This window comes from Arthrobacter sp. S2(2024) (assembly GCF_036662515.1).
Lineage (GTDB): Bacteria > Actinomycetota > Actinomycetes > Actinomycetales > Micrococcaceae > Arthrobacter.
Genome location: NZ_JAYKZI010000001.1, coordinates 317,162 through 371,622, shown reverse-complemented (window position 1 = coordinate 371,622; position 54,461 = coordinate 317,162). Strand labels below are relative to the sequence as shown.

The following is a 54,461-nucleotide window of genomic DNA, read 5'->3' as shown; positions in this document are numbered from 1 at the left end:
CCATGAAGGCGAAGTAACTGGCGGCAGCAAGGCGCCTGGATTCAGGAAAATCAAGTACGGACATTCGGTCTCGGAGCGCGAACGGCAGGTCGCCAGGACTGGCAGGGGACTTGGCCCCCATCTGCTGGCGGCGTAGGTCGTTGAAGGCTTTGCGTGACTCAATATTGAGTTCCGGGGCGAGCCAAAAATGCTCAAGCATCAGGTTGTAGGGGTAATCGACGGAGTCGAGATATGGGGGACTCGTGATGGCAAGGTTTATGCTGCCGTCGTCGCATGTTATCTGGAGTGCGTTGCCATTTTCCGGTACTTCGACGTCGCCAACCTGTATCCCTGACGGGACGAGCTCGTCCATGCCCGCGATGGCCTTTTGTACACTCTTCTCCCATGTAGCCATGACCGCTGGAGGAATCTTTGTGCGCGTTCCAGAAACATAGGTCTTCTGTGTCTGGTCGTCGGCATTGGAGACCCAGCGGAGGATGGAGCTGAAGACCACCAGGAAGAATTCCCGCTGGTTTCCGCCCATTGGAGTTGTTAGGATCGCCGATTTCAGGGTCTGCAGATCCCGCCAGGCAGGTCGAGTGAACCAATGATCGAAATTTTCGACGCCGGCGATGGGTGTCATCAGTTCGCTGTTTATGGGACGAATCTTCGCCGCAATGTCCCTGGCAAGAATCTCCAATCGCCTAGGATCCAGCGGAGTGGACTTAACCCTGCTGATTAGACGCGCTAGGGGATTGATCTCCTGGCCGACAGCGTCGAGTCCGGCTCTGACAGCCTCAACCAAGGTAGTGCCCGAGCCAGAAAACGGGTCGAGAATCTTGCTTGACCCGTCAGCGTAGCTTCGGATGGCCCACTCTGCAACTTGGGGGATGAATTTTGCCGGGAAGCGGTGAAGCCCGTGCGTAAACCCGTTGGTTTTGTTGCGCAGGCTGAGCGACAACAGCGCGTGATCGTGGATGTCAGCCGCCAACGGGAACGATGCCACCTCTTCAAACACCGCTTCGGGCACGTCCGTGCTCACCACAGTTCCACCACGCTTTCACGCATAAACGATTCATAGCCGCGGAGTTGGTCACGCTGTTGGGGAGCGACAGTCAAGTGCCGTACAACATGGAGTTTTGCGTTCTTGAAACCTGAGGCCAACGCGACCTGGGCACACAAGGAGTCAGTCGGCATTATCACTCCTGCGTAGGCCGAATTCCCAACGACGACGTATGTGCGGGATCCTGCCTTGGTGACCCGACGGCATTGCGTGAGCACGCTCTTCATGTCTTCGAAATAGCCGCGGAGCAGTGAGGGAACCCTCGACTTGGCCGCGTAGGAATCTTGGTCCATAAGCGAAATCAGGCTTTCCAAGTCGTCATTTACATAGTCGGTGTCGCCCAGAGCCGAGCCCAGGTGCGATCGCATTGATTGCTTACGCAGCGTGTTCAGGTCAGCGTACGACTTTACGAAGCCACCAAACCACATTTCAACCTTGGTCGCTTCGAAGTAGTCGAATCGATTGGCGTACGGTGGAGAAAAAATAACAGAATCGAAAGCTTGGTCGGGAAGTCCAGGCATAATTTCAGTGGCGCTGCCTGTATGGATGACTTGACGCTTCCAAGCAGGTTGACCCACCCAAACCGACTCAGCATCTTTGAGCATATGGCCCAGATGACGGGTGAACGACTGGAGAGTGAACGCTTTCTGGTCTTCACCGAATCGTTCGAGTTGCCAAACCCCATCGATTCGCACAGAGTAACCAACCGCCTCACGTTTCTTGTTTCGGTACTTTATCCCGTTGCCCTCCTTGAAGTAACTTCCCACCGACTCAAGGATGGAAATCCAAGCCAAGAGCAAGAAGTCGTGAACGTCCTGATCCTCAGTCCAAGCCTCGATGGCGCGCCGGATCCGAAGAAGCGTTTCAAGGATGTCCGGCTCAAACATCTTGTGAGCGATCTTAAGGGCAGGCGCTGGCCAAGGATCAGAAACTAAGAGTGTGTTCGGCTGCTCGATGAACTTACGAATAGCGCCGACTTGCAGATCGTCCAGAGGAGTTACCTTCACTTTTGTGATGAAGGCGGCCAAGGGGCTGACGTCAATGCCAACAGACTCGCGATCCAGCTGTGCAGCCCCAACCATAATGGATCCGCTGCCAGCAAACGGGTCGAGGATCTTCTCACCCAAGTTCAATTTCTCGATGAGCTCGGGAGAGTAGCCCTCCCGATACTTGTACCAGCGATGTATGGGTAGGGCGGTATTGCCCCTCCAGTGCACGAGGGATCCAAGATCGGGCCGTTCACTAATCTCAAAACCAGCCTGAGCAGCCACAAGCAGATTCCGCTGGAGATCTGACATGTCTACGGCGGCGGCTGCTGGAGCTCTCAGGGCGGGTATCACCTAGCAATCATAGAGGGCGATTAGGTACCGTTTCAGCAGAGGAGGCGTGGCCAATGCGCCAGCTAGAGACCTTTCGCTTGTAGAAGGTCTTCGAGCATGCCGCCAGTGTTGTGGGCAAGTCAGTCAGCCTCTTGCCCATAGGCGCTCCTCACAGCCGTCCCACAAACACGGCGTGTCGGCTCCGCCGAGGCACAGCTTGTAGGTGCCACATTTCCGGCATCTGCGCACACCAAACCGGGCCCCGAGATACTGTGGCGGCCAGTTGGCCCGTTCAACATGTGGCAACGCTGATTTTTCAACGGCCGGACTAGGGGTCCGATTCTTACTCCTGCCATGACGTGCACTAGTAAGATCGTTCCTCGTGAGCGACGAACCCGGACTTTTTGAAATACCTACAGGACCAGTATCTGGAGCACTCCAGGAGATGCCAATTCGGCCAGAACAGGTTCAGCAGATAAGGGGGGCCTTCGAGGAGGCTGGCCTTTCAGGGCAAGAAGAACGAAAACTGCTGATTAATTCAGTGATCATCCGTGAGGTGGCGTCTCTGCGTGAGCTGCGCGCCGTGGAGGTACGGCGTGTACTCGCCGCGATCGAACAGCGGTCTGCCGCGAAACCGACGTCCAAAGGTTCAGCTTGGGCAGATCGGGAAGAAGATACCTGGATCGACAAGCTGTGAAGACAGCGCGTGTCGACCCCGTTAAGTTGGACCGCGTCATTGATGACCCCTGCACGCGGCTCGGTGCTTCAATTGTGCCGGGTCGAGCTAATTGTCGCTGGATCAACTGGCAGAGACGGCCTTCCGCACGAAAATCGCCTACAGAGACCAAACCCGAAGTCGAATCTCCACGATGCTTCCGACTAAAGCGGATGCTTGAATGCTAGAATCCCTTCAATCGGAAGCTTCGGCGCCCGGGTTATGGATGTTCGTAGGTCAGCGTCTCGGCGCAACGCTGACTCCACGACCTAAAGATACTGCAACCTATCAGACCGTTGGTGAACGGAGCTTGAGAATTGTCACGACGATCATCCAATTTGAAGCTTTTCGTTGTCCCGCGCGAAAGTTACGCAAGGCTGGACTTGCTAAGTGCGTCTGCCTGGGCTGGCAGCGGCGAAGCCATTATTGATTGCGCTGGGATCTTGTTGCAGGGCTCTGCTAGTGACAAGAAACGTCGCAGTGCATCGCGGGCCTCCGAGCGCTCACTCAAACTTACAAAATTTGGTCAGCAGATTCTTGGCCCATCCTCAAACGGTTCATTCGTCGGATACATGAATTCAAGCAACCGTGTCTTGAGGGTTCCTTTGTCATTACCTGAAGAGTCCTATCGTCCTGGAAACGTCCAGGACGAACAGAAAGTTTGGGGCAAGGCTATGAATGAAGTCATCCACCACGACAGCTATAGTTTGCCGGAAGGTTCCTTGGAAGTGAGCTCCGGTGAGTATTTTGAATGGTACAGACGGGACGGAAAATGTTCCTTTCTTTGGTCCTGTTCCCTCTCTTTGAAGGACGTTATGCGGAAGTCTCAGCGCGTCCTTGGACTGCCGCCGGCGAATGCTCATGCCGTCATTACCATTGATGGACAGGATTTGGACGCGTCTACTTCTCGCGATGTCATGAAATTGGCTATTGATGATGAACCAGCTCACTTTTGCCGGGTGAACTATGATCGGGTGGCACTTGCTTGGACGGCACCCAGTCCAAAGTTGGACAGGAATGATGTCAACTTCGGCGAGTTCGCGATGATGGTGGACGCCGACTCCATGGGAAGCCTCCCCGCTGTTTTACAAGAGACTGCCACACCGCTAATTGCCCACATGGCGCAACGGCTAGCCCACGAGTTTTCTTCAGCCTTGCACCAGGATTCGCCAAGTCAGGAAATATGATGGGCGGGCTCGCGGAGAGACGAAACCGACGACGAATGGCTCGGGCAGAAGACGCTGGATGGTTGAAGATCGACTCGTTCCTGTTCGATAGGGGCGATGGGCAGCCAATCGAGTCTCTGGGTGCGTGCCCTGAAGCTGTACACAAGGTCGTTGTAACAAACAGGGCGCTCGTGCCTATTTCGTATAGTGGCTGGTCGGATCTCCAGGACGATTCAATGTCGTATTCCGGTCACGAAGCGTCGTGGCGTTTTGAAGACAGCTTTGGGCTCGATGCGGACTTCGCTGAGAACGTCCACAAAAGGAGTCTCAAGCATGAAGCTGTCGAACGGCATGTTAGTCAGCACAAGATTGTGATTGAAACGTGGATCGCGCCTGCCTCCGGAGGACCCACCACACGAGGTGCAAAGAAGACGCACCGAATAGACTGCGAAATGCTTTAAATGAGTTGGGGTTCTGCGGAGCCGTTTTTAATTTCCGCGCTAATCCAGATTGTCTCGCCGGTGATGACGTCGGTTCTCGCGCCCCTACTGGAACGATCGCTGCATGAGTTCGAGTCAGAGAGTGTTTATGAAGTAGTTGAGGACCATAGACGTCCGGTGGAGTCGTCTGCACGCGTTGGTGACAGCCTTCCGCACATGTATCGAGCACCAACGTTGAAGGTCCTTTTTGCTAAGTACGCCGACACCACGGCGGCAGTCACTGGCATGATTCCGGTTGCCGTTTCTGTTAGCCGAATATCCGGCGCGATGGCCGTGTATGTCTTCTTGGCCTCACTGATTGTCGGATTCGGAGTCGCTTTTTGGCTCTCAAAGATGTCGCTGTTTCGGTATAAAAAGTTGAGGCGGTTGGTCTTCGGACCTGTGTCGTTGGGGCTTGCGGCCTTCAACTTGGCGCTCTTCGTCGTGCTTCTGATATGGGCACCCTAGCGCAACCGCGGCAAGCGGCCATCGCTCACCCTGGCAATAATACGCAGAGTCTCCTAACGGTACCGACTGTCATTTCCTATCCGTGTCGGGAAGCACGATACTCCTGGGTTCCCCGAAGTTGACGACTGAGCAACGGTGGCGAACCGGACAGCTTGAACCACGGAACGGGCAGCCCGATTATCGCTCTTCGTAAGGACTCAAACCAAGCTGAGCCGACTCGTCGCTGCAAATGCCGATGTACCAGCGGGCAAGGCGGTGAAGGACAATGCATACACTCGCCACTACGGAGGACTTTCGTCATGATTCCGCCGTTTGCGCTTCTTCGAATAGCACCCTTGTTCACTTAGCCGCAGTTTGATCATTGTTCTCACAACTTTCTCGGCTTGGGCGGTTGAGATGATCCATCGGCGGTTCTTCGTTTCCAATGTGATCGCAGGCCATCCCACGATCAATCCTCGGGTTTTCGCGCGCACGAGTCGCAAGCCGTATCCGTCAGCGAGGGATGTGTCCGGCGCCATGCTCACAGCGACAACGTCTGAGATCGACACTTTGGTTGTATAGAACGGCGCGCAGCGCAGGACGATTTTCTCCTCAGCTATAGCGATGGAGACGGTCATCTGAACAGCCGTCCAGGTAAGTACGATGACGCCGACGGCCATGAGGAATCCGGGCAATGCGATGCCCCGAGACCAGAGCTGACACGACTAAATCGATGACTGAAGCGCCGACGATTCTCCAGATCAGTCTTTTGGAACGACCTGCCAGCCGGGCCTCGGATATCACCATGTCTTCCCCCAATTCCTGCCCATCTACGGTCTTCTGTGCCGCCTTCCGAGCACTCGCTACTGTACTTGTGAGTAGATAATCCAGGCCGTTGAGCGACGGCAATCGCTATTTTGACTGGGGCGGGAAGCCACTTTGATGCCATAAGCGATGCAAGCGCGACAACTAACAACACGAAATAGACAATGCCAAGGACAGGAGTAGCCCGGGAGACGAATTCTGGGTTAGCCGAATCAGTTGCGCTCGACGCGACCGTCCTGCTTTGTTTGCTTCTTATAGACAAGCCACGTCGCGAGATTTGCCACCGATGCGCCTACCGACAGGATCCCCATCATGATCTGGTTGGTAGAGAACGCGATGGTAGCAACGATCAAAAGCATTACGGCTGCGGAGAGGGTCAGAAGTTTCATGACGCAGTCATCCGCATCCCAAGGCAAGCGACAGACCGCTAAGTTGGTGCCGGTTCATAATCCCCCCAAGGTTTAGGTTGACATAATTTGGTTAGGAAAGTTGGTCAGTTGTTGAGCTACTGAGGGCCCCGTCCTGAAAGAAAGGTAAACCTGCGGATACCCGTCTCCGTGTGGAATAGGTCCAATCTCCGTGTGTTTTGGGCGAATCTCCGTGTGAAAATCGCAAAATTCAGTGTGGAAGAGCCGGCGTCTACGTGTTTTGGGCTAAGGGTGTCTACGTGTTGGCACCGCCCCGTCGTGCTCGGCGGCCGAACCACATGCGAAGTGGACGCAACCCCTCAGCTGCCGGTCGCCGTCGTACACCCCACCCACCGAGACGCAGCGTGCCGCCTACTCCCCGGAATCAGGCTCCGGCAGTTCCTGCGTCCCGGACCCGGGTTCCTTCCTCGGAGACTCGCCATCCGGGCTGCCGAGCTCGTCGGAGTAGGGTGCGCGACCGTGAGGGGACGTGTCGATGAGTTCGTTGGCGGCCATGGCCAGGAGGTCGCGTTGTAGGACGGGCAGGGAGAGGAGGCCTTGGAGATAGGCTTCCACCTCGTACTCGCCAACTTCGCCGCCCAGGCTGAAGTACTTGAGCCAGAGTTCGCCGACGTTGATTTGTGCTGACTTCATGGCAGCGGCCAGCATGCGCTGCTGTTGTGGTTCGTGCGGATCGAAGCCCACGGGCCGGCCTTAGTCCAGGGCCGCCGGAATCCCGGCGACGAGATCGGCACTGATCTGGCCCAGCGTGCTGTTCTGCAGCCGGGCCCGGCGCATCAGTTCTGCAAGGGCCATGTCAACGGTCAAAGAGTGGCGCTGCATCAAGATGCCGCAGGCGCGGTTGACGAGGTCTCGACTGTGGAGGGACTCCGCCAGGGCCTCGCTGATGCGGTGTGGCGCTTCGCTGGCCTGGATATTCGCCAGCAGCGTCGCTGCCGGGGCGGCGAATAGTTTCAGCACCCGGGCCGCGTCCTCGCCGAAAGCGCCGGCACGGTCCGAGTAGATCTTCAAGGCGCCGATGCATTCTTGCTCGGCGATCGAAGGGGTGCTGACCACCGCATGGATGGGCATGCCCTTCACCGCGTCAGACCATTCGCGCCACCGTGGATCAGTTTCGATGTCCCGGACGATCACCGTTTCCTCCATGGCCCAGGCTGTCAGGCACGGCCCCTGGCCCAATTCATATTGGAGTGCGTCCGCGCGGGTGACCACGTCGTCCGTCGATGCACTGCTGGTCAGCCTGCCCCTCGAGTCCAGGATGGAGACCCCCGCGCCGCTCGCTCCGGGCACGGAGTCCTTGATGGCACGGGCAAGCAACCGCACGGCGCGGTCCACTTTCTCTTCCGTCAGCAGCAGGCCCTGGATTCGCGCGATAACGGTCGACAGCTCATCCAGCGGTAGTTTCCGCGCCATAGTCCTCATTCATCTAGGTCCAGTGCATCGAGCCGCAGCGTTCCTGTGAAAGAGAATTCAACACGGCAGTTGGTGCGCTGTTCCTAGCTTAGTCCGCACCATTCCCCGCGCTTTGGCTATTCGTCGAAGTAAGCTTCTGGATCCGTCTCGCCCGAAACGGAGGCAATGACATGAGCGGCAATGTCCCGGAGTTTGACGTTCCGGCTGTTCGACGCCCTGGTCAAGACCTTGAAGGCCGTGTCGCGGCCGCATCGGTTCTGCGCCATGACAATCCCGACTGCGGTATCGATCGTCGAGCGGGACTGCATGGCTGCAGTGAGATCGTCCTTGGCGTTACGCAACTGGGAGATCTTCAAAGCCAGGCGAAGGGACGTTGTTGCGCCCTCGGCGAATTCCTCCGCGGCGGTAATGTCCGGTCCTGTAAACCCGTGCGGGGTGGTCGAATAGAGGTTCATGACGGCCTCGGTTTCACCGTCCAGATCAAGCGGCACTGCCAGGATGGCTCCAACGCCGTTCCGCCAAACAGCCTCCATGTAGTCGCTCCAACGGCTTTCGTGGCGGCTATCGACGACAAGAACCACCGAATTGTGCCGAAGCGCCGTGAGGCACGGCCCGTCGCCGAACTCAATCTGCAGTTCATCGAGAGCGCCCACTCTTTCATCGCTGCTGCCCGTGGTGACGCCCTTTTTCCTTGTCACAACGGTGACGCCGCACGAGACGGCGTTGGAGGCAGTTGTCAGCGCGGCCGCTGCAAGGGTCGCTAGCTCAGCAAGGAATTCGTCCAGGTCGACGCTCTCCAAAACAAGATCCTGGAGGGTCACGCCAAGATCCTGGTTCGGGTAGGCAGCCAAGCCGGCCGACGCAGTGCGGGTGGGCCCCCGCTCCGCACTATTCATGTGTCCGCCATCCTTTTCGAATCCAGTTCCCGCATCGCCTCTGTGTCCAGTTCCCGCATTGCCAAGGCCAGAAGGTTCATTTGCGATGGGGGGAGCTCGCCGAGCTCATGAAGGTACGCGTCCACAGCCATTTCATCCACATCGCCCCCAATCCCGTAAAAGTAGGCCCACACCCCAGCCAAGGCCGTGCGGCCGTCACGGTACCATTCGGCGGCGCTTCTCCGTTGCGCGGATGCCCACTCAGGATGACGCAATCCCGACCCCTCACGATTATTCATGGGACGCACCAGTGGAAGTCCAATCGAGGGGGCCTGAGGCTTTCAGGATATCGGTGGCGATGTCATGAAGACGCCGGTTGTTGTTCCGCGCAGCAAGCTGAAGGAGTTCCATGGCGCGGTCCCGCCCACAACGGTTCTGGAGCATGATCAAGGACAGCGCCGCGTCCACCACGGCCCGCGCTTGGAGGGCCGAGCGCAAATGTTCAGGGTATGGCTCCGGGACGTGAAGCCGCAGCGCCAACCTCAGCGTCTTCGAAATTGTCTCCGCATGCTCCAACACGCGGGCGACGATGGCCGGGTTGAAAGTGCCGGGTGCGTAGGCGTAGCAATTCAAAGCTGCGCGTGAGGAAGAGTCCGTCTGGATCGGCACTGCGAGGACAGAGCGAATACCTTCGCCATCCACCTGGTGGGCGTACTGTGCCCAACGGTCGTCGGCCTGCAGGTCGTCAATCAGCACGCGATGTTGGTGACGCAAGGCCGTAAGGCAAGGGCCGTCGTCGAACGCGTATTGCTTCTCGTCCAAGCGCTGCGCCGCAGCGGTGCTGCTCGCCACCGTTGAGGGACCGGCATCCCGCTCGACAGTGATGGCGCACAAAAGAGGTTCCTGGCCGTCCAACAAGGAAGCTGAGATGGTGGCCAAGCCCAGGAGAAATTCGGTGAAGCCCGGACTTTCAAGCAGGAGGTCCTGCAATTGTTCCGTAGTGGGTACTGCGTTGTTGTTGGCCATGCGGCCTCGATTCCAAGGGGTGCCCAGGATCCCCAACCCGGACCTGCAGCCGTGCCCGCTCGCGCGCTGCACAGCCCTGATATTCAATCCCCGGATCCGAACGACCATCCCGAAATCTCCTAATTCGACACTACGCCCTCGTGGGAACTTAAGACACGAGAGCCCGTGGACGCGGGCGGAGAAGGCTCAGACCTCACCTTTAATGGTGCTGGTTCTAAGGTCCAGCGAGGGCTTGGGGGACTGGATGGGCGAAGTTTTCGGTGGCCGCCCAGGACGCGAGGAGTTTGAGGGCTTCTTCCGAGGGACTGCCGGGAACCGCGGGGTAAACCGTGAGGGTGTGGCCTGGGTCGTCTTCGAGTTCCATGGCCTGGTAGGTCAGTTCCAGGAGCCCGACCACGGGGTGGTTGAAGAACTTGGTGCCTGAATAGTGGCGGCGGACGTTGTGTGCTGCCCAGCGCGCGCGGAATTCGTCGCTGCGCATGGAGAGTTCGCCGACGAGTGCTGCGATGTCTTTGTCGTGGGGGTTGCGGCCCGCGTCGCGGCGCAGTATCGCGACGTTGACGTTCGCTGCACGGTCCCAGTCGGGATAGAAGTTGTGGGCGCGGGGGTCCAGGAAGATGAAGCGCGAGTGGTTCGCGGGGCGTGCCGGGCCGCGGTACATCTCGGAGTAGAGGGCGTAGCCGAGGGCGTTGGCGGCAACGATGTCCATGCGGTTGTTGCCGATAAAGGCCGGGGCGCCGGTGATGGCGTCGAGTAGATACTGCATCACGGGCCGCACGGCCGACGCCGGTGGGCTCGCGGGTTTCCGCGCAGCGGGACCGGCCGCACGTGCCAGGTCGTAGAGGTGGTCGTGTTCGGCGCGGTCAAGCTCCAGAGCCCGAGCGATTGAGTCGAGGACGCTGTCCGAGACCCCGGTGAGGTTTCCACGCTCGAGGCGGGTGTAGTAGTCGATGCTGACCCCGGCGAGACGGGCGACTTCTTCCCTTCGGAGACCCGCCACTCGGCGCCGGCCGCCGATGGGCTCGATGCCCGCCTGCTCGGGGGTGATGCGTCCTCTGCGGGAGACCAGAAACTCTCGTACCTCGGCTCGGTTATCCATATGGAAACGGTACGACGTAACCACGAACGGTTGGGAGGTTCTGCCATAACCCGTTTCGGCAGGGCCCTCGCTACGCCTGCGCATCGAGGGTTTCATGGAAATCGAAGGTCAAGCATTCGATGAAATGGAGCACCAGCGTATGCCCGTGAGCACGACGCCGACAACCACACGGGCTGCGACGGCAGGGACCGTCCCGGCAGCACTAGTCGCCACTGTCATCTTCTTGACTGCAGTCGCACCCCTCGCCACCGACATGTACGTCCCGGCGTTCCCACGCGTGTCAGAAGAGTTCGGCACCTCGGCGTCATCCGTGCAGCTGACCCTGACGACGTTCTTTGCCGGGATGGGACTCGGGCAACTGGTCGGGGGTCCGTTCAGCGACCAACGCGGCCGACGCCTGCCGCTTGTGGCGGGCACGATACTCATGACCATCGCGACGGTTGGCTGCGCCCTGGCCCCGAGCATCGGATTCATGATGGTTGCCCGGTTCCTGCAGGGCTTTGGCGGGGGATGGGCCATGGTGATCGGCCGCGCCGTCATCGTGGACTTGGCCCACGGCCCGCAGCTGGTCCGGGTGCTCAACGTCGTGATGGGGATTGGGGGCGTGGCACCGATCATCAGCCCTCTGCTGGGCGCGGTGATCCTGCAGCTGACCGGGTGGCGGATGACCTTCTGGACGCTGGCGGCACTTGGTGTCCTGATGACCCTTTGTGCGCTGTTCGTCGTGCCGGAATCCCTGCCGCCCGGGAAACGTCACGCGGGCGGACTGCGTGAATTCGGGCACGCGGCGCGCACTGTCCTGGCGAACCGCCGGTTCGTTGGATACGTCCTGGTGGCATCTTCGGCATTCATCGCCTTGTTCGCCTACGTCGCCACGTCCGCGTTCATCCTGCAGAACATGAACGGACTCTCCCCGGTGGCGTACTCCATCGTCTTCGCCGCGAACGCCGGCGGGATGACCATCGCCGCCCTCGTCTCGGCGCGGCTGGCAGGCCGGGTACCCACCCGACGAGTCATCCTCGTAGGACAGGCCATCGCGCTCGCCGCTGGCATCGTCATGCTTGCCGGGGCCCTCTCGTGGGGCACTCCTCTACTCGTGGCAATGGGCAGCTTCTTCGCGCTCATGGTGGCCCAGGGACTGATCAATACCAACGGCGGTGCCCTTGCCTCGGCCGAAGTACCGGCGCACCCGGGCACGAGTTCCGCCGTCCTTGGCCTGGTGCAATGGACCACAGCCGGCATCATCGCGCCGATCGCAGGGTTGGGCGGCACGGACACAGCCGTCCCGATGGCAGCCATCATGATCGTCGGGGCCCTGCTGTCCCTCGTCGGCCTCCTCATCGTGGCCCGGCCCAGCACGCCCGCGGGGCGTTCACCAGCCCCACGCGATTCCAAGCAAGCCGAAATTGGTTGATATGACCTGGGTCACTTATGCTGGTAGAGGTCAAGCAGCTGGCTTTCTCGATTTAGTACGAGGAGGTCAGTCATGGCACCTATTCAACCCGGTCACCCCCATGTTCCCGCTGCACGGCGCCGGGGATCCTGGACGCGAGACACCTCCGATGAATCTTGGCGGAACCACCTACCCAGGCACAGTGCGCTTCAACAACTCTTTCGGCAATGGCCATCCGTGCCCTCGCGCGAATTGGAACGCATCCGTCTTGTGCTTCTTCACTGCGACGAAATAGCCCACACGGCGGCAACCCACAGGCTCTCCGAACCAGCGCAGGCGTTGCTTGACCTCGTGACGGGCGAACTGGAGCGGCGACGCGAATCGGGACATCATCAACCGCTCAACAGCAGCCCGGCTTCCCGGCATCCCGGACTGCCCAAGCTTGCTCCTGTACGCCGTCGGGGAGAACTTCTCTGATGGCGGGACACTTTGAAGTGTTCACTGACAACGGGGGCAGCTGCAGGGTCAGGCTGGTTGACGAGTTCGGGAAAGAGCTTGCCGTCTCGTCACCATTCCGGGACACGGCCGCCGCAGTCCGGGGGATCTATACCTTCCGTGAGATTGCGGCAAGCGGACTGATCGAAGACCACACGTCCCGGTTCTGAGCTTTGAGCGCCGCCTCCGCGGCAGTTACTTCTTCGCCGAACGCGGCTTCGCGGCTTTCGGCGGGAGAGTCGCAACGTAAGCGAACGCCTTTTCGACCCACTCCGCCGTTTGCTCATCGTCGCCGGCCAAGGCTTCGGGGAGCCCGACGTAGCCACCCATGGCGCGGCCTTCCGGGCCGAACGGGAGCGTTTGGTGGCTGGCCTCCAGTGCCTCGCGGTCGGCGTCGGAAAGCTTGACGCCGATCATCGGACCGAACAGTCCGGCGAACATATTGCCGTTCACGAAGGCGCCCAGGTTCCCGAACATCGGCTTGACCACGACGTCAGGGTTCTCCGGCACCACCGCGCGGAAGCGGTCTTTGTCGGCGTCGGACGGTTTGGGGATCTGCATGTGCGTACTCCGCGGTAGGGGATCGAAAGCCTAGGACTGAATGCAGCATACGACGGCGGGATGCGGGCTTCCAGCGTCGGCGCACCGTTCTCCTTGGCAAACGATGAAAGTAGGATGGGCGAATGTCGAGTTCACCGGAAAACGAAGCAGCAGACCTGCTTCAAGGCATTCTGGACCTTCAGTCTGTTCTGGTCGGCGCAGGGAATGCATCTGATTTCCTGAGCGGGCTCACTAAGCTCGCCGCTGCCTCGATTTCCGAAGCTTCCGGCGACGAGATTGAATGCGCCATCACTGTCAAAGTCAGACGCCGTCCCCTCACTGCAGCGGGCAGCTCCCCACGCGCCGTGCAGATTGACCGGTTTGAGCAGGCTATCGGTGACGGCCCCTGCATCGCGGCACTCCGCGAGATGTCTCCCGTGATCATCGACGACGGTTCGACAGATCTCCGCTGGCCGGCGCTCACCAAGAAATTCGCCGAGATCGGCGTTCATAGCTCGTTGGGGATTCCCATGGAAATCAGCGAGGACGCTAGTGCGGCGCTGAACTTTTTCGCATCCAAGCCAGGCGCGTTCACCCCCGATGTCTTCAACAAGGCCGTGGGCTTCGCCGCTGCCGCCCGCAACATCCTGCACCTGTCCGTGCGCATCGACTCAGCCCACCACCGGGCAGAGGACCTGGAATCAGCAATGCAAAGCAGGACCGCCATCGACCTGGCCTGTGGTGTCATCATGGCGCAAAACCGATGCTCGCAGGCAGAAGCGATGGAAATCCTCACCAAGGTCTCCAGCAACCGCAACCGCAAACTACGGGACATAGCCACCGAACTGATCGAACAAGTCTCGGGGAGCGGGATCGAAACCCACTTCGAGTAGGCGCACGCTTTGGGCGCCGCGGTAGGCGGGATAGCACCGGCAGTTTGACGCAACCATTCGTGCAAGAATCGCGGCATGGATGAGGATGAGGATGAGCGGCGGACAAGGGAACAATTGATGCTCCACGAGGCCCTCGTGAAGGCGATGGATCGGCGGGGCGAGGTCTTCGAGGTGGTTGAGGATTCAGAGAACGTGGACGAAGCAATCCAGCGGGTGGGTCAGCTGTTGGGCCTGGGAGAACTGGGCAGTCGGGTAGTCCTCGACATGCAAGTCAGAAGATTCACCCGAGACCAGCGCCAGGCCATCGCTTCCTATGCAGAAGAACTCAGATCAAGGCTGCCCAACGGGCGCTGAAGTGGTCGCGTGCGGTTGTCGGAGTAATCTCGGCGAACGCAGGCCCTTGCGCGCGCTGCGTGCGTGACGCTTGAGGATTCAGGTCGTTGCACCATGCGGGATAGACGCGGAAACCGCGTTTGCCGGGATGAACGTCGGAACTGACGTATCCGAGCGAGACCAGGTGGGCTTTGGTGAATTGGAAGACCCCGAACCGTTCTTGCTCCTCTACGAAGACGAGCAGTCCGGACATCGACTCGTCAGCCGTGAAGGGCCTGGTCGATCCGCCTTCGCCGCGCTTCCAGACCGCGACGAAGGCACCGGGTTTCGTCGGTGTGATCCGGGCGGTGCGGATTCGCCATAGCTCATTCCTGATGCGGGCAACACCGGATTCGTAGTCGCTGTTCTGTTCTTCAACCTCGATGACAGGCTGTGCAGCGGCAAGAGCAGGCGCAAGATCGAAGAAACGCTTGAACGCGTGGAAATTCACTCTCAAACTGTATCCACATGCCGGGTGAGGGGCTGGCTACCGCACCGTCGTGAAGTGCTCAACCACCGGGAATGGATCGTAGAAATGGTGCAACAGCTCCTTCCACCGCTCATAGTCGGCGGACCCACGGAAGCCGTCGGAATGGGCTTCGACCGAATCCCACTCAACGAGTAGAAGGTACAGGTTTGGGGACTCGATCGAGCGTGAAATCGAAAGACTGCGGAAGCCCTGCTGCCGGCTGATCAGAGGTCGCGCCATCCGGAATGCCTCTTCAAAATCGGACTCGCTGCCGGGACGGACGGGGAGGATTGCGTGCTCCAGAATCATTCCCTCAGCTTCTCACGGTGGTCCAGATGAGGGCCGGCTAACGGTCACCGGGTGACAAAATAGCGTTGGGAAAAGTTCGTCGCTTATCGCCGCGAATCCGGGGCTTGTCGGGTGTTCCGAAAGGGGAGCGCGTTCAACACAGCATTGCGGATCGTGATGCCCGATTGCGTTTTGGGTACGAGGAGGCGCGATGCGATGCCGGCGCCCCGTTGTAGCGAGTGCACGTGTTTGCGGTGGCTGCGTTCATAGCCGGCGAAAGCGGCGGTGTGGTCATCCGGGTAGGCGGCAATCGCGTCGGCGAGGGTCTTGGCTCCAACGATCGCGCTGCTGGATCCTTCACCGAACAGCGAGATGCAACTCGCCGCGTCACCGAGCAGCACCACGCGGCCGGCAGACCACTGCGGTACGTCCATGCGGGTGACGGCGTCGAAGTACCTTTCGTCGGACGCGCCCCATTCCTCGAGCGCGAGCGGGGTGAGCCATCCGCCGTCGGCGTAGGTGGACTCGACGAGGCGTCTGCCTTGGTCCGCGTCGCGGTAGTCGAAATGGTGCTGCCCCCGGAAGATGAATGCGAACCCGGGATTCCCGCCCGCCGGGTGGATGGTCAAGGAGGTTCCCGGTTCGTTGTACATCAGCACGGTGCGCGGATCTTGGATCGGTGCAGGGGCGCGCACGGTGCCCACGAACATGCCGAATGGGCGGGAAAAGCGTTCTTCGGGGCCGAATACCAAGCGCCGAACGGCGGAGTGGAGCCCGTCGGAACCGACGACCAAGTCGAAGCGACGGGAAGGGGTCCGCCGAAACTCGACGTCGATTCCGCCGTCGTCCTGGTGCAAGGCGGTGATCGAGTCGTCCCGGATGATGCGGCTTGTCTCCTGGGCCTTCTCAAGCAACAGGCCGACGAGGTCAGTGCGTGCGACCTCGACCTCTCCGTCGCGGTCGGCGCGTTGCCGGGTGGGGATGGTGGCCTGCGGCCGCCCGTCGGCATCGACGAAGACCAGGCGTTCGACACCAGTGGCGGCCTCCTCCAGGCGCGACCAGATGCCCATTTGCCGTGCTATAGGGACTGCTCCTCCGCGTACGTCGATAGGGTTGCCGCTAGATCGTGCGCCGGCCGCTCGTTCCACAATCGTGACTGACCGACCGGCCTTCGCCAGCCAGTACGCGGCGGTCAAGCCGGCAATGCCGCCACCGGAGACCAGTACGCTTCGATCCACCATGCCCTCATTCAAGCACTCAACACCAGGGGTGGTCTTCGGGCGTTGCCGCGGTCGATGGCGGCCCCCTTTATGGTTGGCTGACGCCGTCGATCTTGCGCTCGAGCGCAGCTCGTTCGGCGGCGTTCCTGCACAGCTCAACGGCCTGCAGGAAAGCGGACCGCGCTTCGTCTCGACGACCGAGCCGGGTGAGCATCTCGCCGCGGATCGCGGGGAGCAGGTGCGAACCCGTCAGTTCGCCCCGTGACGAGATCGCGTCTACCAGCTCGAGACCCTCCGCGGGGCCGGTGGCCATCGCGACCGCGACCGCTAGGTTGAGTTCGATGACGGGCGAAGGCGCCAGCCGTCCGAGGGCTTCATAGAGGATTACGATCCGCTGCCAGTCCGTTTCGGCAACCGAGCGAGCCACCGCGTGACACTCGGCGATGGCGGCTTGGAGGCCATATGCGCCCAGTCCACGTCCGGCCCCCACAGCCTGTGCCAGCGCCGCACGCCCGCGCCGGATCGCCGCCTGGTCCCACAGCCTCCGGTCCTGGTCCTCCAGAAGGACCGGGCGACCGGACGCATCAAGTCGGGCCGGGAAACGGGCTGCCGTGAGTTCCAGCAGCGCGAGAAGCCCGAATACCTCCGGCTCGGGCGCGAGCCGCACCAGGACGCGGGCCAGCCGGCGGGCCTCGCCGGCTAGATCGGTGCGGATCCACTCCTCGCCGCCCGACGCAAACGAGCCCTCCGTGAAGATGAGATAGACGACCTGCAGGACCGAGCCGAGCCGTTCGTTCATCTCCTGCCGTTCGGGCACAGCGAAGGGCACCTGTGCGGCGGCCAGCGTCTTCTTGGCCCGCGTGATGCGTGCCTGGATCGTCGCCGCCGGAACCAGGAACGCCGTGGCGATCTCGTCGCTGCCCAGTCCGCCGACCACCCGCAGCGTCAAGGCGATCCGGGCCTCCTTCGACAGCACGGGGTGGCACGAGATAAACATCAACGCGAGCACGTCGTCATCAATCGCGTCAGGGTCGAACAGCGCGTCCGCCCCGGGCGTCGAGTCGTCCAGGCCCCGGGCGAGAAGAGCGTACCGTTCGTCGCGCCCGGCGCGCCGCCGGAAAGCATCGATGGCACGACGGCGGCCCGTAGTGAGCAGCCACCCTGCCGGCTGGGCCGGCACCCCGTTTACGGACCAGGACACCAGCGCCTCGGCGAGGGCTTCCTGGGCGAGATCTTCGGCCAGCGAGAAGTCCCCCGTATAGCGGGCGAGGGCGCCGACGATGCGGGCGGACTCCATCCGCCACACAGCCTCGACGGCGCCCCGCGCCTCTGCGCTGCTCACCGTCGGCTCAGAGCTGCCCGGTCAGCTCGCGCCACGCCCGTTCCTTCTGGATCCACTGGTTGTCCTGCGGGAACTCATCGATCGTCGTCACGCGGCGGATCTCGGTCTTGCTACCCGCCGTGAGCGGCGCCCGCTTGGCCCACTCGACAGCCTCCTGCTTCGATGCGACATCAAGGATGTAGTAGCCGGCAAACAGCTCCTTGGTCTCTCCGTACGGGCCATCGGTGACAACCGGCGTCTCGCCGGTGAAGTCGACCACGACGCCCTCATTCGCGTCGTCCAGGCCCTCGGCCGCCAGCAGGACACCGGCACGAATCAACTCGTCGTTGAACTTTCCCATGGCATCCATGATTTCGGCGAAGTCCGTGTTCGCGAAGTTCGCGAAGGACTCGTCCGTGGGACGCATGATCAACATGTACTTGGCCATCGAATGCTCCTTGATTCCGGAAGGTCGCTTTTTTGACCTTCTCACCCACAGGTCGAACGGCGCGAGGCCGGATCGACACAGACCGGAGAATCTTCTTTTGTTTGCTTCCGCGGTGGACTGCTTGCCATCGTTCGACCAACGCTAGCTGACCAGCGGTGACTGACCATAGGGTCAAGGACGCGCAGGCCCCCGCCCGTAAGGGGATCCTTGCAGGCCCCACCACGGACGCCCCTGTTCCGCCCGAGGGCCTTAGCTAGGATTCGAAGTCACCGTGCAGTCCCGGTGTCAGTGGGAGAAGTTTGCTGAGATCTCGGCGAGGGTGCGCCCCTTCGTCTCGGGCGCGAGCCATTGCGAGAGGGCTGCGCCGAGTAATGCGACGGCGGCGGCCACGACCATGCTTGGGCCCAGGCCGATGTTGCTGATCGCCCATGGCAGCGCAAAGGTGCCGAGTGCGGCTCCGATGCGGCTGAAGGCCGCGGCGAAGCCCATGCCGATGCCGCGCAGGTGGCCGGGGAATACCTCCGCCGGATAGACCTGGGTCATCGTGGTGTAGCCGGCATTGAAGAAGGAGAAGGCGAGAAACAGGACGAGCACGAGGATCGCTGGTGCGTTCGCCCAGACTCCGATGATCAGCAGGATGCCTGCGCAGAGCCACTGCCCGGGCACGGTGAGAATTCGACGGCCGAGCTTGTCAATCAGAAGCACGGTGGTGACAACACCCGCGGCCGCAAGTGCGGACAGGCCCACTCCACCGGTCCAGCCGCCGAAGCCGAATTGGTTGAGCACGTCGTCGGCGAAGGTCGCGATCGCGAAGTACGGAGTGACCGCACAGAACCAAAAACCTGAGGTGAAGAGGGTGGTGCGCCAGTACTGCCTCGAGAACAGCATTCCGAAGGAAGCGCCCTTGATTTTGGTCCTACTCTGCGCGGCTTGGGCCTCCTGAATCATCCTCAGATCCATCTCTCCAGTGATGCTGTCGTGCATCTGGGGCGATTCGACATATCGGCGTGCTATCGCGAGTGCTTCCTCATGCCGTCCCTTCGTAATGAGCCAGCTCGGCGATTCGGGGAGGCCCAAGCGGGCGAGGAACAGGACGAATGCGAGTATCGTGCTCGTCCCGATTACGAGGCGCCATGGGGTGCCGGCGTCGTGCAGGAGCGTGCCGATGATGAACGCCATCATGAAACCGACATACCAGGCGATCAGAGTCAGCCCGAGCAATCGCCCGCGGAGCTTTGGCGGGGAGAACTCTGATAGCAAAGGCCCGCCGATCGAGTACTCGCCGCCGATCGCGACGCCCATGAAGAACCGGATGGCGGCCAGCTGGATCACGGCCCCTTCCCCGGAGGTCACGAAGAACTGGGCCCCTGAGGCGACCAGGAACAGGCCCATGTCCACCATGAACATGGGCTTTCGTCCGAACTTGTCAGTAGCCCAGCCGGCCAGCGGGGAGCCGACGAAGATACCAACCAGCGGGCCTGCAGCAATCATGCCCAGAGATAGTGCGTCGAGCTGGAGATCTGACCGCATGAGTCCGCTGACGGGGCCGATAATTCCGAGGATGTAACCATCGAGGAACATCCCGCCGATGAAGACAGCGACAAGCCGCACCATGAAGCGGCGTTTGAACTTGGAGCTGGTCTCTCTTGATATGGAGGTGTCGACGGAGGCCGTCGTCCCGGTCGGATAGATCATTGAGATTTGTTCCCTTCTGACGTCAGCGCAAACCGCTGACGCCGTTTCCTAGACGCACGGACAGCCGCAGCCCTTAGCGACCGGTGGACGATGCCGACTGGCTTGACGCCAGCCGATATGGCCGCGCAGGACTCGCGAGATGATTTCGGCGTCGTCATGTATCACTGCTGCCCAATGTGACATATGACTCATATATCAGAGAACTCTATGGGTGCGATCCTCACCCGGTCAAGAGTTTGATGTGTAAATTGGTTGTATCCGTGGGCTCACGGGGTCTGTCTGAACCGGCGCAGGTTCCGTCAACGTGCATGCCAGGCGGACGCTCTGAGCCAACATTTAGTGCTGCCAGACTCGGCAGCGTACGCCGGAGACTTTGGGCTTGCTGTCCGGAATCCAGGCTTCCGGGTTACGCTCGCGGAATGAAGCTCCGGGGGCTACTTCTGATCGTGCTTGGGATGCTGGCCGTTGTCCTGGCGCTGGCTGTGTTTATCCGTGGGGGTGTCAGCACCATTTGCCCCGCGGTGGGGCACGCCTACACAGGCGATGTGGAGTTGGTGTTTGCGCACGAGCCAACGTCGGTTTCGGCATGCTTCGGGGAGGGCTGCACTCCGGCCCCGGTAATCAGGACCCCCGACGGCAGGTGGCTGGTACCGCAGTCTGCGCCTTTCCTGATGCCGCCCGTCAGAGTCATGTCTGTGTTTGTCGACGCTGTGGACTCTTCAGGTGTCCGTGTGGCGCGCGTGCTCCCGATAGAAACGGAGCCGACAGGGGAGCGCCCTGACGGCCCCGAATGCGGCGGACCAGTGCGGTTCAAGCCAGAACAGGTGCCGCCTGGTTGAAAACACATGGCCTCGACCACGCGACGACCTCACGACTTCGGACCTGCAACGCGTTCTTCAGCAGGCTCGTCCTGGGTCGAGACTGTGGACTTCACGCGCCCAGGGGCCACCGTCCAGCCGGGTTAGGGATCCCTCACCGGAACGCCTAGGCTCTCGGCTCTACCCGAAAGGCACCGTCGGCGAGTCGAACGATCTCCACAACGGCACGGACCGGCCGAATGGGGGACTGTCCGCAGAGAAAAACCAGGCCAACGACCAGGAAGGCGAAGGCGAACACGCTCAACCCAGCGCGCCACAGCAGACGCCGGCGGAGACGCGAGCCCGACCATCTGGGCGCGGCCGCAAGAGGCAGGGCGGTCGCGGGCAGCAGCAGATCATCAGGCAGCTCAACGGTTTCCGGTTGCATCGTCCCCCAGATTATCGACTGGAATCAGTGTATGTTCAGCACCCGCGGACGCGACGGGAGAACATGCGGTGCTGAAACTACCGTCGCTCTGGATCCCACTGGCGTCCAAAGCTAAATCTTCCAACAAGGCTCCCGCGGGCGGGATGGCATTCACTGCTTTCGCCAGGTTTTCATTCAGCACTCAGAACACCGCGTACGCTGTGTAGTCAGTAGCCAATTGAGGCCGTAGAGGAGTTCTAGCGTGCTCAACAATGGAAGCGCAGGGGTCAGCGTCGGAGCATTGGTTGCTGTGGCCGCTGCCTTGTACATCGTGCTGGTGGTACGCCGCAGGAAGTGAATGCCCCTTCGCGAACGTCCTCGCGAGGGATCCTTGCCCGTGCATTCTGCGGATAGTCGGCTGGTTGACGCGGCACCCGGAGGGCGTTGACTGCCCGGCCGACGAGTCAGTCGCTATCCAGGCCGGATCAGTCGATGGCGGCCATGATGGTGGCCAGGGCATCGTCGGCGGTGGCGCCGGGGACGTACGTCACCGACGCTGTGTAGATCTGGTCCGGGGTGCAGAGGATAGCCTCGCTGTAGGAGCTGTCGTGTGCCGCTATCCACGCAGACCAATGACGGTCCTGAGTCCAGTTAGCGATGATCTTGACGGTGCCGGGTCCCAGCTTTCCGCCATCGCATTGTTCGGTAAAGACGGCCCGGTCGTCGTCGTTTTTCAAAGTCAGCGCCTCCAAGGTGACACGCGGATGGTAGGGGTCACCGTCGACGGTGTACCAGCAGCTGAGAAAGCCCGTGGCCTCCTGCGTCTCCGGGTGTGGCCCGTACAGCGGGAGGTCGGGGAACTTGGACAGGTAGGTCCCGGCGTTCTCACAGAACTGAGCGGACGGCTGACCGGTGACGGGGATCTTGCCTGAAGGCCCTGACGAACTTGGGCTGGGTGCGGGACTGGGGTGGATCATCGGCAGCAAAGGCGCGCAGCCGGACAAACTGAGCGTTATGACGGCCAACCCAGCGGCGCCGCGTAGCTGCATGACATCCCCCTTGCGTCAGCGATGGTTCACGGTAGCAGGCGCATGGCCGGCGTCGGTAGGGGCCCGTCCGAAGTGACCGCAAGCCAGTGCCTCGCCGTATACCGCGGTGCCCGAATAGGGATCCCTCACCGTGCACCTGGACAGAACCAGTGGAGCGGCGCGGAGAGGGATCGGCGAGGTTAGACTCACGTGAAAGCATCAGGGCCTCGGCTATCGCGCTACGGCCTCGGTTGTGCAATAGATCCAACAGCGGACCAGGATCGGTCTGATTCATTTCGACAATGGGGCGGGGAAAATGAACATCGAGGCCTTGGCCGCAACGGGCAAATACAGCAACGCCACCCTGGAAGCCTACACACGGTTCCAAAAGGGCATGCTGATCAGGACCGGTCTCCTTCTCGGCGAGATGATCATCATCATGATTACGCTTGCTAGCCTTCGACCTGACGTGAGCAGCCCGTTCTTTTGGGTTCCTATTGGTGTGATGTGGCTGTCTGTTCTGACCTATGCAGTCTTGTGGGTTCCGGGATATTGGAGGATCGTTCGCTCATCCGCCGCCGATCGCAAACGGCGAAAGCAGGGCTTGCCCCCCGAGCCGCTCGAACCCGTTGTGGTCGTCAACCCATCGAACAATCGGGCGGGAGCCACAGGCTAGGAATAGCCCGCTTGAACTCTGAGGCGAGACCACCCGAAGCGAACAGTGTCCGGTGAGGATCGACTATCGGGCGTCCGCGCCGAGAATGCGCGCCACGATTCGGCTCGCCGATTCCGATGCATTGATGCGCTCTTCTTCTACGAAAGATAACGGCTGCCAGCCGTGGTACCAGGCCCGCAATCCTTCTTGCTGAAGTCTGTCGCTTGTGGCCGCGTAGCGTGCCTGCGGACGTTTTCATCGAACGTAAGGTCGAAGGCAAAGAACCTCGCGTCGTTGCGCTGGGCGGCGACCCGTTGGAGCATCGCCGAATACCACTCCGCGTTGAATATGCCTTCGAGGATGACGTGATGCCCTGCACTGAGGCAGTGAGCTGCCGCGGCTTCGAGAAGGTCTGCGTGGGCGAGGCTCTCCTGTTCCCGCTCGCGGTACACGACCCGCCGGAAATGATCTTGACTGAGGATAGCAGTCGGCCATCCCAGCGCTTGTTGTAGCCCCGCTGCGATGGTGCTCTTACCGGAACCGGAGTTACCACGCAGGACAACGAGCATGTTTCGAACGTAACAGAGGGATGCCCGAAACGGATCCTTTACCGGGTATCACTGGCCTCGCACCGCCGGTTCAGGCAGCCAGGGTCGCCCAGATGAGACCGGCAGTGCATACAACCAGGCCGGCTGTCGCCACGACGAGGGCCCACGAGGCGGTGCGAATTCGTTCGGACATCCGCTGATCGAGTTTGGCGCGCTGCTCTATTACCCAGACGTCGAGGGATTGCTGTGCACCCCAAGCGACGTCTTGCCCCCCGACGTGCCGCAAAAGCTTGCCAATTCTTTTCAGGTCCTCCGCCGTTGGCTCGGGAATCTGGTGGTCGATCTGTGGTCGTCGCATGCTCAAGAATCGCATAAAGCCGACGAACTCATTTCGCATGACCATCCCCGACAGCGCCACGCAGCCGGCCGCACCCTTTCCGAGAGCTAAAGGGCCTTCTTATAGAAGGTTGCGGCGTCCTCGTATGCGAGGGCAAGATAGATATCGTCGGCCCTCCGGCTTGCTAGCGCCACATAAGACGACCCTTGCGCCTTGCGCCCACGACTCGACTTCAGTCATCAGAGCCTGTCCAACACCTTGCCGTCGTGCTCGCTTGGTCACCATGACCTCTTCGACCCAGGCAGCAGGACCGTTGGCAAGAAAGGTGGCCCGACAACGGGCTAAAAGATACCCAACGACGGACCCGTCATGCTGTTCGGCTATCAGAACGAGCGTCTCGGGCGCCTGGAGCGACGAACGGAAGGTTAGTTCAAGGCTTCCGGCTCTGGCACGAACGTTGTGGCGAAATCCTGAAGTAGAAGCCAAACGTTGTCCGCATCATTGATGACGGCGCGTCTGATCGTCATGGTGAGGTTTTGCATCTGGCACCTCACCGGGCGGAACTGTAGGCGAGGCCATCTGCAATGCGGTTCAGCGACCCACCTTTGATGACCTAGCTGGCCGGGACAGCTGTCCATCCGGTGAGGGACAGGAGATCACCAGCAATATCCTGGACGCTGCGGTTGTCAGTAGGGCATCGCTGGACCCACTGCGGCGTGAGGAGCTCAAGTTCCCTCGCCGCGGCACTGCTGCGGTCAAGATGATCCTGAAGGTCGCTCCCCTGAACGCGCCCGCGCAGCCGAGTTGAGGATGTTGCATCAGTAGCGGTCAGCAGAACGGCGGTAATTCTGGGTTCATCTCCCATGGCGGCCGCCAATTCCTGGGAAAATCGGACGCTGACCGTGTTTGTGTAGATCATCCTCCGATATCCAAGGTCTCGATAGTTTGCCCAGATCGCGGCTAGGTTCCGCTCGGCCAGCTGATGCTCCCATGGACGGGGGAAGGCCAGATCAAGATTGTCGCCTTCAATCACGCAGTGTTTGATGTTCAGAACGGCGAGCTGCGCGTGGAGCTCAAACGCCACGGAGCTCTTCCCAACGCCAGAGCGACCCCCGATAAAAAGAACCTCGCTACGCATGTACACCCCTCGAGTATTGCCTAGAAGCCGCCCGAAGCAGCAGAAACGGTCGCTTACAGGTACTAATGCAAGCACCCTAGGCAGACAGGTAGTTCTCGAAGCGCCATGTGGCTATGTGGAACGGTGCCCGTTAGCTGATCCTTCAGCGTGCACGTCGCCGAAGCCAGGAGGCGTCCGCTTCGATTATTTGGCAGGGGGTTCGCTGAATGGGAAGCGAGATGTGGTGTCCCAGGTGAAGGTGCCTCGTTTGGCATCCTGGTGGACGGCTATGAGATGCATTTCGTTGATGGTCAGGGGAGGAAGGGCGGGTGCCCTCAGCTGGTCGGACGCTTGTTGAATGAGGGCGGTACTGCCTTCGGCCAGGGCGTAGCCCAGGGTGAGATGGGGGTTGAAGGGGGCTCCCGGCAGCGGTTGGCCCTTGTTGATGGTGTCAGCGGCCGCGTCGCGAACCGCCGCGGTCAGTTTCGCCCATGATGACGTACTGGTTCCTTTGACTCCAAGCGAGTAGTCATCCGCTTCCGGTTCGCCTAGCTCGATGCTGAACGGCTTGGTGTCGGCGGCGAGGCTCTTTAGCGTGGCCATGAAGGCATCCATATCTTCAGGGCTGACGTCGTCGGAGGTAACCGCGAACTGCTGCACCGTTGCATGCAGGTAGTTTGCTGGCTGGATGGAGCAGTAGTCGAACGCCTCCAGGACGCGCTGACGTTCTTCCAGCGCCGATCGGAGGTCGGGGGCGGGCAGTGCGTAGATGTGCAGGCGGTTCTGCATAGACGGCCACAAGGTGATGGGGTGCCCAAAGAAGCGCTTCACGGGTAAACCGTAGCGTCGTCGTATGAATCGGAGGTGAACCGACTGCCTGATGGGCAGCAAAACGCCCGCGCGCCTTGATGGTGGGCGTCAGTAGATCCGTCTGGAGTTCTCTCAGCGGCCAAGCACCGAATGCGCAATCTGCTGCGCGGCTTGGTTCGGTGTGATGTGTGTGGTGTCGATGACCTCGGCTTCATCGTGCAGCCAGGTACGAGCTGCCTCGGCGTATGGCTCCAAGTACGCGAAGCGGAACGTCGAGGGGCCGAGGTCTATGTCGTTCTGTATGCGGTCGCGGAGCGTGGCCTGGTCGGCGTGGAGCACGAAATGCTGGATCGGTATGCCGTATTCCGTAAGACCATCGCTGATCTCCCGCCAGTAGCTCTCGACCAGGACGGTCATCGGCATTACGAGTGTGCCTCCGGTGTATTCGAGCACGCGTCGAGCCGTTTCGACGACGAGCCTTCGCCACGGCTCCCAATGCTGGAAGTTGTCCGTTGCAGGAAGCCCCGGCTTGATGTCCATGAGCATCTCACCGACCTTCTCAGCGTCGAAAACGCGCGCGTCGGGCAGCAATTGCTGCACGAGCGCGCTCGTCGTCGTCTTTCCAGCGCCGTGGGTGCCGTTGAGCCAAACGATCATGAACCGAACTCTAGCGCCAAGAAGTGTCCTTCAAGGCGCGCCCGGTAGCCGATCGGCTTTCGGGCACCCCAAAACGGACTAGCTGCGGCGAAAGGGTGCGCCCATGGTGAGGGAAGAGCGACCCGTGCGATAGTTGCGGAGTGAAACGGGGGAAATGGGTTGCAGGCGGGGTCCTCGGCGCGGTCATTGTCGTTGCGCTCGTTGTAGTGGTGTTTCGGGTCTGGGACGTCCATCAGATGACCTCTGATTGGGCGCTCTGGCCAAAGGAGGTGCCATCGAAGGTCCAGTTCGCCAATCGTGACTACCAATGCGGGACGAATCCGATGCCAAACACGCACAACCTCGACGGAGTGACCAAGCAAGGAAAGACCGCGGGCGGAGCTGACATCTACTCAGCCGCACCAGGAACACAAAGCGGCACAGCGACTTGGATCGTGATCAAGACTGGCCAAGCCACCTACACCTGCGACCTCATGGGCGGCCCGTAGCCGCACTGAGCAAATCCCAAATGTCCGGTGGGGATCCTTTACCGGACGTTTGGACAAGAGGTGCTGTCACGAGATTGCGTCGACAAAGTGGGAGCAGGCAAGCTCCATCATCTCGGCGGGGAGCTCGTGCCCGCCATCAAACAGATGTGTGTCGCAGACTCCAGGGCCGAAGCCCGCGAGCACGGCGCGCACTCCGATAACTGGGAACCACGGATCAGCGGATCCGGCGGTGACAAGCACCTTCTGTCCGTGGAGCGCTCTCGCGAGCGCAGGCACGTCGCCGGCCGCCTCAAGGCCAGGGACGAACCATGCCGGATTGTGCTTGATGCGGTGAGATGCGAATGAGGCGACGGTGCCCAGACCGCAACTGACTACGCCAACGGAGAGGCGCGCATCGAACGCTAGGCTGAAGAGCGCCACCTGACCGCCAAGGGAATGGCCCATGATGCCCAGAATCCCGGCCATCCCGGGCTCCTCAACCAGCCACGTCGTCAGAGTTGCGATGTCTTTGGCGTGCTTGGCCTGAAGGCTGCTGCCTTGTGCTATACGCATGAGCGCATCGAGCTGCTCGTCATCCGCGCCAGCGGGCGACCAACCCCGTTGACGCTCCTCGAAGCCGATCAAGTCCGGGATGAGCACCCGGACTCCGCGTTCGGCGAGCCGGAACCCGTATGCCATCGAAGGATCACCGCAGAGACCGGCCACTTCGCTCTTGCCGATCGAGAACTTACCGGCATGCTGGTGGACCGCGATCACAGTCCTTCCGGCGGGCGCCTCAGGGCTCAGAAGCAGGCATGGGACGGTGTCACCGTCGCTCGTGTCCACTTCGACCCGTTCCAGGGCGATCGAACCAACAGGGTCAAGCGGGCAACGGCGCACGGCCGCCGGGCGGAGAAGCTCAGGGGATTCCAAGCCCAGCAGCCGACGGACCCATTCGCGGTTCCCTGACAGGTTTTCCATGAGCACATGGTCTCAGCCAGTCACTGCTCCGGTCACAAGCAGCGCACGCTTAGGGATGGTATTCCCGCCTTTGGAGCGTATATCGCGTCTCTTCGGCGAAAGCGAGATCTTCATTCGAGGCCTTGCGGCCGTCCGGCTGATAGCGTGAGCGGCATGATTGGACGGCTTGAGCTGTTGCGGATGCTTGAGGCTGCATCGTCTTCTATGAGTGGGATCGCCGAGGTGACGCATGCGGTCGCAGCGATGAAGACAGATTACCTCGGCTTGAGTTATGTCCCAGCCGCAAAGTTGCTGGCCGTGTACCAGCGGCGCAGGGCAAGGTTGCCGGACGCGCATCCGACATCGACGGCCGTCGACTGGTTGCTCAATGCGCTTCCTTCCTACGTCGGCGCCGACGTGGGACTTGTGATGTTGAAAGGTGCTGGCCGAGTAATGTTCATCTGGCTCACGGAGCAGGGTGACTCAGTACTCGCGACTCTAGTGGGGGACGACCACCGGGAAGTCGCTCTGTTCCGGACTCGAGTTTCGCCAGGTCCTCATTCAGCACCCGGAACACCGCCTACGCTGTGTAGTCGGAAGCCAATTGAGGCCGTAGAGGAGTTCTAGCGTGCTCAACAATGGAAGCGCAGGGGTCAGGGTTGCTGTGGCCGCTGCCTTGTACCTCGTGCTGGTGGTACGCCGCAGGAAGTGAATGCCCCTTCGCTAGCGTCCCCGCAGGGGATCCCTTACCGGACATTTCTTGATTGCAAACCAAGTACATAAGTTTGGGTCGGGCGTTTCAGGAGCGAGTGCTGGAACGGCTCACCTTGAGGTCGCCACCCCTTGCTCTCGTAGAGCCGCACAGCCCGGTGATTCTCGGTCAAGACGTGTAATACGGCAAGTTCGTATCCACGTTGAGCGAGTTCACCCGTAATAGCTGACAGGAGACTGCCTCCAAGGCCGCGGCCCTGCGCACTCGGGTCGACTGCGAGGAGCCCCACGACAGGTGCTTCGGGTGGGTCTGTTCCTAAGCCGCTGCCTGCTTTTGTCGCTAGCAGGAATCCCATCAAGCCGAGTTCCGGGTCGTCCGCTACGATCCACGATTCCGCATTATTGAACTTTGGTCGCGCGCGCTCGGCAACACCAACTATCGACCGGCCGTCCCGTGCCTCGCACGCCTTGACCCACAGCGCCAAGCAGGCGGCCTCGTCCGATTGAGTCGCATCGCGGATTAATGAGCTGCCTTCATTTGCTTCCTGGCACATGCGTCCATGATGCCACCAAGATTGAAGCCGAGGAGTGGTTCAAGCCCCATAGTCGATCCTTCACCGGGCCCGCTGTTGCGGGCTCCAGGTTGCCTCTATCCGTCCATGGTTGTCGAGTCAAGGACGGTCTGGAACTCTGGGCTTACCCGGATCGTCAGCCCGCCGTTGTTCGACACATGGGTTAGTTGTTCGTAGCTTGTCCCGTTCCACCAGAAGACGTGGGGACTCACCGGTCCGGGGGAATCGCTGTAGCCCATGGCCGCGAAGCGGGCCATTCCGCTGACCGCTCCGACAACGGTGTCGTCTTCGATGATGTGCCAAACGAGTTGATGCCGGTTCGGGACGCTCATCAGCCATCCGAGATTCTCCCGGATGCGCTTGCCCGTTAGTTCTGAGGCCAGCTCGGGTAAAAGCAGGGCCTGGCTGGCGGTGTAGACAGATTCACCCAAAAGGGCTGTGAAGGAGCCGCCGCCGGGCGCCGGGATGGTTTCAAGTTGTTCGACTTCCATGCGGCGAAGGTTCGTAATCCCTTGAATTCTGAGTCCTTCCCACCCGCCGAACTTGCTCGTGTTTTTATGATTGAAGATGGCAACGGTGTCTGGGAGGTCGAGAGCGAGCATCTCGACAATGCCGGGGGCGAACTCCCTGTGCGGGTAGCCGTCGAGCGTCGGGATGTTCGCCTCATCGCAGAGCCGGGCGAAGGCACGTCCCGAGACATCCGCAGCCGAAAGGATTTCGAACGGATCGGGTGCATCGAAGCTCCCCAGCACGCGCTGAAGGTGTGCGCTAATCAGGCTCCGCCATGCAGACTGCGGCTCGTCATGACAAGCGGCGGCCACGTTCCAGAATCCGAATTCACGTCCGGAGTCATCAACGGCGTGACCGGGCTGCATCTGGACTTCGAGTCCCATCTCGGCGAAGACTTCGCGCGTGATCGCTCGGAAACTATTCGCGGCGGACAAGGTGAGGAACGTGCGGTGCGGATCGGGGGTTTCCGGTTCCTGAGACTTCTTCCTGAAGATGCCCAAAAAGATTCGTTTTCGTTGTAATGGTCGATCGAGTTGGCACCAGCCCATATTGGACAATGATGTTGTCGGATGACGGGGGTGGAACCGGCGCCCGCGGACCGTGGCATGACAGAACTGAACCATCCGGCGGGGCTTCCGACAAGGAGCTGGAGGGAATCTTTTTCAGGGCGAAGACTCTGAACCTGCTGATTTCCTACGACCTGGCGGTACAGCCTTGGCTAGCCTATCCAGTGACTCCGGGCTCGCGGCGAGTTCAACCTTGCCTTCGTCCGTCACTAAGGTCACGGATTGGAACCCGTACACCGGCATATATTTACGCTCCTTGCCGCCGACCTTCCGGCGCTCCGGAAGCACCTCCTGCACTTTCAACTCCGTCGACCGCCCGGACGGTTCCAGATTGTCGTAGACCGCGGGCTGAAACCGGATGGTTCCCGCACCCGGCGTTGCGATGCCTTGGTTCCAGATGGCGCTGAGCGATCCTGGACGAGAGTCCGGGTAGCGGACAAAAGCCCTGAACTGGCCGTGTGCGTCGAGGCGCCGTTTGGTTTTACGCACATTTCTTACGTGGAAGAGTGCGAAAAGCCAGTAGACCAAGGTGTTCGTGAAGGTTTTGAACATAACAGTTGCAGGGTCGCTTGCATCAAAGACCATCCAGGCAGCAAAGGCAAAGACGACGACGAGAACGTAACCGAACGCCAAGGCCAGATACGGGTGCCGCCGGACCCACTTCTTCATGACGACCTTCCCATGCGGAGGCGACTGCCACTCATCCGATCCGCGCTTGGTCCAAGGCCCTTATTAGCCCGTCAGTATCATCGACATCGTAGAAGACAACCGCCTGTCCCATTCCGAGGCTGAAAAAATCGAGCCCTGTGTTCTGGTACATGCCCAAAACACCCATAAGTCCTTGGTATCCGAACGTCACGTTTACATGCCGTCCGTCCCTGGCTCGGTCCACCTTCGTAGGCATTCCGATGACTGGGGAATCGGCTACTGACCTGTCGCCCGTGCAGACGATTGCACGAGAATTGGTCAGGCCGTAGATCGTTGCTCTCTTTCGCCGCTTTTTGAAGATGAAACGCCCGAAAATGAAATAAAGGCCCACGAGAACAAAGGGAATGCCCCAGATGATAAACAGGGGCTGCCTCACTGCCGTGATAGCCGTAACCTCCCAAAAGACGGCAAACCCTCCCCAGAGGACACTGAACGGTACAAGGAAGGCGTCAGCCGAAGTGAAGCGAACCCTCGGATCGGGTTGTCCCGCCCACAACAACTGCTCACCTTGGCGGAGGAGGGGAAGAAGGCGGCTTCGGGGGTCGTTCATGCGGGAAGTCTTGCACAAAATCACGGTGAAGGGGGGCTTACTGCAACCATGTCCTCACCGCCCCGCCACGCACCCCGCGACATACTCCGCATCCACTCCCACCCCGCCGACGATCGACGAGTAATACCCCGTCAACCACGGCAACCCCACTACCTAACGCACGGTCCCGACCTGGATTCTGAAGAGAAGATCTAGGTGTTGCTAGCGAACGCACTCAATTTTGCGGTTATCACCACTCAATTCCTGGAGATTCAACACTCAGTGGCATTATCCGTGGCTAGAATTGTCCAACCTTCTAATGGGTCGTGAGCCGTCAAGACCAGAGACTCGCGGATTCCTGCATTAACCGTGCTGGCAAGAATCAAAGGAGAGAGCGTTGAATCGAACTTTAAAACGAGGAATAATCTCCGCCATTACGGCGGGGATTATTGTGTGCTCAGGAGTGGGACCAGCGCTTGCGGCTGATGGTTCGGGCAAGGCCGAAGACGTCTTTAGCGACTCCTCATACTCCGCACTGACATCTGGGGCACGACCCGGATCACTACTAACAAGGTCCACGATCAACGGCAATCCCTATGGATGCGGGGGCTACACAGAAAGGGTCCATCTTAGTGGTGGAATGTCATCGGTCCACGCTGGCATCAAGGACTGTTCGAGAGCGCCCTCATACCAGATCGTCGGGGCTGAGATCATGAAAGCCGGATGGTTCGGCCTCTGGCACAGATCGGCCTTCAAGAGCGGCGATGCATACAACCGCCTTGCAAAACTTGATGTCAACGCCAAAGCCATTTGCGGTAATAACTCCGATCAGACCTACCGAGGAAACGGTTACCACCGGGTTAACATTGGAGGCGTCAACTACATTGCACGAACGTCCAGCGACATAGCAACACGCTTCGGGTGCGACTCCTAAGGCCAACCCTCGCGATCGCGTCGGTCGCAGCCATTATTTGTGCGACCGGAGCCGTCCATGGATGCAGTCAGCAAGACCATCTTCGCGCGGAAGAGGCAGCTGTCGGTCTTGAAGAGTTCAAAAACGTTCCAAGTGAACCGCCGATACTGAATTATGCAGGCAGCGAGCGTGAAGCCTATGTACTCGATTGGAAGTCCCGGGAACGAACTCTGAGGATTGACAAGACTGGAACGGTTCCGGAGACATTCCAGGCTCCTCCGTCATTGGCTCGCCGATTCTTCCTTCAGGGGTTAGCGAATCCAGTATTTTTGCAAGTGGCGATATTCCATCGACCAGCTTCAGACGTGGATCCATTGACCCGCCCTGACAGGACTTTGACTTGTCATGTCGAACAAATCGGCGACTGCAGAACTTCGAGGAATCAAGAAGCGATTCATATCGAGTTGACTGAGGATGTTTTTCCTCAACAAGGAAAAGTAGTTGTATCTGTCAGTTCAGAATTCTATGCCGAGGCCGAACTCAACTCTGAGCGCTTCATTAATATCATTGGATGGGTTCTGGAAATTGATCTCAGCTAAATTTCCGGGAAAGCGAATATGAGAGGACGCTTGGTTTGATGGATCGCCGGGAAGCAGACTCGGAGTCGCGCATCCGTTGGTTCCTACAGCAGACCATCGGGAAGCCTGCGGGATCGCTGGCCTGCCTTATCCCTCCCGTCTATCCCGCTTATGCCCGGGTGCTGAATCCCGCTATGTCGCCAACTGGTCGACGTTTGCGCTGGTCACAGCTTGCCGGTGATCAGCTGGAGGTTGACGGTGGCACCCAATGGAGCGAGATCGTGGCGGCGTGCGTTCCCGACCCGAATCAAGTCTACGAACCCCAGAACGGTTCCGTTGATTCCGTAGTGGCCGAACGGTTGGTTTCCAGGATAGCGAAGGGCGCCAGGCCGTCACCTGAATGCTTGTTTTTGGTGTGGGAGGGATATGGCGACCTCAATGGCCGGGTTCGAACTTCGCCCGTCATTGTCAATGGCCTTGGTCGGGGACTGCATGTGTTGCGGGGACCGCTCGAACTGGCGCTGGAATCCATCGAGGACAATCCTGCTGGAAGACTGCCCTTGAACTGGCTACCTCTGGATGGAGCGTGGTGCGTCGCTAATGACATCCATGCTCTCTCGGTCTTCATCGGAGGGTCACCTTCCCTGATCGGCGAAATACTGGGCGATCCTGAATTGGAGGCCTATTACATCCGGCCCAATCAAACGTTGGTCTCGGAAGACTAGCCTCACCGCCCCGCCACGCACCCCGCGACATACTCCGCATCCACTCCCACCCCGCCGACGATCGACGAGTAGTGTCCCGTCAACCACGGCAACCCCACTACGTATAGCCCCGGCTGTTCGGTGACGCCGCGGGTGTGTCGCGGGTAGCTCCAGGCGTCCAGGACAGGAATGTCCACGAAGCTGAGGTCCAGCTGGTAACCGGTCGCCCAAAGCACCGAGGTGATGTTCTCTGCGGCCAGGTTGACCCGGGGCGAGGCGACAGGTAGCCAGTCGTCCGCGGGCGCTGGCAAAGCCTCAGGCGCGTCTATTCCAGCGGCGGCGATGTAGGCGTCGAGCGCACGGCCCATGCGCTGGCCGAACCCGGCCTCGACTGTTGCGAGGCGTTGGGGGAGGTCGTCCGTGAAGGTGAGTTCGCCGTCGTCGGCTGCTTCCAGGTGCCCGTGCAGCTGGACGCCTTGGCGGCCGAGTTCGCGGAGGTGGATGTCGTGGCCGCCGTCGGTGCCGGAGAGCAGGGGGTTGCAGGCGAACCGCGCCGCGGGGGAGGGCAACTGTCCGACCGTCAAGGCGTTGATCCCGTACTCGGGCCCATGGATTCCAGCTTGCAGGAGCCAATAGAGTATGTCGTGCCCGCGATACCTGCGGGGCGCCTCCGGACACGTCGACACCGCCAGATGCACCTCACGCCCGGCCGCGAGCAGGTCTTCCGCGATCTGCCCACCGGACTGCCCGGTCCCGACAATCAGCACGGCGCCGTCCGGCAGTTGCTCCGGATTGCGATAGTCGTGCGTGTGGAGCTGCAGGACACTCTTGGGGAGTCCGGCCGCCAATGCCGGGATTTTCGGTATTTGATACGCGCCGGTCGCCAGCACCACATTGCGTGCCCGCCAGCCGCCGTCGGACGTTTCAACGCTGAAGCTGCCATCCGACGTCGAGATCCACGTGACGTCCGTGCCTGTACGGACCGGGGCATCGATCCTCTTCGCGTAGCCACGGAAATAATCCACCACGTCGTCACGGGCCATGAACGCCTCCGGCTCCGGCCCCGCGTATGGCATCCCGGGCAGGTCTAGCGAGAAGTTCGGCGTGTTCAACACGAACGCATCCCAGCGATCCTGCCACGCGCCGCCCAGCGCGTATCGCCGTTCAAGGACCACGTGCTCGACGCCGGCCCGGCTGAGGAAGTAGCTCGTGGCCAGTCCCGCTTGGCCTCCACCGACAACGAGCGTGTCGATCTCGAGGGGGCGGTTTTGTTGTGCCGCTCTGTTCTGTTGTGCGGCTGTGGGCGGGGCAGTCTCCATGAGCGATCCTTCCGGTCCCTTGGCAGAACTTTACGCCCCGAGATTCAGGTGCGGGAGGTGGACAGCACTGACGGTCCGGACCGTCGTCGCCGATCTGTCCACGACGGCGGGTATCGGCTCGGTCGCCGAGATCTGCGCCAACCAGCCCGGCCTGGAACTGGGCGAAACCGTCTGCGCGCCGTGCGTAGAGGACAGCGGGCTCCCCGACGCAGTCTTCCAAGCAGACCTCGCCGCTTTCGGAGCGCAGAGCCCGGAGCTTGCCACACGGTACCGGTAGTTTCGGCTAATTCGGATGGTCGAACTTGATGCGATCCTCCGGAAACGGTCCTAGAGTGTTGGCCATGGCTATCGCACGCTTCCCCGTCGTGGTACTCGATTGTCCCGACCCCAAGACCCTGGCCGAGTTCTACAGCGCCCTGCTCGAGTGGAAAATCGAGCGGAACGACGACGACTGGTGGTCCGTCCGCGCCGAGTACGGCGATTCGATGGCTTTCCAGAAAGTCGACTCCTACAGGGCGCCGGAATGGCCAGGCCAGGACGTCCCGCAACAGATGCACCTCGACGTCGTGGTCGACGACCTCGACACCGCTGAGGCGGCTGTGCTCGAACTCGGCGCGACCAAGCATGAGAACCAACCGGGAACGACATTCCGCGTGTTCCTCGACCCCGCCGGTCACCCTTTGTGCCTCTGCCTGGACTGACGTGCCTGGCGGGGAGGGTGATCATCGGTTGTGCCAGTGCGGGGGCATTTCGAGATCCGAAGGCAAAAGAGTTGCACGGCTACCTTGCGCGGCGTTGAGCTGCGGTTGGGTCAGATACAAGGCTTTGGAAAGATCGGCGCGTTCAAGCCGGACATCCCTGAGGTCTGCGCCGAGCAGATCCACACCCGATAAGTCACTGCCCCGCAGATCCGCAGCGATAAGGTAGGCCCCGCGGAGGTCTGCCCCGCACAACCGGCGGGAACTGAGATTACTGCCCATCAGGTCCGCTCCCGGCGTGAGCGCTGGATCCAGGTGGTCATCACCGGCGGCAAAATAGGAGGCCCGTACTTCTGCGCTGACGTCCATGAGCGTTGACCTCACCTGGGAATGAAGATCTCGAATATCCAGTGAAAGCAGCTCCGGCAGTTCGCCGCGGACTGCCTGCTCGACGGTGTTCCGGAGTTGAACCGCACGGCGTGACGTATCGGGATCGAAAGCCCGGGTCTGTGCCTCGGCCAGGTACCAGAGCATCTCATGAAGCTGACGGGCAGCTTTGAACGCGGAAAACATTTCGTCTTTTGTGCCGGGGTTCTCAAGCCAACTCTCTCCGGCGAAGAACCCTTGCGATACATTTTGACCTGCCCCGAAGCAGTCAAAGACCGTGCACCCACGAAAGCCCCTCGGGCCCAGGCTGTGGTGGATTGTGTACGAGAAATCAGGCGCGAGGTTTTGGCAAGGAGAGCCTGCCGGTTTATCGAGCGCAAAATCCGCGGAACGTGAGAATCCGAAGGCCGTGCAGCATAGGGCAAAACAGTTTCCGCAGTCAGGGCGCAGGGATTGCCGGTCTAGGGCAGGCGAAAAGGGCTCGGCTGAGTTCGTTGATCTTGTTTCCATTTGATCTTCCAGTGGTGAGTTCGCTTTTGGGCCGGTGAGCAGGGGAAATCCACATGGAGTTCCCCTGGCAGGCGCAGGGAATCACCGCTCCTCTAGGGAGCGAACTGGAAGCGCTGAAAGACGCTGGGTCACAGAGAAAAATGAAGTATCACTGACATCAGAATACTCGACCACCGCCCGGCCATTCCTCGGTTGACATCGACATGAAGCCAGGGCACACGGGTGGGAACACATCGGTCAGGATTGGAGAAGCGGCTAGTGGGGCCTCGGCATAAAGTCGAAATCACAAAGCAACCCACCCCACTAAAGGACATGCCATGACCGCCATCGACTCAGTCACCCTCGAAGTTCCCGACCCCGCAGCTGCCACCGCTTTCTACGACGCCGCCTTCGGATTAGGCGAGCGGGTGCGCGTGCGGGCCTCGAACGCTCCTACTGACGGCTTCCGCGGGTTCACGCTGTCGCTCGTCGTGTCGCAGCCGTCTACCGTCAGCAGCCTCATCGATTCCGCTGTGGAAGCCGGTGCCACGACCCTCAAACCAGTGGCGAAGTCCTTGTGGGGCTACGGCGGCGTCGTACAGGCTCCGGACGGCGCGATCTGGAAAGTCGCGACGTCGGCCAAGAAGGACAGCGGTCCCGCCACCCGGGAGGTCGACAAGATCGTGCTCCTGATGGCGGTCGCGGACGTTTCGGCTAGCAAACGGTTCTACGCGGACCGGGGCCTCGCCGTTGGGAAGAGCTTCGGCAAGTACGTCGAGTTCGCGATGCCGTCGAGTCCCGTCCAGCTGGGTCTCTACGCGCGCCGGGCCCTCGCCAAGGACGCCGGCGTCTCTCCCGACGGCACCGGATCGCACCGTCTCGCGATCGGCAGCGACGCCGGCCCGTTCACCGACCCGGACGGGTTCGCGTGGGAGCCCGCCTCAGCGTGAGGGGGCGCGCGGCGCTGCCAGGGACGCCGCGGCTAGCCCCGCACTACCGCGATTCCCATCGGAACCAGCGGATTCCGATGAAGGCGAACACCGAGACGTAAGCGACGCATGCCAGGAGCGAGCCGGTGTCTTGGCCGCTCCAGGCCGACTGGTTCAGGACATCCGAAAAGAGTGTCATGAGGCCTCCGACCGGAGACCAGTCCGAAATTGCCTTGATCGTGTCGCCGAGGATGCCGGTTCCGCCGAGGACGCCTAGGAGCAACAGGGCGATCATGAGCAGTCGGCCGATCGCGCTGATGGCGTTGGTGGACCGGATCAAGCCGACGAGCGCTTGTCCAATGGCCAGGAAGACGGCGGCCCCGAGAATAGCGACGGCGATGACCAAAAGGTACTGGCCAACGTTCAGCGTCAGGCCGTGAACAATTGCACCGACGATCACCACGATGATGGAAGCGACCAGATTGGTGACCACCTGCACGATGAGGCGGCTGGTCATGATCATCCAGTTCGGTGCCGGTGTGACCCGAAGCCTTTGCAGCACACCGATGTCCCGATCGTGTGCCAGGGCCAGCGTGAAACCGAGCAAGCACGACGTGAGCAGGCCAAGGGTCAAGGCCAAACCGATGATGAGGGTGGATCCTCCGAGGCGTGATTGCCCCTTGCCGAAGGTTGTGGCCACGAGGATCACGATCGGCAGCAGTGCGCTCAAGACAAGTGAGGTCTTGCTATTGAGCATCACAATGGAGTCCGCGCGAAGCAACGAGCCCATCGCCAGGCCGAGCGGCGGGCGGGCGGTATTGACCGCGGCGGCGTTAGTCACGGATCTCACTTCCTGTCAGTCCGATGAAGACGTCCTCCAAGGTGGGCGCGCCGTGGGCCACTGAAAGCACGCGCGGATCCTCCCTGTGTTTGTCGATCAGCTCCGAGGGCTCTCCAACCGTGAGAAGTACGCCATGGTCGATGATCGCTACCCGGTCACACACGGCCTGCGCTTCTTCCATGGAGTGGGTGGTGAGGAGAATGCTGTTGCCTTCTCCACGAAGTTCTTCGATTCGGCGCCATAGCCCACGGCGCGACTGCGGGTCCAGCCCGGCAGTTGGCTCGTCGAGCAGCAGAAGGAGGGGGTTGTGGATGGTGGCAATGAACAGTGCCAGCCGTTGCTGCTGCCCGCCCGACAGCTGTTTGAACCGTTTCCCCAATTCCTGTTCGAGCCCGATGGCCCGCATGCTCGTACCGATCTGCTCACGCGAGAGTTTCACTCCGTAGAGCCCGCCGTAAAGCCTTGCGATCTGCTGAATGGTCAGTTCGGCCTGGAAACTGGAGGACTGCAGTTGCACCCCGAGGCGCGCTTTCGCGTCCAGAGGCTCTTGTTGAACGTCGAATCCGTCCACCAGCAATTGCCCGGATTTCGGCTTGACCAACCCCTCGATGGCACTGAGTGTGCTGGTCTTCCCTGCGCCGTTCGGCCCCAGCAGGCCGAAGATCTCACCGCGATGAATCTGAAAACTGACGCCGTCGACGACGGTCCGCTCGCCATACGCGACGCGCAAAGCGCTGACGTCCAAAACCGGCGGCTGTGCCGGCACATTCACTTCACTCATCGAGCCGTATCCCTCTCAGGCTGGCCGAACCGCCCCATGTCAGGGCGCCGTTTCGATGAGTCTATATACGGGAACCTGATGTTTTCGTGGGAGCCGACACCGCGCCCTAAACGACCCGATTCGCCCGTTCCCAGTGGTCCCGCAGCAACGCGCCGAGCCGGTCGGGCTCGATCCGGTGCGGGGATCGAAATGGTGGCGGTCCGGGAACACCTCGAGGCGGAAGTCCGGGAATACCGTGGACAGCCGCTCGGCAACCTCGCCATAATCGTCGGGGTTGCTCAGGCCGCCGAGGACGAAGAACACCGGCCGATTGAACGCAGCAAGCCGCGCCCTATCCAGATCGTAAATCTTGAAGTCGCGCAGGAATGCCCTGATTCCCGCTGGCCGCTTGGCCATCCACGGCGGCGGCCCGCCTTCGGGCGGTGGCGGAAGGACGACGTCGGGCTTCACTCCCAGCCTCATGAACGCGGCCATGAATTGATCTGGCGGTAGCGATTCCAGCGCCTCATAGTCCTTCCAGAGCCGGGTGTGCGCCGGACTCCAATCCCAGCTTCCCGCCCACGCGGGCTCCAGGAGCGTGAGACTGAGCAGTCGCTGTGGATGCTTGGCGGTGAACGCCAAAGACGCTGCCCCGCCGCCCGAATAGCCGAGCAAATGGAACGTCTCCCAGCCCCGGGCCTCGGCCTCGCGGAGGACACCGTCGACTTCGGTGTCCAGGTTCCAGCCCGGTGGCGGCTCGTCGCCGTCGTAAAGTTCCAGGTCCTTCGCGACGGCGTCCACGTCGGGACCCAGCGCTTCGATCAGCGCCCCGTAGGCGGGTTCGGCGGGAAGGACGCTCCCCGGAAGAAGGACGACCCGAATCGGCTCCATGGCGGAACTCTACGCCTCTTGGGGTGCTAAGGGAGGGGGAGGAGGGACTATTTTCCGGGGCCGAGGACCGAGAGGCCGGCGTCAAGGGGAGCGGCGAGAAGCTCGGTGTAGAGCAGCATCGAAGCGACGAGGCGGTGTCCTGTTGCCGCGGTTGGCGGCGCGCGGCAGATGAAGGATTTCGACAAATAGTAGCCATCCGGCCAAAGGCCTGTATGCTTGGAGCTGTTGTTGTGTTTGGCATTTGGTAGTTCAGGCAGTTCCCGCGGTTCATCAACCGCGACCTTCTGAAGTAACGGTGGAGAACACCCCACACCGGAGGCCCGACAGTCGGGACAACCTCCACCTTCAGTAAGGAAACTGAAAAAATGGCTACAGGTATCGTCAAGTGGTTCAACTCCGAAAAGGGCTTCGGCTTCATCTCCCCGGAAGATGGCAGCCAGGACGTTTTCGCTCACTACTCTGCAATTAACTCGGGCGGCTACCGCTCCCTCGAAGAGAACCAGAAGGTTTCCTTCGACGTCGAGCAGGGCCCCAAGGGTCCCCAGGCAGTAAACATCCAGGCTCTCTAAGCTTCGGATTTCAAAAAGCAGGGCCGGTCATTGACCGGCCCTGCTTTTTTGTGCCCATTTCCTGGTTGCGTGGCGACCTCTCGACGCGCAAATTACCCGGCGACACGCCAAATCCCTGTCGACACCGGAATTCCGGTAGCGACAGGGATTTGGCGTGTCGCTTAGCTTTTGCTGTAGCGCTCGGCCTTGGGCTTGGTCATGTCCGTCCCTGGATCGTCTTCGCTCGGATGTCGGATTCTGCTCAATCATTCGAATGGACAAACGCCGGTCCCGCGGAATCACGGGACCGGCAACTTCGGCGAAGAGAATGATCCAGCAGAATCCGACGGCTATTTCTCGCAGCCGATGCCGTCACCGTCGTTGTCGAGACCGTATATGTCAGTCCCGATCACCTTGACAGGACCACGCACGTAGGCTGGGCCATTACCCTTACCGCCTGCGCAGTCGACGTCTGAAGCAATCGGGACGCACGCCCAGGCATAGTTGGGGTCACAGCCCGACGGCGCTGCGGGAGCCGCTTGCTTTGCGGCCGCCTGTGCTGCGGCTGCTTGCGCTGCCTGTGCTGCGGCGGCTTGGGCCGCAGCCGCGTCGGCCGCTGCTTGGTCTGCCGCTGCTTTGTCTGCCGCCGCCTTGTCAGCCGCGGCCTTGTCTGCCGCCGCCTTCGCCGCAGCTGCTGCTGCTGCTGCGCGAGCGTCGGTTACTTTCTTTGACTCTGAGCGTTCCATCCAAACTAAGGTGCCCGCGTCGGATTTTGTGCAGATGTACACCTTGGGCGGGTAGCTCTCGGTTGCGTTCTCCGTTACGCAGGACGCGGATTTCGGCGCGGTCGGTGTGGGCGTGGGAGTTGGGGTGGGCGTCGCCGAGGCGGAAGTTGACGCCGATTGAGTGGCCCCCGCTTGGGAGGTTGTTGGGCTGGCTCCGCCGCAGGCGGCAAGGGAGAGTGCTGCGGCAGTAGACGTGACGATGGCAAAGACCTTGAAAATATTCTTCCGAGATTTCAAGTAGTCGTGCGACGCGTGCTTTATTTCCCCGTTGTTTTCAGGCGCGCGAGTATTCATTTATTGCCCCCATGATTCAGTTTTTGACGCGAATGTCAGCAGATCCTAGCATCTGAAATGCGAGAAAAGAAGAAGTTGTCCACATGGACGAGAAAGCCTCTTGACAGGGTCTCTAGAGGTTGTGGTCCATTCTGCAAATTAGAATTTATATTCGATCTATGAAAACAAGATTCGAATAAATATCCACATGCGCGAGGTTCGATCTAGAGGCGGCCACGAAACCCCCGTAGCGTCGGAAGCAAGAGACCACCACCAGGAGCACCATGGAAAATTCATCGCGAAACCCCACCTCCTTGGACGCCGGGGGAACACTGAGTTTTCTTCGGCGCACACGGAGATGCGGAACAAAACCCCACGTCGGCACACGTAGACGGCTCCCCGCGCACACTGAGTTTTGCCAAAACACCACTTAGATGGCCGTTTCGGACTTTACGGTTTCCCTTGGAACGAGGTTCGTCAGCGCACCCCGGGGGATTCCGTGGGAGTGCTTGGGAGTCCGCCTGCCAACGCCCGGCTTTGGGCAGGAAACAGTTGAATCGTCTGGACCTCGCACCACCTAAGGACCGGAGAGTGCTGGATCAGCGCGTCAGAGAAAGTTGGATCGCGAGTGTTCGATCAGGAAGTTCGGCGAACGCTGGACTACGTTGCTCGCGGAATGATAGTTCGAATTGTCGGCGCGCCTGGCAGCGGCCGCACGAGTGTGGTGCAAAAGGCTATCGCCGATCTGGAAAATACCGGAGCAACGGTTTACTCCGTTTCGGGACTCCGCTCACATCGCGAAATACCCTTTGGTGGAATACATAGCCTGAGCCTGGATATTCGAATAGGCCAATTGGGAGTCCTCGGTGTAGCTGACACCCTGGCGAGCCGGCTCTCCAGGCCAGGGGAGCGCGTGCTTGTGGTCGATGACCTCGACTTCGTCGACACGGAGACTGTAGCGGTTCTGGACGCCGTCCGGCGTCGGACGAAACGGCCCATGATCGTTACCATGAGCGAGTCATCCATCTACTCGATGGCACAGCCAGCGGTGCTCAGCCCCGGACCGGAAGCCAGGGTTCACCTGAATCCGCTTCGCTACGAGCAAGTGAACGAGCTCCTCACCGGCATTCTGGGAGCCCCGGCGGACACCGACACCACTGCCCGGATCCTGACGAAATCGGCAGGGAACCCGCGGCTTGTGGTTCGCATCGCGGAAACTGCTTCCCTCAGTGGCTTGATTGTCCTCCGCCATGGTCAATGGCGCATGACGGGCGACACCCTGTGGAACGAGCACCTTCACGGCACGGTGGAATCCCTCCTCGAAGGACTCGAAGCCGACGAACTCACGGGCCTTCAAGCCATGGCCATCGCCGGGACCACGCCCCTCGACGTACTGCAACAGGTAGTTCATTCCGATGTTCTCGACAGGCTCGAACAGCGCGGCCTCATTTCCGTTGTGGAGGACCTCCACAACACTGTCTCCGCTTCGATCACGCCACCGGTCCTGGCCGACTACTTCCGTGGTCAAAGAGTGCTCACAAGCAGGCGGGTCCTGAAGAGTCGAATCACCCGAGCCCTCAGCGGTTTGCCACAGGAATCCCACGTTGACCTCAACTCGGCTGATTCGCTGATGAGGGTCCTGGCTGCGCTGCGCCTTGAACGGAGCTCGGACGACGCCGCAACGGCACGCCATTTTCATGAGCAAGTATCCGTCCTGGAGCGCAGGCGATACGAGCTGTGGAATGCCGAAAGGTCAGTATCGAATGCTGTGGCACTTCTGAGGGTCTATTGGGGCTCGCCGATTGACGCATCGAGAATTGAGCGGATCCTTGCCCAGACCGTGACCTCGGAAGGCGAATCGTGCGATCTCCTGTTCCTGGCATTTACCAAAGCGCTTTGGGCGATCCATAAGGGCAAAGGACTGGACTCTGCGGCCGGCGCCCTCAGGAGCTTCGGGGAGGAACGTCCCAAATGGTCCGCCGAAGCCGAAGCGGCAGAACTTTTCCTCGTGGCGTCCTACGACAGAATGCCGGAGAACCTCGACGGGATCTTCGCGCGTCTGCACGATCGTCACCCCGAAAGCGGTGTGATAGCCAGCATCCGGGGCATCCTGGAACTCTACCGATTCAACCCTTCCGCCGCGCTCAAAGCCATCGACACTTCTGGCGGCTTAAGAGGCATTCCGGGAATCGAACCGTTCATCCGTGGAATGGCTTTGTTCAGCTCGGGGCGGATCGATGAGTCGATTGTCTTTGCGCTTGACCAACGCGCAGATGCCCGCCGCAAGCTGGACCAGTTCGGGATGGTTTGCAACACCTATGTGGCTGCCCAGGCCCTGATCTACCGCGGCTATTTCGACGACGCCGAGTACCTCATGGGCAGTGTGTTTGCCATGGGGCGGCCAGGCTTCCTGGTGGCTTCCCTTCACGACGCAATGCTTAGGCTCGCCGGGCTCAGGACGGCGACGTCCGCGATCTTGCCCGCAGCGACCCTTGCCACCCAGGCACGGCGCGAAGCTGAAGACATCGGCCCGCTCCCCGGGACAGCGAGAGGCGTGTACGAGCTCGTCGCCGCGCGACCCCTCATTCCCGCTGTATTCGACGGGAAGGCCGCGAAACTCATTCAACGGCAGCTCGAACGTGGCTATGTCCTCGAGGCGATCTATTCCGCGCTCTTCTTCACGTGCCTTCTCCCGGGCCGGAAAGTTCTCGATCTCCTCCGGCAGACCTTGAAAGAGTATGCACCGGCCGCTTCACATGATCAGCTCTTGGCAATTGCCGCGGCCGTGGTGGAGGACGACCACCAAATGCTCGGCGTGCTGCTCGAGCATTACGAGCCCGACGCCGATTTCTACCAGGTCCGGATGCTGCTCCGCGGCGCCTTCAAGCGGTATGCGTTCGTGGACAACACGATCGGTGCGGCTGCGATGGACCGGGCGTACTCCATGTTCGCGGCACGTTTTCCTTCGCCGGATGAGCCCGTCGCGTTTAGTTCCGGAAGCTACTCGCCCCTGACCGTCCGGGAAATCGAGATAGCAGCCCTGGCAGGTCATCGCTCCAACCCGGAGATCGCCGAGCATCTGGGAATCAGTATCAGGACCGTGGAAAGCCACATCTCCAACGCGCTGCGCAAGACAGGAAGCCCTTCCCGGACGGCCCTCTTTGACCTTGTCCGGGATTCGTCTCCGTTCCGCGAAAAGCGGCTTTCCGAGTGAGCCTGCCAGTGGGCTTCGGTCTACGCGATTGCTCCTTCCTCCTTGAAGACGAAGGAATGCCTAACGGTCAGTTGCTCCGGAATTGTGTGCGAAATGAGGACAACCACTTTGTGCTGTGCCCAGTCGCCGAGCTCGTCGATCAGGGCCTCGATGCCTCGAACGTCCATGCCGTTGAAAGGCTCATCGATGGCGACCACAGGGGTGTCGGCCACAGTGCACATGAGCAGCCAGAGCTTCCGGATATTGCCCGTGGACAGCATGGAGACGGGCTGCTCCACCCAGTCCTTCAGTCCATACTTGGCCAGCCGGGCGAGCCCGGCCTCCGGACCGACCTGACGGCTACGTGCCGCCAGAGCCAGATGGTCGTGAACCGTCATGGAGGGGTAGAGCGCCGGCGTCGTACGGCAGACGCTCCGTACGTGGCGCGCGTCCGGTGAGCTGGCGTCGATACCGGAAAGCCGAACGCTTCCGGCCCAAGGTTGGAGGAAACCGCTGATGAGCTCCAGGAGCGTCGATTTCCCGCTGCCATTGCTGCCGGCCACACGGTAAAGCCCGGGCTCGTTCATGCTGAGACTGAGTCCGTCCAGGACAGGGGTGCCTTGCCGGTAGCCGGCGGTTACAGAATCGATTTCGATCGAAGCCTCAAAAGACGTTGATGCAGGCATACGGCGACTCCCAGGATCAAGAGGATGGAATAGCCCAACAACAGCACGGTGCTGAACTCGGGGCTGACAACAAGAATGAGCGAGCATGGAGAAATCAGGAGGAGTGTGAAGAGGCCGTCCATCACGTCATTGGACTTGGTCCCGTCAGTGGTGGTTGGCGGACGGGAGAGGGATTCCGCGACGACTCCGGACGCCGCGACGATCAAACCCGCGAGGACAGCACCAGGAGCCGGAAGGTCCAGGGCGAGAAATGCGCCTAGGAAAACAAATCCACCGATGGCCGCCCCCGCCATGACGTAGATTCCGACGAGCCGGACAACGATCGCGGTGGCGGAGAATCCGTTCTCCCATGCGAAGCGGTAGTGGTACAGCTTCGCGGTGGGCCCGATCCGATAGAGCATCGGTTCCGTGACGCCGAGGCTCAGGAGCACGGCGGCACCAATCAAGGATTTGTGCAGCTCTCCGGAGCCGAGAGCCGACTGCAGGGGGAAGACGCCCCTCGCTCCCAAGAGGATGCCAACGACGGCGATCCAGGCAAGGACGATGGTGGCGATCACCGAGCCCTGTTTGCTGCTCAACAGATCAGTGACAACGAATAGCCCGAAGCTTGTCGCTGGCCGTTGGCTGCCGCTCCGCTCCGTATTGAAAGAAATCCTGCGGTAGCTGAGGCGGCGCCAGGCACGGATGCTGAGCAGGATCAATGTCCCGGACGCGGCCGCTGCCAGGGAGTACAACGCCGGAAGGAAGCGCGAGGGGTCCCCGGCGAGGCCGCCGAGCCGGGAGAGCTGAGGCAGGAGAAATCCCGTGGCAGCCCCGAGCAACAATCCAAGGATGAGCGCCACGACGCCATACCGCCAATGGAGGCCCATCCTTCGTGCAGGTGTTGAAGCGAAATGGAGGACGCAGTAGACGCACGCACAGGAGGCGAGAGCCAGGACGGAGGCCGAAGCCGCCACGACGCCAAAGTAGCTCGGCGATTCCTCGAAGAAGACCAGGAGGAATACCGCGGCCGAATACCAAAGGATGCCCGTGCGGCGGAACGCCGGGACCAGACCGTATCTCACCACAACCTGCGGGAGGGGAAGTTCCATCGCCCGGAAGAGCTCCAAATGCGGAGTGCCGGATACTGCCAGCCGTCGGCTTGAAACTACCTCGGTGAGAACTGAGGCGACCGCGGAGTAGAGGATCGCGAGGAATCCCCAGTTGAGCACAGCAGCCGTGTCTTGGCGGAGCGGGCCGTCGCGGAGAACAGACATCGTGGATGCGAACACCATTGTTCCGAGCAGGACCAAGGCGATCGATCCGAAGATCGCGAGGGCCCTGAAACCGTCCAGCGTGAGCGGCAAACGCATCGCATTGACGATTTCGAAAGCCCGAAAGTCGCGCAGGATTCGGTAATCGGACCTCCGGACCGACACAGCAGGGACGCTGGCGTTAGAAGCTTGGCCTGCGACGTCGGCGGGTGGGGTTTCGGTCCTCATCGGCGCCTAGAACTTGCTCCGCGGACTCTTCTTCTGGACTGAGTCCATGAAGGCCACAATGGTGAGGACCGCGAGGCCGAGCGCACAGACCGCGGCGATGGCCGACGTCGTGCCCTGGAACGGGACGACTATTACCGGGCTGAGGGCCGCCGCGTTGGCGAAACCGGCGACGGCGAAAACGGCCGCCTTGAGCGGTAGCCATTTCCCGGCCTTGCTGAAGGCCGCAATCAAGGGTGCCGCCACTCCGAAGACGAGAAGCACGGTGACCATCGTGTTCTTCACGGCGAGGGGATCTATGTTCTTGAGGCCTTCCGGGGCGGGAGAAGCCCACATCAGGCCGACTGAAATGCAGGAGAATGCAGCGACCAGGAGGCCCACGATTCGTAGAAGCAGGCCGAAGAGCTGAGTAGTCATTGAGAATTTCTGTCCGTGGGTGGTGGTTGAGGAAGGTCAGCCGATGGCGACTATTGTTGACAGACCCATGGCCGAAAGCACAACGAGGATCTTCCTGCCTGTGGAAAACTCGCGCCAATGTCGGTAGAAGATCACCAGGGCCAGCACGGCCATCGAGGGGAAATAGGCCCAATATCCGGGGATTTCCCGCGGTTGGATGACACCAAAGGCCACGCTGAAGAGATTCACCGGGATCGTGGCGAGAATGGCGATCACAAAGAAGGCCCCGATCTTGAAGCGGCCCGCGAGCACCGATTTTCCCGGGATCACCCGTTTGTCCAAGAACGCGGCCAGCGAGAAGTACAAAGCGATGATCACGGCGTAGACAAGGAAGAACAAAACGGTGCCCACGGTCATGGAGAGGCTCAGGAGGCGATCGTCCCCGATTTCCGAGCGCACGTCCGCCGGAACGTTCGCGTTGAGATACTTTCTGGTCAGGGGAAGCCGCAGAGCCACCAAAGCCATGAGCAGGATGTAGCCCGCGATCCACAGACCCCGGGACGTCGAGACCCATTCCCTGGCTGAGGACGGCTCGGGACGCAACTTTCCGACCTTTGCGACGCTGATGACGGTTTCGGACTTCCGTCCGTCTTCCGTGCTGGTCATGAATTCCTCCTCAGGTCTTGAGCTGAATCACGATGGCCTCGATGACGGCACCGAGGACTATCAGGGCGATGGCAATGAGCAAAGTGCCGAGGGAACGGGCCATGTCGTCGATGAACGACCTCAGGGTTGGAGGCTCGTTCTTCAACAGCAGCCTCCGAGCCAGGCCCGCGGCGGGCTGGAATCCGGCGGTCGCCGCCATCACCAGGCCGACGAACTCGAACGGGACGTACCACATCACGTCCGCAACCAGGCCCGCACCGCCGACGGAATGCACCCCGAGGGATACCGTCGCCCCGACATACAGCGCCAGGATTCCGGCTCCGAGAAGCGTGGTCAGCCCGAGGGTCGCGACCCCCGAATAGAGCACCAAGGCCGCACCGACGTTTCGCCCAAGGATCTGGAGGAAGTCTTTGCTGTAGAGGGGACTCCCACCCATGTCCTTGGCGTCCCGGATCCAGGACAGGTCCACAGCCGAGTAGCCGAAGACGGCTATGGCTGCCATGGCGAGGCCCGTGCTTGGGAGCAACCATCCAGGGATGCCCCCAAGCACGCGTGCTGTCTTAGCAAGCATCGATTTAGGCGACTGCTTGCGCCCGGCCGATGCGGAAGAGGATGCCTCGAGCCGTTGCGATCAAGGCACCCGTGATTCCTGCCCCGAAAATTGTGCCGATGACAACGAGAGCCCAGCCTCCGACCTCAATGGCGTGCATGATCTGGGACGCCGCCGCGGCAGAGATCCCAAGGGACCCCGCGATCCATGAAACGGCCAAGCTCGCGCCGAAGATGCCAACCACGGCCAGCGCAGCCGCGGCCGCAGCCTGAAGGCCGGTCCTTTTCGTCATTGTTGATTCCACTACAACCCCATTTCTCGAGTAGAACGGCCAACGGTTTCGCTGGCCTTGAAGAGTGGTGACCCTCCTCAAAGGAAGGCCATCCACGATTCAGATTCTCTCGGTGAAATTGGCGTCTCCGTGTAAAAAACGGAAAAATCCGTGTGCAAAAGGCCGTTTCTCAGTGTGAATAAGCCGGATCTCCGTGTGCGCGGTGGCCCGTCTACGTGTAATCCGGGCAAAAACACTGAGAGCCGTTCTCGGCCTGGGAACGCTAAGGAACTTAGACGTGGCCGGTCTGGTCGTGGACCGTCAATGTCCCGGCGAGGTCGAGGTCTGCGCCGGTGCCGTGCGCCCCGGCGTGTGCGAGGAGTGCGGCACCAAGTGCGGCGCTCCAGAATGTCCTGGCTTCGACGTCGACGGGTCGCTTGAGGCTCCAACCCCGGCTGCCGACAAGCTGGGTCACGAAGCGCTCCGATTGGCGGAACAGCAGTTGGAGGTGCTCGTCGACCACGGGGGCGAGCTCGGCCTTGGCGATTCCGGCCGCGAGTGCGAGTCCCGTGCCATCAGGGAGGTTTTCCCGACATCAACCTCGACGTCGCCATCCAACGACGGAACGTCCCTCAGCAGGCTGTGCTCAGCAACTCCTTCGGTTTCGGTGGGCAGAACGTCTCCCTCGTCATCACCGATGCACTACACCCCAAAGCCCCGAATACACGATGAACCACGCGACTACCGTCGCGTGGAGGGTGCCTTGGCCGGCGAACCGACAATGAACGGGCGTGTGTTGAGCGGTTCGACGGGAACGACGGGAGGTTTGGCTTCGGTAAGCGGCTCCGAAGTCTCATCGTAGGAGCCGGTTCCGAGCCCGCGAACCGTCCAGCCTTGCGCCCGCCATGCTCGAGCATCCAGGACGTTCCGCGCGTCCAGGACCATCCGGCGTCGTACGAGCGAGCCGACGGCGGCGGGCGAGAGGGCGCGGTATTCGTCCCATTCGGTGAGCAGCAGGACCAACTCGGCGCCTTCGAGCGCGCGAGTGGTGGACGCTTCGAAGCGGAGCTGCGGATAGCGCATCCAGGCATTGTTGATCGCCTTGGGATCCGTCACCGTAACGTGGGCGCCGGCCGCGGCGAGTTGGAGTGCGACGTCGAGGGAGGGGGAGTCACGGATGTCGTCGGTGTCCGGTTTGAACGCCGCGCCCAGCACGGTGACGGTGCGGCCGGACAGGAAGCCCTTGCACATGTCACGGGCGACGTCCACGGCGCGGGCGCGCTGGCCCAGATTGATGGAATCGACCACACCCATCCACTCGTCGAGGGAAGGCACGGACAGCGCTTGTGCCTGTGCGCGGAACGAGCGGATGTCCTTCGGCAAGCAGCCGCCGCCGAAACCCAGTCCAGCGTGGAGGTACCGGTTGCCGATGCGCGGATCCAGCCCCATCGCCTCACTGAGCTCGGTAACGTCGGCCCCTGAAGCGTCGCAAAGCTCGGCGATGGCGTTGATGAAGCTGAGCTTCGTGGCGAGGTACGCATTGGAGGCGGACTTGATGAGCTCGGCGGTCGCGAAGTTGCAGACCAGCCGCGGGATCCCGGCCGAAATCAGAGGTTCGTAGACGGCGTCGAGCGCAGCCGTGACAGGGGCGCCCGCGGCAGAGTCCTTGCCGCCCGGCACGCCGTACACCAAACGATCCGGGACCAATGAGTCCTTCACTGCCGTGCCTTGGCGCAGGAACTCGGGGTTCCAGCCGAGCAGGACATCCGGCCTGCGGGCAAGGATGCCGCGGAGCATGTCCACTGTTCCCACGGGAACGGTGGATTTGCCGACGACGGCGGCGCCCCTCGCCAGGTGCGGAAGCAGGCTCTTCGTGGCTGCGATCACGTAGGAGAGGTCCGCCGTATCGGAGGTCTTGGACTGCGGAGTGCCCACGCAGAGGAAGTGCGTCTGGGCGCCGGCAGCGTCGGCGAAATCGGTGGAGAACGTGAGCCGCTTGGTAGCGAAGCCGTCGCGGAGAAGTTCGTCGAGGCCGGGTTCGTGGAAAGGCGCGAAACCCTTGTTCAGGTGGGCCACCTTCTGGGCGTCGACGTCGATGCCCACCACGGTGTGGCCCATCGACGCGAGCGTGGCGGCGTGCACTGCGCCAAGATAGCCGCAGCCTATAACGGAGATTTTCATGCGGGGAGTCCTTTGCTGGAAGTCACGGAAATGGTGGCAGGCTTTGCCGCGTGAAGTTCGGACGCCCGAAGTTCGGACGCCTGAACCGGGTGGCTGGGAGCGGCGGCCGGTTCTACGAGCGCTTCCCCCGCGATTACCGCCTCGTAATGCTCGACGAGTTGGGCACTCAGCACCGGCCAGGTCCGTCCTTGGACCGAAGCGAGTGCCGCCGTTCCGAACGCACGTCGCTTGGCGTCGTCGCCCACCAAGTCCTGCACGTAGGCCCGCAACTGCGCGAGGTCTCCTGGCTCGTAAAGCCAGCCGGTGCGCGAGTTTTCCACGAGATCGAGGGGACCGCCCCGGCCGGTGGCCACGACGGGAACGCCGGAGGCCATGGCCTCCTGGATGGTCTGGCAAAACGTTTCGAACTCTCCGGGATGGACGAAGAGGTCGAAGCCCGCCACGACTTGGGCCAATTCGTCGCCGCCGAGGAACCCGGTGAAGAAGGCATTCGGCAGCGCTGCTTCCAGGGCGGCGCGTTGCGGACCGTCGCCCACAATGACAAGCCTGGTTCCCGGCAGGTCCGCCAGCACGGCGAGGTCCTCCACTTGTTTCTCGATCGCGAGGCGGCCGACGTAGCCGATGATGCGCTCTCCGTGGGGCGCAACGGAGGTGCGCCACGCCGTCGAGCGCTTGGTGGGGGAGAAGCGCGCGGTATCCACACCGCGCCGCCACATTCCCACCCTGAGGATCCCGCGGCCGCGCAACTGGTTGAGCGCGAACGTGGACGGGACCAGTGTCCGGTCTGCACGAAGATGGATGTTGTCCACCCGGTTCCACGCCCAGTTCTCCAGCATGGGGAGCCCATAGCGGGCGGCGTAGCTGGGGACCTCGGTTTGGTAGATGGCAACCGTCGGAATGCCGAGCTGGTGCGCAGCTTGCACAGCCCGCCACCCGAGGACGAAGGGCGATGCGAGGTGGACAACGTCGGGTGCGTAGTCGGCAAGGATTCTCTTGACCCGGCTCACACCGCCCAACGCCACCCGCACATTGGTGTATCCAGCCAAGGGCACGGAGGGGAGGCGGTGGACAAAAGCGCCGTTCACGACGTCCGAGACAGCAGTGTCCGACGTCGACGGCGCAATCACCATCACTTCGTCGCCGCGCTCTTGCAGATGCTCGAGCACCCGCAGGATGGAGTGCGTGACCCCGTTCATGAGCGGCAGGAATGATTCGGCAACGATAGCGATCCTCACCCCTCCACGGTGTGCGCGGCGGTTGGCGAAGCGGGGGAATGGGCGTGACCGCAAGGGGAAGGTTTGGTTAACAAATTGACGTTGCTTCCCCGAGTGGAGGATCCGTAGCGACCGAACATGCGCAAATCTAGGTAATTACGCAGCTCAAAGACGGGTAGGACTTACTCTTATTCCCCCATGTCGGCCCGCCTTACGGTGACAACGGTAGTGAACCTCGTGGCCATGACTGGGGCTTGTCCCGGGCACCGGGGTATTTCGGCAAGCGGGCGATGACTGGGCGGCGCGCCCTCACATGCTGAACAACGTTGGGTGATTCACCCTGCGCCGCCCGTATGTCCGGCCAGGCCGTTGTCTAGAATCGAGCCAGACCCTATGAAACTCTTCAACCGTACTGACCAGGTTGACCAGCACCGGACGTTTAAAGGGACGATCCCCGGTAAATGGTTTACGTGGTTCTCCACCGTTGTGGTGGTATTTGCTTTCACCGGCGTCACCGCCGGCATCACCGCACCCGCAGCCCAAGCCGCTAATCCAACCGTCGTCACCTTGACCTTTGACGACGCAAATGCCGACCAACTCAACGCCGCGCAGACCATGCAGAGCCTGGGCCTGGTGGGTACTTTCTTCACGCCGTCCGGATTCATCAACAACCCCAATTACCTGACGACAAGCGACATGCAGGGCCTTGTGGCAAACGGCAATGAGATTGCCGGCCATACTGTTACCCACCCGGACCTGACCACCGTGACGTTGGATGAGGCAACACGCCAGATTTGCAACGACAGGGTCAACCTCACAAACCTTGGATTCACGATCACTGACTTCGCGTATCCGTTCGCTGCCGAGAACGCATCCCTCGAAACCGTCGTCAAGAACTGCGGGCTCAATAGCGCCCGCAACCTTGGTGACATCAAGACGCGGTTCAGCTGCGCGGGGTGCCCGCTCGCGGAGACCATCCCTCCTGCCAACCCGTACAACACGGCGGCCCCGGATGAAGTGGACAACACCTGGACCCTGGCGGACCTGCAAAAGTCGGTCACCCAGGCGGAGCCCGCAGGCGGGTGGGTCCAGCTCACCTTCCACCATATTTCAGCTACCAGCACGGATCCGCTGAACATCACCCCGACCCTGTTCAACCAGTTCGCCACGTGGCTCAAGTCCAGGCCCGCAACCACCACGGTCAAGACGGTGGCCCAAGTGATCGGCGGAACCGTCAAGCCGCTTGTCTCGGGACCGCCGGCGCCACCGGAGGGCACGGGCAACCTGATCAAGAACCCAAGCCTTGAAACCTTGGTCAGCGGGGCTCCGCAGTGCTGGGCCGCAGCAGGCTATGGCACCAACACGGCAGCTTTTTCCACCGTCAGGCAGGCGCACACCGGAAAAGTCGCCGAACAGCTCGTGGTCACCAACTATGTCGACGGCGACGCCAAGCTGTTGCCTACCCTTGACCTAGGCGGGTGCTCGCCCACGGCGACACCCGGGAACTCCTATTCAATCGGTGCCTGGTATAAATCGACCACAAGCACCCAATTCGAGCTCTACTACCGGATCGGCGTAGGCTCCTGGAAGTATTGGACATCAAGCCCCTGGTTCTCAGCGGCCACGACCTTCCAAAAGGCCACCTGGACAACGCCTCCACTGCCCACGGGCGCCAGCGGCATCAGCTTCGGGTTGAACCTGTTCAGCAACGGCACGCTCACCACCGACGACTACGAGATGTTCGACGTCGGCACCCCGCCACCGCCTCCTCCGCCGCCACCAGCGGGCGGCAACCTGGTACAGAACCCCAGCCTTGAAACGGCCGGTACGGGCTCGTTCCCGCAGTGCTGGCAGGCCGGCGGATACGGCACCAACACCGCGACGTTCAGCACGGTTGCTACCGCGCACACCGGTACCAAAGCGGAGAAACTCACCATCACGGGATACTCCAGTGGTGACGCGAAACTGCTTCCAACAATGGACACCAGTACCTGCCCACCTGCGGCCATCGCCGGACACACCTATTCGGTGCGTGTTTGGTACACCTCTACAGCCGTCACACAGTTCGCCTTGTATTACCGTGACGCCTCAAACAACTGGGTGTACTGGACCTCCGGACCGTGGCTGAATACCGCGACTACCTACACACAGGCAAGCTTCACGACGCCGGCACTACCCGCCGGGGCCACGGCCATCAGTTTCGGGTTGAGCTTGTTCAGCAACGGATCGGTCACCACCGACGATTACGCGATGTACGACAGCGTAGGAGCTCCGCCGCTGGGCTGAGCAATCGATCAGTGACAAAAAGCTGAGGGCGGCTGACTAGCCGCCCTCAGCTTTTTGT

The 54,461-nt window shown here is 61.1% G+C and carries 64 protein-coding genes (1 of these 64 cut by a window edge); 19 read left to right on the top strand and 45 right to left on the bottom strand.

Translation table 11 applies throughout. The features are described from left to right. On the bottom strand, positions 1–1,021 hold the 5' portion of the coding sequence (locus VLA65_RS01680) for a DNA methyltransferase (protein ID WP_332601614.1). Its footprint begins 320 nt before the window's first position; only the first 1,021 of its 1,341 coding nucleotides appear in the window; its start codon is at positions 1,019–1,021; the stop codon falls past the left edge of the window. Beyond that, positions 1,018–2,169 carry a hypothetical protein gene (locus VLA65_RS01675; RefSeq protein WP_332601613.1) on the bottom strand — a complete coding sequence of 384 codons (1,152 nt, stop codon included), beginning with the start codon at positions 2,167–2,169 and terminating at the stop codon, positions 1,018–1,020. Before VLA65_RS01675 ends, VLA65_RS01680 begins: the two co-directional genes overlap by 4 nt. A 574-nt stretch (positions 2,170–2,743) precedes the next feature. On the opposite strand from VLA65_RS01675, the gene VLA65_RS01670 reads away from it, so the two are divergent. From VLA65_RS01670 to VLA65_RS01660, 3 genes are all read left to right on the top strand, one after another. Continuing rightward, the gene (locus tag VLA65_RS01670) at positions 2,744–3,058 is read left to right on the top strand and encodes a hypothetical protein (protein WP_332601612.1); all 315 of its coding nucleotides are present in this window, start codon (positions 2,744–2,746) and stop codon (positions 3,056–3,058) included. Positions 3,059–3,414: 356 nt separating this feature from the next. Continuing rightward, positions 3,415–4,263, top strand: coding sequence for a hypothetical protein (locus VLA65_RS01665; RefSeq protein WP_332601611.1), 849 nt, complete (start codon positions 3,415–3,417; stop codon positions 4,261–4,263). 440 nt (positions 4,264–4,703) lie between these two features. Further along, positions 4,704–5,189, top strand: a complete 486-nt coding sequence (locus VLA65_RS01660; RefSeq protein ID WP_332601610.1) for a hypothetical protein — start codon at positions 4,704–4,706, stop codon at positions 5,187–5,189. Between the two features lie 281 nt (positions 5,190–5,470). On the opposite strand, the gene VLA65_RS01655 is transcribed toward VLA65_RS01660, so the two are convergent. The 8 genes from VLA65_RS01655 to VLA65_RS01620 form a co-directional block, all read right to left on the bottom strand. Next, entirely contained in the window at positions 5,471–5,848 is a 378-nt protein-coding gene (locus VLA65_RS01655; RefSeq protein WP_332601609.1) for a hypothetical protein, read from the bottom strand. Between the two features lie 357 nt (positions 5,849–6,205). Further along, entirely contained in the window at positions 6,206–6,382 is a 177-nt protein-coding gene (locus VLA65_RS01650) for a hypothetical protein (RefSeq protein WP_332601608.1), read from the bottom strand. A gap of 390 nt (positions 6,383–6,772) precedes the next feature. After that, the gene (locus VLA65_RS01645; protein WP_332601607.1) at positions 6,773–7,105 is read right to left on the bottom strand and encodes a hypothetical protein; all 333 of its coding nucleotides are present in this window, start codon (positions 7,103–7,105) and stop codon (positions 6,773–6,775) included. Between the two features lie 9 nt (positions 7,106–7,114). After that, on the bottom strand, positions 7,115–7,834 hold the full coding sequence (locus VLA65_RS01640; RefSeq protein WP_332601606.1) for a GAF and ANTAR domain-containing protein: 720 nt from the start codon (positions 7,832–7,834) through the stop codon (positions 7,115–7,117). 116 nt (positions 7,835–7,950) lie between these two features. Further along, entirely contained in the window at positions 7,951–8,730 is a 780-nt protein-coding gene (locus VLA65_RS01635; RefSeq protein ID WP_332601605.1) for a GAF and ANTAR domain-containing protein, read from the bottom strand. Beyond that, positions 8,727–9,008: a hypothetical protein gene (locus VLA65_RS01630; protein ID WP_332601604.1), complete on the bottom strand. Its 282-nt coding sequence runs from the start codon at positions 9,006–9,008 to the stop codon at positions 8,727–8,729. Before VLA65_RS01630 ends, VLA65_RS01635 begins: the two co-directional genes overlap by 4 nt. Then, positions 9,001–9,735, bottom strand: a complete 735-nt coding sequence (locus VLA65_RS01625; RefSeq protein WP_332601603.1) for a GAF and ANTAR domain-containing protein — start codon at positions 9,733–9,735, stop codon at positions 9,001–9,003. Before VLA65_RS01625 ends, VLA65_RS01630 begins: the two co-directional genes overlap by 8 nt. A 214-nt stretch (positions 9,736–9,949) precedes the next feature. Beyond that, positions 9,950–10,834: a helix-turn-helix transcriptional regulator gene (locus VLA65_RS01620; RefSeq protein ID WP_332601602.1), complete on the bottom strand. Its 885-nt coding sequence runs from the start codon at positions 10,832–10,834 to the stop codon at positions 9,950–9,952. Positions 10,835–10,979: 145 nt separating this feature from the next. On the opposite strand from VLA65_RS01620, the gene VLA65_RS01615 reads away from it, so the two are divergent. Further along, the gene (locus tag VLA65_RS01615; RefSeq protein WP_332601601.1) at positions 10,980–12,248 is read left to right on the top strand and encodes a multidrug effflux MFS transporter; all 1,269 of its coding nucleotides are present in this window, start codon (positions 10,980–10,982) and stop codon (positions 12,246–12,248) included. 455 nt (positions 12,249–12,703) lie between these two features. After that, positions 12,704–12,892, top strand: a complete 189-nt coding sequence (locus VLA65_RS01610; RefSeq protein ID WP_059388065.1) for a YegP family protein — start codon at positions 12,704–12,706, stop codon at positions 12,890–12,892. A gap of 25 nt (positions 12,893–12,917) precedes the next feature. On the opposite strand, the gene VLA65_RS01605 is transcribed toward VLA65_RS01610, so the two are convergent. After that, a complete protein-coding gene (locus VLA65_RS01605) occupies positions 12,918–13,283 on the bottom strand; it encodes a TfoX/Sxy family protein (RefSeq protein WP_284991767.1) in 366 nt (121 codons plus the stop codon). Positions 13,284–13,405: 122 nt separating this feature from the next. Between VLA65_RS01605 and VLA65_RS01600 the strand changes: the two genes are divergently transcribed. Both VLA65_RS01600 and VLA65_RS01595 read left to right on the top strand, forming a co-directional pair. Next, a complete protein-coding gene (locus VLA65_RS01600) occupies positions 13,406–14,155 on the top strand; it encodes a GAF and ANTAR domain-containing protein (protein WP_059388063.1) in 750 nt (249 codons plus the stop codon). 75 nt (positions 14,156–14,230) lie between these two features. Continuing rightward, positions 14,231–14,509 (top strand): DNA gyrase subunit A, encoded by a 279-nt coding sequence (locus tag VLA65_RS01595; RefSeq protein WP_332601600.1) that lies wholly within the window; start codon positions 14,231–14,233, stop codon positions 14,507–14,509. Here VLA65_RS01595 and VLA65_RS01590 read toward each other — a convergent pair. The 6 genes from VLA65_RS01590 to VLA65_RS01565 form a co-directional block, all read right to left on the bottom strand. Beyond that, positions 14,481–14,978, bottom strand: a complete 498-nt coding sequence (locus VLA65_RS01590) for a MepB family protein (RefSeq protein WP_332601599.1) — start codon at positions 14,976–14,978, stop codon at positions 14,481–14,483. The genes VLA65_RS01595 and VLA65_RS01590 overlap by 29 nt on opposite strands. Positions 14,979–15,014: 36 nt before the next feature. Continuing rightward, a complete protein-coding gene (locus tag VLA65_RS01585) occupies positions 15,015–15,305 on the bottom strand; it encodes an antibiotic biosynthesis monooxygenase family protein (RefSeq protein WP_332601598.1) in 291 nt (96 codons plus the stop codon). Positions 15,306–15,388: 83 nt separating this feature from the next. Then, complete coding sequence (locus tag VLA65_RS01580; protein WP_332601597.1) at positions 15,389–16,525, bottom strand: FAD-dependent oxidoreductase; 1,137 nt, start codon at positions 16,523–16,525, stop codon at positions 15,389–15,391. 67 nt (positions 16,526–16,592) lie between these two features. Further along, positions 16,593–17,846, bottom strand: coding sequence for an RNA polymerase sigma factor (locus VLA65_RS01575; RefSeq protein ID WP_332601596.1), 1,254 nt, complete (start codon positions 17,844–17,846; stop codon positions 16,593–16,595). Between the two features lie 7 nt (positions 17,847–17,853). Then, positions 17,854–18,273, bottom strand: a complete 420-nt coding sequence (locus tag VLA65_RS01570) for a YciI family protein (RefSeq protein ID WP_306962323.1) — start codon at positions 18,271–18,273, stop codon at positions 17,854–17,856. Between the two features lie 285 nt (positions 18,274–18,558). Continuing rightward, positions 18,559–19,968: an MFS transporter gene (locus VLA65_RS01565; RefSeq protein WP_059388057.1), complete on the bottom strand. Its 1,410-nt coding sequence runs from the start codon at positions 19,966–19,968 to the stop codon at positions 18,559–18,561. Between the two features lie 1,486 nt (positions 19,969–21,454). Here VLA65_RS01565 and VLA65_RS01560 point away from each other — a divergent pair. Then, positions 21,455–21,550, top strand: a complete 96-nt coding sequence (locus VLA65_RS01560) for an MYXO-CTERM sorting domain-containing protein (protein ID WP_113990585.1) — start codon at positions 21,455–21,457, stop codon at positions 21,548–21,550. Between the two features lie 127 nt (positions 21,551–21,677). On the opposite strand, the gene VLA65_RS01555 is transcribed toward VLA65_RS01560, so the two are convergent. Further along, positions 21,678–22,241, bottom strand: coding sequence for a hypothetical protein (locus tag VLA65_RS01555; protein ID WP_059388055.1), 564 nt, complete (start codon positions 22,239–22,241; stop codon positions 21,678–21,680). A 295-nt stretch (positions 22,242–22,536) separates the two neighbouring features. Between VLA65_RS01555 and VLA65_RS01550 the strand changes: the two genes are divergently transcribed. Then, a complete protein-coding gene (locus VLA65_RS01550; RefSeq protein WP_332601595.1) occupies positions 22,537–22,896 on the top strand; it encodes a hypothetical protein in 360 nt (119 codons plus the stop codon). Between the two features lie 137 nt (positions 22,897–23,033). On the opposite strand, the gene VLA65_RS01545 is transcribed toward VLA65_RS01550, so the two are convergent. The 6 genes from VLA65_RS01545 to VLA65_RS01520 form a co-directional block, all read right to left on the bottom strand. Next, positions 23,034–23,444: a tRNA (adenosine(37)-N6)-threonylcarbamoyltransferase complex ATPase subunit type 1 TsaE gene (locus tag VLA65_RS01545; protein WP_332601594.1), complete on the bottom strand. Its 411-nt coding sequence runs from the start codon at positions 23,442–23,444 to the stop codon at positions 23,034–23,036. Positions 23,445–23,514: 70 nt separating this feature from the next. Then, on the bottom strand, positions 23,515–23,781 hold the full coding sequence (locus VLA65_RS01540) for a hypothetical protein (RefSeq protein ID WP_332601593.1): 267 nt from the start codon (positions 23,779–23,781) through the stop codon (positions 23,515–23,517). 99 nt (positions 23,782–23,880) lie between these two features. Continuing rightward, positions 23,881–24,246: a GNAT family N-acetyltransferase gene (locus VLA65_RS01535; RefSeq protein WP_332601592.1), complete on the bottom strand. Its 366-nt coding sequence runs from the start codon at positions 24,244–24,246 to the stop codon at positions 23,881–23,883. A 127-nt stretch (positions 24,247–24,373) separates the two neighbouring features. Continuing rightward, the gene (locus VLA65_RS01530) at positions 24,374–24,898 is read right to left on the bottom strand and encodes an adenylyl-sulfate kinase (protein ID WP_332601591.1); all 525 of its coding nucleotides are present in this window, start codon (positions 24,896–24,898) and stop codon (positions 24,374–24,376) included. Positions 24,899–25,081: 183 nt separating this feature from the next. Continuing rightward, entirely contained in the window at positions 25,082–25,708 is a 627-nt protein-coding gene (locus tag VLA65_RS01525; protein WP_332601590.1) for a 2'-5' RNA ligase family protein, read from the bottom strand. Between the two features lie 111 nt (positions 25,709–25,819). After that, the gene (locus VLA65_RS01520; RefSeq protein ID WP_332601589.1) at positions 25,820–26,344 is read right to left on the bottom strand and encodes an AAA family ATPase; all 525 of its coding nucleotides are present in this window, start codon (positions 26,342–26,344) and stop codon (positions 25,820–25,822) included. A gap of 140 nt (positions 26,345–26,484) precedes the next feature. Between VLA65_RS01520 and VLA65_RS01515 the strand changes: the two genes are divergently transcribed. Beyond that, positions 26,485–26,832 (top strand): hypothetical protein, encoded by a 348-nt coding sequence (locus VLA65_RS01515; protein ID WP_332601588.1) that lies wholly within the window; start codon positions 26,485–26,487, stop codon positions 26,830–26,832. 66 nt (positions 26,833–26,898) lie between these two features. Here the strand turns inward: VLA65_RS01515 and VLA65_RS01510 are convergent, their stop codons facing one another. The 5 genes from VLA65_RS01510 to VLA65_RS01495 form a co-directional block, all read right to left on the bottom strand. After that, positions 26,899–27,792: an alpha/beta hydrolase gene (locus VLA65_RS01510; RefSeq protein WP_332601587.1), complete on the bottom strand. Its 894-nt coding sequence runs from the start codon at positions 27,790–27,792 to the stop codon at positions 26,899–26,901. Positions 27,793–28,517: 725 nt separating this feature from the next. Continuing rightward, positions 28,518–29,036 (bottom strand): GNAT family N-acetyltransferase, encoded by a 519-nt coding sequence (locus tag VLA65_RS21965; RefSeq protein ID WP_441438227.1) that lies wholly within the window; start codon positions 29,034–29,036, stop codon positions 28,518–28,520. A gap of 95 nt (positions 29,037–29,131) precedes the next feature. After that, entirely contained in the window at positions 29,132–30,121 is a 990-nt protein-coding gene (locus VLA65_RS01505) for a hypothetical protein (protein ID WP_332601586.1), read from the bottom strand. A gap of 105 nt (positions 30,122–30,226) precedes the next feature. Next, entirely contained in the window at positions 30,227–30,799 is a 573-nt protein-coding gene (locus tag VLA65_RS01500; RefSeq protein WP_284991759.1) for a hypothetical protein, read from the bottom strand. A gap of 31 nt (positions 30,800–30,830) precedes the next feature. After that, positions 30,831–31,388 (bottom strand): hypothetical protein, encoded by a 558-nt coding sequence (locus tag VLA65_RS01495; protein WP_332601585.1) that lies wholly within the window; start codon positions 31,386–31,388, stop codon positions 30,831–30,833. A gap of 376 nt (positions 31,389–31,764) precedes the next feature. Here VLA65_RS01495 and VLA65_RS01490 point away from each other — a divergent pair, with 376 nt between their 5' ends. The 3 genes from VLA65_RS01490 to VLA65_RS01480 are packed head-to-tail and all read left to right on the top strand — an operon-like array spanning position 31,765 to position 33,583. Next, positions 31,765–32,301: a hypothetical protein gene (locus VLA65_RS01490; RefSeq protein ID WP_332601584.1), complete on the top strand. Its 537-nt coding sequence runs from the start codon at positions 31,765–31,767 to the stop codon at positions 32,299–32,301. Next, positions 32,289–32,879 (top strand): hypothetical protein, encoded by a 591-nt coding sequence (locus VLA65_RS01485; protein ID WP_284991757.1) that lies wholly within the window; start codon positions 32,289–32,291, stop codon positions 32,877–32,879. The genes VLA65_RS01490 and VLA65_RS01485 overlap by 13 nt, the downstream gene beginning before the upstream one ends. Positions 32,880–32,917: 38 nt before the next feature. After that, positions 32,918–33,583 (top strand): hypothetical protein, encoded by a 666-nt coding sequence (locus VLA65_RS01480; protein WP_284991756.1) that lies wholly within the window; start codon positions 32,918–32,920, stop codon positions 33,581–33,583. A gap of 2 nt (positions 33,584–33,585) precedes the next feature. Here VLA65_RS01480 and VLA65_RS01475 read toward each other — a convergent pair whose 3' ends face one another. After that, entirely contained in the window at positions 33,586–34,881 is a 1,296-nt protein-coding gene (locus VLA65_RS01475; RefSeq protein WP_332601583.1) for a flavin-containing monooxygenase, read from the bottom strand. Between VLA65_RS01475 and VLA65_RS01470 the strand changes: the two genes are divergently transcribed. Together VLA65_RS01470 and VLA65_RS01465 are read left to right on the top strand one after the other, a co-directional pair. Further along, positions 34,880–35,158 (top strand): hypothetical protein, encoded by a 279-nt coding sequence (locus VLA65_RS01470; protein ID WP_306963975.1) that lies wholly within the window; start codon positions 34,880–34,882, stop codon positions 35,156–35,158. The two genes, VLA65_RS01475 and VLA65_RS01470, sit on opposite strands and share 2 nt — an antisense overlap. A 64-nt stretch (positions 35,159–35,222) precedes the next feature. Further along, positions 35,223–35,582 (top strand): VOC family protein, encoded by a 360-nt coding sequence (locus tag VLA65_RS01465; RefSeq protein WP_059388050.1) that lies wholly within the window; start codon positions 35,223–35,225, stop codon positions 35,580–35,582. Between the two features lie 21 nt (positions 35,583–35,603). Here VLA65_RS01465 and VLA65_RS01460 read toward each other — a convergent pair whose 3' ends face one another. Further along, entirely contained in the window at positions 35,604–36,152 is a 549-nt protein-coding gene (locus VLA65_RS01460) for a pentapeptide repeat-containing protein (RefSeq protein WP_332601582.1), read from the bottom strand. A gap of 641 nt (positions 36,153–36,793) precedes the next feature. Between VLA65_RS01460 and VLA65_RS01455 the strand changes: the two genes are divergently transcribed. Then, positions 36,794–37,405, top strand: a complete 612-nt coding sequence (locus VLA65_RS01455; RefSeq protein ID WP_332601581.1) for a glyoxalase — start codon at positions 36,794–36,796, stop codon at positions 37,403–37,405. Positions 37,406–37,448: 43 nt separating this feature from the next. Here the strand turns inward: VLA65_RS01455 and VLA65_RS01450 are convergent, their stop codons facing one another. The 4 genes from VLA65_RS01450 to VLA65_RS01435 are packed head-to-tail and all read right to left on the bottom strand — an operon-like array spanning position 37,449 to position 40,061. Continuing rightward, positions 37,449–38,225 carry an ABC transporter permease gene (locus tag VLA65_RS01450; protein WP_306963981.1) on the bottom strand — a complete coding sequence of 259 codons (777 nt, stop codon included), beginning with the start codon at positions 38,223–38,225 and terminating at the stop codon, positions 37,449–37,451. Further along, positions 38,218–39,006 (bottom strand): ABC transporter ATP-binding protein, encoded by a 789-nt coding sequence (locus VLA65_RS01445; RefSeq protein ID WP_332601580.1) that lies wholly within the window; start codon positions 39,004–39,006, stop codon positions 38,218–38,220. The genes VLA65_RS01450 and VLA65_RS01445 overlap by 8 nt, the downstream gene beginning before the upstream one ends. A 39-nt stretch (positions 39,007–39,045) precedes the next feature. Then, a complete protein-coding gene (locus VLA65_RS01440; RefSeq protein WP_332601579.1) occupies positions 39,046–39,876 on the bottom strand; it encodes an alpha/beta fold hydrolase in 831 nt (276 codons plus the stop codon). A gap of 47 nt (positions 39,877–39,923) precedes the next feature. Next, positions 39,924–40,061: a hypothetical protein gene (locus VLA65_RS01435; RefSeq protein ID WP_332601578.1), complete on the bottom strand. Its 138-nt coding sequence runs from the start codon at positions 40,059–40,061 to the stop codon at positions 39,924–39,926. Between the two features lie 180 nt (positions 40,062–40,241). Here VLA65_RS01435 and cspE point away from each other — a divergent pair, with 180 nt between their 5' ends. Then, positions 40,242–40,445: a transcription antiterminator/RNA stability regulator CspE gene (gene cspE / locus VLA65_RS01430; protein ID WP_028266315.1), complete on the top strand. Its 204-nt coding sequence runs from the start codon at positions 40,242–40,244 to the stop codon at positions 40,443–40,445. Positions 40,446–40,774: 329 nt separating this feature from the next. Here cspE and VLA65_RS21960 read toward each other — a convergent pair whose 3' ends face one another. After that, the gene (locus tag VLA65_RS21960) at positions 40,775–41,170 is read right to left on the bottom strand and encodes a hypothetical protein (protein WP_442880134.1); all 396 of its coding nucleotides are present in this window, start codon (positions 41,168–41,170) and stop codon (positions 40,775–40,777) included. 1,165 nt (positions 41,171–42,335) lie between these two features. On the opposite strand from VLA65_RS21960, the gene VLA65_RS01420 reads away from it, so the two are divergent. Beyond that, positions 42,336–44,696 (top strand): helix-turn-helix transcriptional regulator, encoded by a 2,361-nt coding sequence (locus VLA65_RS01420; protein ID WP_332601577.1) that lies wholly within the window; start codon positions 42,336–42,338, stop codon positions 44,694–44,696. A gap of 20 nt (positions 44,697–44,716) precedes the next feature. Here VLA65_RS01420 and VLA65_RS01415 read toward each other — a convergent pair whose 3' ends face one another. From VLA65_RS01415 to VLA65_RS01375, 9 genes are all read right to left on the bottom strand, one after another. Further along, on the bottom strand, positions 44,717–45,361 hold the full coding sequence (locus VLA65_RS01415; protein ID WP_332601576.1) for an ABC transporter ATP-binding protein: 645 nt from the start codon (positions 45,359–45,361) through the stop codon (positions 44,717–44,719). Beyond that, on the bottom strand, positions 45,313–46,842 hold the full coding sequence (locus VLA65_RS01410; protein ID WP_332601575.1) for a hypothetical protein: 1,530 nt from the start codon (positions 46,840–46,842) through the stop codon (positions 45,313–45,315). The genes VLA65_RS01415 and VLA65_RS01410 overlap by 49 nt, the downstream gene beginning before the upstream one ends. A 6-nt stretch (positions 46,843–46,848) precedes the next feature. After that, positions 46,849–47,256 (bottom strand): hypothetical protein, encoded by a 408-nt coding sequence (locus tag VLA65_RS01405; RefSeq protein ID WP_306963990.1) that lies wholly within the window; start codon positions 47,254–47,256, stop codon positions 46,849–46,851. 36 nt (positions 47,257–47,292) lie between these two features. Beyond that, positions 47,293–47,901: a hypothetical protein gene (locus VLA65_RS01400; protein ID WP_059388035.1), complete on the bottom strand. Its 609-nt coding sequence runs from the start codon at positions 47,899–47,901 to the stop codon at positions 47,293–47,295. A gap of 10 nt (positions 47,902–47,911) precedes the next feature. After that, the gene (locus tag VLA65_RS01395) at positions 47,912–48,472 is read right to left on the bottom strand and encodes a hypothetical protein (protein ID WP_332601574.1); all 561 of its coding nucleotides are present in this window, start codon (positions 48,470–48,472) and stop codon (positions 47,912–47,914) included. A 4-nt stretch (positions 48,473–48,476) separates the two neighbouring features. Beyond that, positions 48,477–48,743 carry an uberolysin/carnocyclin family circular bacteriocin gene (locus VLA65_RS01390; protein ID WP_059388033.1) on the bottom strand — a complete coding sequence of 89 codons (267 nt, stop codon included), beginning with the start codon at positions 48,741–48,743 and terminating at the stop codon, positions 48,477–48,479. A gap of 271 nt (positions 48,744–49,014) precedes the next feature. Further along, positions 49,015–49,269, bottom strand: coding sequence for a TetR/AcrR family transcriptional regulator C-terminal domain-containing protein (locus VLA65_RS01385; protein WP_113990580.1), 255 nt, complete (start codon positions 49,267–49,269; stop codon positions 49,015–49,017). Between the two features lie 194 nt (positions 49,270–49,463). Beyond that, positions 49,464–50,903, bottom strand: coding sequence for a UDP-glucose dehydrogenase family protein (locus VLA65_RS01380; RefSeq protein ID WP_332601573.1), 1,440 nt, complete (start codon positions 50,901–50,903; stop codon positions 49,464–49,466). After that, the gene (locus VLA65_RS01375; protein ID WP_332601572.1) at positions 50,900–52,138 is read right to left on the bottom strand and encodes a glycosyltransferase family 4 protein; all 1,239 of its coding nucleotides are present in this window, start codon (positions 52,136–52,138) and stop codon (positions 50,900–50,902) included. The genes VLA65_RS01380 and VLA65_RS01375 overlap by 4 nt, the downstream gene beginning before the upstream one ends. 372 nt (positions 52,139–52,510) lie before the next feature. Between VLA65_RS01375 and VLA65_RS01370 the strand changes: the two genes are divergently transcribed. Next, entirely contained in the window at positions 52,511–54,403 is a 1,893-nt protein-coding gene (locus VLA65_RS01370; protein ID WP_332601571.1) for a polysaccharide deacetylase family protein, read from the top strand. Positions 54,404–54,461 lie beyond the last annotated feature (58 nt).

Excerpts from the sequence above, each read along its gene's own strand:
- VLA65_RS01600 (WP_059388063.1), top strand. The coding sequence starts at position 13,406 with ATGTCGAGTTCACCGGAAAACGAAGCAGCAGACCTGCTTCAAGGCATT.
- VLA65_RS01625 (WP_332601603.1), bottom strand. The coding sequence starts at position 9,735 with ATGGCCAACAACAACGCAGTACCCACTACGGAACAATTGCAGGACCTC.
- VLA65_RS01500 (WP_284991759.1), bottom strand. The coding sequence starts at position 30,799 with ATGAAGAAGTGGGTCCGGCGGCACCCGTATCTGGCCTTGGCGTTCGGT.
- VLA65_RS01380 (WP_332601573.1), bottom strand. The coding sequence starts at position 50,903 with ATGAAAATCTCCGTTATAGGCTGCGGCTATCTTGGCGCAGTGCACGCC.
- VLA65_RS01410 (WP_332601575.1), bottom strand. The coding sequence starts at position 46,842 with ATGAGGACCGAAACCCCACCCGCCGACGTCGCAGGCCAAGCTTCTAAC.
- VLA65_RS21965 (WP_441438227.1), bottom strand. The coding sequence starts at position 29,036 with ATGTGCCAGGAAGCAAATGAAGGCAGCTCATTAATCCGCGATGCGACT.
- VLA65_RS01545 (WP_332601594.1), bottom strand. The coding sequence starts at position 23,444 with ATGCTCGTTGTCCTGCGTGGTAACTCCGGTTCCGGTAAGAGCACCATC.
- VLA65_RS01630 (WP_332601604.1), bottom strand. The coding sequence starts at position 9,008 with ATGAATAATCGTGAGGGGTCGGGATTGCGTCATCCTGAGTGGGCATCC.
- VLA65_RS01390 (WP_059388033.1), bottom strand. The coding sequence starts at position 48,743 with ATGACGAAAAGGACCGGCCTTCAGGCTGCGGCCGCGGCTGCGCTGGCC.
- VLA65_RS01510 (WP_332601587.1), bottom strand. The coding sequence starts at position 27,792 with ATGGAAAACCTGTCAGGGAACCGCGAATGGGTCCGTCGGCTGCTGGGC.
- VLA65_RS01405 (WP_306963990.1), bottom strand. The coding sequence starts at position 47,256 with ATGACTACTCAGCTCTTCGGCCTGCTTCTACGAATCGTGGGCCTCCTG.
- VLA65_RS01635 (WP_332601605.1), bottom strand. The coding sequence starts at position 8,730 with ATGAATAGTGCGGAGCGGGGGCCCACCCGCACTGCGTCGGCCGGCTTG.
- VLA65_RS01605 (WP_284991767.1), bottom strand. The coding sequence starts at position 13,283 with ATGCAGATCCCCAAACCGTCCGACGCCGACAAAGACCGCTTCCGCGCG.
- VLA65_RS01660 (WP_332601610.1), top strand. The coding sequence starts at position 4,704 with ATGAGTTGGGGTTCTGCGGAGCCGTTTTTAATTTCCGCGCTAATCCAG.
- VLA65_RS01465 (WP_059388050.1), top strand. The coding sequence starts at position 35,223 with ATGGCTATCGCACGCTTCCCCGTCGTGGTACTCGATTGTCCCGACCCC.
- VLA65_RS01395 (WP_332601574.1), bottom strand. The coding sequence starts at position 48,472 with ATGCTTGCTAAGACAGCACGCGTGCTTGGGGGCATCCCTGGATGGTTG.
- VLA65_RS01520 (WP_332601589.1), bottom strand. The coding sequence starts at position 26,344 with ATGATCGTTTGGCTCAACGGCACCCACGGCGCTGGAAAGACGACGACG.
- VLA65_RS01655 (WP_332601609.1), bottom strand. The coding sequence starts at position 5,848 with ATGGCCGTCGGCGTCATCGTACTTACCTGGACGGCTGTTCAGATGACC.
- VLA65_RS01530 (WP_332601591.1), bottom strand. The coding sequence starts at position 24,898 with ATGCGTAGCGAGGTTCTTTTTATCGGGGGTCGCTCTGGCGTTGGGAAG.
- cspE (WP_028266315.1), top strand. The coding sequence starts at position 40,242 with ATGGCTACAGGTATCGTCAAGTGGTTCAACTCCGAAAAGGGCTTCGGC.
- VLA65_RS01620 (WP_332601602.1), bottom strand. The coding sequence starts at position 10,834 with ATGGATAACCGAGCCGAGGTACGAGAGTTTCTGGTCTCCCGCAGAGGA.
- VLA65_RS01585 (WP_332601598.1), bottom strand. The coding sequence starts at position 15,305 with ATGATTCTGGAGCACGCAATCCTCCCCGTCCGTCCCGGCAGCGAGTCC.
- VLA65_RS01455 (WP_332601581.1), top strand. The coding sequence starts at position 36,794 with ATGACCGCCATCGACTCAGTCACCCTCGAAGTTCCCGACCCCGCAGCT.
- VLA65_RS01400 (WP_059388035.1), bottom strand. The coding sequence starts at position 47,901 with ATGACCAGCACGGAAGACGGACGGAAGTCCGAAACCGTCATCAGCGTC.
- VLA65_RS01440 (WP_332601579.1), bottom strand. The coding sequence starts at position 39,876 with ATGGAGCCGATTCGGGTCGTCCTTCTTCCGGGGAGCGTCCTTCCCGCC.
- VLA65_RS01475 (WP_332601583.1), bottom strand. The coding sequence starts at position 34,881 with ATGGAGACTGCCCCGCCCACAGCCGCACAACAGAACAGAGCGGCACAA.
- VLA65_RS01445 (WP_332601580.1), bottom strand. The coding sequence starts at position 39,006 with ATGAGTGAAGTGAATGTGCCGGCACAGCCGCCGGTTTTGGACGTCAGC.
- VLA65_RS21960 (WP_442880134.1), bottom strand. The coding sequence starts at position 41,170 with ATGGAACGCTCAGAGTCAAAGAAAGTAACCGACGCTCGCGCAGCAGCA.
- VLA65_RS01370 (WP_332601571.1), top strand. The coding sequence starts at position 52,511 with ATGAAACTCTTCAACCGTACTGACCAGGTTGACCAGCACCGGACGTTT.
- VLA65_RS01550 (WP_332601595.1), top strand. The coding sequence starts at position 22,537 with ATGAACATCGAGGCCTTGGCCGCAACGGGCAAATACAGCAACGCCACC.
- VLA65_RS01555 (WP_059388055.1), bottom strand. The coding sequence starts at position 22,241 with ATGCAGCTACGCGGCGCCGCTGGGTTGGCCGTCATAACGCTCAGTTTG.
- VLA65_RS01610 (WP_059388065.1), top strand. The coding sequence starts at position 12,704 with ATGGCGGGACACTTTGAAGTGTTCACTGACAACGGGGGCAGCTGCAGG.
- VLA65_RS01640 (WP_332601606.1), bottom strand. The coding sequence starts at position 7,834 with ATGGCGCGGAAACTACCGCTGGATGAGCTGTCGACCGTTATCGCGCGA.
- VLA65_RS01495 (WP_332601585.1), bottom strand. The coding sequence starts at position 31,388 with ATGAACGACCCCCGAAGCCGCCTTCTTCCCCTCCTCCGCCAAGGTGAG.
- VLA65_RS01565 (WP_059388057.1), bottom strand. The coding sequence starts at position 19,968 with ATGATCTATCCGACCGGGACGACGGCCTCCGTCGACACCTCCATATCA.
- VLA65_RS01460 (WP_332601582.1), bottom strand. The coding sequence starts at position 36,152 with ATGTTTTCCGCGTTCAAAGCTGCCCGTCAGCTTCATGAGATGCTCTGG.
- VLA65_RS01415 (WP_332601576.1), bottom strand. The coding sequence starts at position 45,361 with ATGCCTGCATCAACGTCTTTTGAGGCTTCGATCGAAATCGATTCTGTA.
- VLA65_RS01480 (WP_284991756.1), top strand. The coding sequence starts at position 32,918 with ATGGATCGCCGGGAAGCAGACTCGGAGTCGCGCATCCGTTGGTTCCTA.
- VLA65_RS01580 (WP_332601597.1), bottom strand. The coding sequence starts at position 16,525 with ATGGTGGATCGAAGCGTACTGGTCTCCGGTGGCGGCATTGCCGGCTTG.
- VLA65_RS01570 (WP_306962323.1), bottom strand. The coding sequence starts at position 18,273 with ATGGCCAAGTACATGTTGATCATGCGTCCCACGGACGAGTCCTTCGCG.
- VLA65_RS01540 (WP_332601593.1), bottom strand. The coding sequence starts at position 23,781 with ATGCGACGACCACAGATCGACCACCAGATTCCCGAGCCAACGGCGGAG.
- VLA65_RS01595 (WP_332601600.1), top strand. The coding sequence starts at position 14,231 with ATGGATGAGGATGAGGATGAGCGGCGGACAAGGGAACAATTGATGCTC.
- VLA65_RS01470 (WP_306963975.1), top strand. The coding sequence starts at position 34,880 with ATGAGCGATCCTTCCGGTCCCTTGGCAGAACTTTACGCCCCGAGATTC.
- VLA65_RS01650 (WP_332601608.1), bottom strand. The coding sequence starts at position 6,382 with ATGAAACTTCTGACCCTCTCCGCAGCCGTAATGCTTTTGATCGTTGCT.